Origin of the sequence: Dorea sp. MB18-49 (assembly GCF_023669465.1) — a bacterium.
Lineage (GTDB): Bacteria > Bacillota > Clostridia > Lachnospirales > Lachnospiraceae > Dorea_A > Dorea_A longicatena.
Genome location: NZ_JAMOYX010000008.1, coordinates 1 through 57671, shown reverse-complemented (window position 1 = coordinate 57671; position 57671 = coordinate 1). Strand labels below are relative to the sequence as shown.

At 41.7% G+C, this 57671-nt stretch carries 50 protein-coding genes and 1 other RNA gene (1 of these 51 running past the window's edge); 4 read left to right on the top strand and 47 right to left on the bottom strand.

What is annotated here, in order from left to right:
• The 23 genes from NCY30_RS04430 to dapF all read right to left on the bottom strand — a co-directional run.
• Positions 1–233: the 5' portion of a DUF6142 family protein gene (locus NCY30_RS04430; protein ID WP_055213152.1), read on the bottom strand. The gene continues 160 nt to the left of window position 1, outside the view; 233 of the gene's 393 nt are visible here — the first part of the coding sequence; its start codon is at positions 231–233; its stop codon lies off the left edge, out of view.
• On the bottom strand, positions 202–681 hold the full coding sequence (locus tag NCY30_RS04425; protein WP_022416275.1) for a VanZ family protein: 480 nt from the start codon (positions 679–681) through the stop codon (positions 202–204). The genes NCY30_RS04430 and NCY30_RS04425 overlap by 32 nt, the downstream gene beginning before the upstream one ends.
• Positions 682–711: 30 nt before the next feature.
• A complete protein-coding gene (locus tag NCY30_RS04420) occupies positions 712–864 on the bottom strand; it encodes a hypothetical protein (RefSeq protein WP_006427999.1) in 153 nt (50 codons plus the stop codon).
• A 20-nt stretch (positions 865–884) separates the two neighbouring features.
• Entirely contained in the window at positions 885–1565 is a 681-nt protein-coding gene (gene pyrE, locus NCY30_RS04415; RefSeq protein WP_044920250.1) for an orotate phosphoribosyltransferase, read from the bottom strand.
• A 245-nt stretch (positions 1566–1810) separates the two neighbouring features.
• Positions 1811–3994: a YhgE/Pip family protein gene (locus tag NCY30_RS04410; protein ID WP_250818511.1), complete on the bottom strand. Its 2184-nt coding sequence runs from the start codon at positions 3992–3994 to the stop codon at positions 1811–1813.
• On the bottom strand, positions 3991–6543 hold the full coding sequence (locus tag NCY30_RS04405; protein WP_250818510.1) for a YhgE/Pip domain-containing protein: 2553 nt from the start codon (positions 6541–6543) through the stop codon (positions 3991–3993). Before NCY30_RS04405 ends, NCY30_RS04410 begins: the two co-directional genes overlap by 4 nt.
• 180 nt (positions 6544–6723) lie before the next feature.
• Positions 6724–7626: a dihydroorotate dehydrogenase gene (locus NCY30_RS04400; protein ID WP_173792668.1), complete on the bottom strand. Its 903-nt coding sequence runs from the start codon at positions 7624–7626 to the stop codon at positions 6724–6726.
• Complete coding sequence (locus NCY30_RS04395) at positions 7626–8408, bottom strand: dihydroorotate dehydrogenase electron transfer subunit (protein WP_173785127.1); 783 nt, start codon at positions 8406–8408, stop codon at positions 7626–7628. The genes NCY30_RS04400 and NCY30_RS04395 overlap by 1 nt, the downstream gene beginning before the upstream one ends.
• A 75-nt stretch (positions 8409–8483) precedes the next feature.
• Positions 8484–9410, bottom strand: coding sequence for an orotidine-5'-phosphate decarboxylase (pyrF, locus tag NCY30_RS04390; RefSeq protein WP_022416281.1), 927 nt, complete (start codon positions 9408–9410; stop codon positions 8484–8486).
• Positions 9411–9546: 136 nt separating this feature from the next.
• The gene (locus NCY30_RS04385) at positions 9547–10722 is read right to left on the bottom strand and encodes a S41 family peptidase (RefSeq protein ID WP_173788358.1); all 1176 of its coding nucleotides are present in this window, start codon (positions 10720–10722) and stop codon (positions 9547–9549) included.
• A gap of 33 nt (positions 10723–10755) precedes the next feature.
• Positions 10756–11922 (bottom strand): murein hydrolase activator EnvC family protein, encoded by a 1167-nt coding sequence (locus NCY30_RS04380; protein ID WP_006428007.1) that lies wholly within the window; start codon positions 11920–11922, stop codon positions 10756–10758.
• 27 nt (positions 11923–11949) lie between these two features.
• Positions 11950–12858: a permease-like cell division protein FtsX gene (gene ftsX, locus NCY30_RS04375; protein ID WP_006428008.1), complete on the bottom strand. Its 909-nt coding sequence runs from the start codon at positions 12856–12858 to the stop codon at positions 11950–11952.
• The gene (ftsE, locus tag NCY30_RS04370) at positions 12848–13534 is read right to left on the bottom strand and encodes a cell division ATP-binding protein FtsE (RefSeq protein WP_006428009.1); all 687 of its coding nucleotides are present in this window, start codon (positions 13532–13534) and stop codon (positions 12848–12850) included. The genes ftsX and ftsE overlap by 11 nt, the downstream gene beginning before the upstream one ends.
• Positions 13535–13550: 16 nt before the next feature.
• Entirely contained in the window at positions 13551–14639 is a 1089-nt protein-coding gene (locus tag NCY30_RS04365; RefSeq protein ID WP_022416284.1) for a PucR family transcriptional regulator, read from the bottom strand.
• A gap of 213 nt (positions 14640–14852) precedes the next feature.
• Complete coding sequence (locus NCY30_RS04360; protein WP_006428011.1) at positions 14853–15527, bottom strand: WecB/TagA/CpsF family glycosyltransferase; 675 nt, start codon at positions 15525–15527, stop codon at positions 14853–14855.
• Positions 15528–15612: 85 nt separating this feature from the next.
• A complete protein-coding gene (locus tag NCY30_RS04355) occupies positions 15613–15831 on the bottom strand; it encodes a small, acid-soluble spore protein, alpha/beta type (RefSeq protein WP_006428012.1) in 219 nt (72 codons plus the stop codon).
• Between the two features lie 512 nt (positions 15832–16343).
• Positions 16344–16541 carry a PspC domain-containing protein gene (locus NCY30_RS04350; RefSeq protein WP_022415673.1) on the bottom strand — a complete coding sequence of 66 codons (198 nt, stop codon included), beginning with the start codon at positions 16539–16541 and terminating at the stop codon, positions 16344–16346.
• Between the two features lie 75 nt (positions 16542–16616).
• On the bottom strand, positions 16617–17582 hold the full coding sequence (locus NCY30_RS04345) for a DUF4097 family beta strand repeat-containing protein (RefSeq protein ID WP_250818509.1): 966 nt from the start codon (positions 17580–17582) through the stop codon (positions 16617–16619).
• 3 nt (positions 17583–17585) lie between these two features.
• The gene (locus tag NCY30_RS04340) at positions 17586–18374 is read right to left on the bottom strand and encodes a DUF1700 domain-containing protein (RefSeq protein WP_006428107.1); all 789 of its coding nucleotides are present in this window, start codon (positions 18372–18374) and stop codon (positions 17586–17588) included.
• Positions 18371–18694 carry a PadR family transcriptional regulator gene (locus NCY30_RS04335; protein WP_006428106.1) on the bottom strand — a complete coding sequence of 108 codons (324 nt, stop codon included), beginning with the start codon at positions 18692–18694 and terminating at the stop codon, positions 18371–18373. The genes NCY30_RS04340 and NCY30_RS04335 overlap by 4 nt, the downstream gene beginning before the upstream one ends.
• Positions 18695–18934: 240 nt before the next feature.
• On the bottom strand, positions 18935–22600 hold the full coding sequence (gene addA, locus NCY30_RS04330; RefSeq protein WP_250818508.1) for a helicase-exonuclease AddAB subunit AddA: 3666 nt from the start codon (positions 22598–22600) through the stop codon (positions 18935–18937).
• A 2-nt stretch (positions 22601–22602) separates the two neighbouring features.
• Positions 22603–25941 carry a PD-(D/E)XK nuclease family protein gene (locus tag NCY30_RS04325; protein WP_250818507.1) on the bottom strand — a complete coding sequence of 1113 codons (3339 nt, stop codon included), beginning with the start codon at positions 25939–25941 and terminating at the stop codon, positions 22603–22605.
• A gap of 60 nt (positions 25942–26001) precedes the next feature.
• A complete protein-coding gene (dapF, locus tag NCY30_RS04320; protein WP_006428103.1) occupies positions 26002–26859 on the bottom strand; it encodes a diaminopimelate epimerase in 858 nt (285 codons plus the stop codon).
• A 194-nt stretch (positions 26860–27053) separates the two neighbouring features.
• Here dapF and NCY30_RS04315 point away from each other — a divergent pair, with 194 nt between their 5' ends.
• A complete protein-coding gene (locus NCY30_RS04315; RefSeq protein WP_006428102.1) occupies positions 27054–27893 on the top strand; it encodes an AraC family transcriptional regulator in 840 nt (279 codons plus the stop codon).
• Here NCY30_RS04315 and hflX read toward each other — a convergent pair.
• From hflX to NCY30_RS04210, 20 genes are all read right to left on the bottom strand, one after another.
• On the bottom strand, positions 27845–29113 hold the full coding sequence (hflX, locus tag NCY30_RS04310; protein WP_022415669.1) for a GTPase HflX: 1269 nt from the start codon (positions 29111–29113) through the stop codon (positions 27845–27847). The two genes, NCY30_RS04315 and hflX, sit on opposite strands and share 49 nt — an antisense overlap.
• Positions 29114–29144: 31 nt before the next feature.
• On the bottom strand, positions 29145–29666 hold the full coding sequence (locus NCY30_RS04305; RefSeq protein WP_055193323.1) for a tetratricopeptide repeat protein: 522 nt from the start codon (positions 29664–29666) through the stop codon (positions 29145–29147).
• A 22-nt stretch (positions 29667–29688) separates the two neighbouring features.
• Complete coding sequence (locus NCY30_RS04300) at positions 29689–30357, bottom strand: uracil-DNA glycosylase (protein WP_006428099.1); 669 nt, start codon at positions 30355–30357, stop codon at positions 29689–29691.
• Between the two features lie 39 nt (positions 30358–30396).
• Positions 30397–31158 carry an imidazole glycerol phosphate synthase subunit HisF gene (gene hisF, locus NCY30_RS04295; protein ID WP_055182592.1) on the bottom strand — a complete coding sequence of 254 codons (762 nt, stop codon included), beginning with the start codon at positions 31156–31158 and terminating at the stop codon, positions 30397–30399.
• A 13-nt stretch (positions 31159–31171) separates the two neighbouring features.
• Positions 31172–31777 carry an imidazole glycerol phosphate synthase subunit HisH gene (gene hisH, locus NCY30_RS04290; RefSeq protein WP_006428097.1) on the bottom strand — a complete coding sequence of 202 codons (606 nt, stop codon included), beginning with the start codon at positions 31775–31777 and terminating at the stop codon, positions 31172–31174.
• Positions 31778–31865: 88 nt separating this feature from the next.
• Positions 31866–33371: a sensor histidine kinase gene (locus tag NCY30_RS04285; RefSeq protein WP_006428096.1), complete on the bottom strand. Its 1506-nt coding sequence runs from the start codon at positions 33369–33371 to the stop codon at positions 31866–31868.
• Positions 33368–34051 (bottom strand): response regulator transcription factor, encoded by a 684-nt coding sequence (locus NCY30_RS04280; protein WP_006428095.1) that lies wholly within the window; start codon positions 34049–34051, stop codon positions 33368–33370. Before NCY30_RS04280 ends, NCY30_RS04285 begins: the two co-directional genes overlap by 4 nt.
• Before the next feature lie 206 nt (positions 34052–34257).
• Entirely contained in the window at positions 34258–38085 is a 3828-nt protein-coding gene (locus NCY30_RS04275; protein ID WP_055182461.1) for a penicillin-binding Tp47 domain C-containing protein, read from the bottom strand.
• Positions 38086–38202: 117 nt separating this feature from the next.
• A complete protein-coding gene (locus NCY30_RS04270; protein WP_250818506.1) occupies positions 38203–39051 on the bottom strand; it encodes a 4Fe-4S binding protein in 849 nt (282 codons plus the stop codon).
• Positions 39052–39486, bottom strand: coding sequence for an FMN-binding protein (locus NCY30_RS04265; RefSeq protein WP_250818505.1), 435 nt, complete (start codon positions 39484–39486; stop codon positions 39052–39054). It lies immediately after the preceding gene.
• A 29-nt stretch (positions 39487–39515) separates the two neighbouring features.
• A complete protein-coding gene (locus tag NCY30_RS04260; RefSeq protein ID WP_055182454.1) occupies positions 39516–41267 on the bottom strand; it encodes an FMN-binding protein in 1752 nt (583 codons plus the stop codon).
• 11 nt (positions 41268–41278) lie between these two features.
• Positions 41279–42370, bottom strand: a complete 1092-nt coding sequence (locus NCY30_RS04255; protein WP_055182452.1) for an FAD:protein FMN transferase — start codon at positions 42368–42370, stop codon at positions 41279–41281.
• Positions 42371–42596: 226 nt separating this feature from the next.
• Positions 42597–42947: a transfer-messenger RNA gene (gene ssrA, locus NCY30_RS04250) on the bottom strand.
• Between the two features lie 227 nt (positions 42948–43174).
• Complete coding sequence (locus NCY30_RS15075) at positions 43175–44929, bottom strand: ammonium transporter (protein ID WP_173784989.1); 1755 nt, start codon at positions 44927–44929, stop codon at positions 43175–43177.
• 276 nt (positions 44930–45205) lie between these two features.
• Positions 45206–45439, bottom strand: a complete 234-nt coding sequence (locus NCY30_RS04235) for a hypothetical protein (protein WP_006428087.1) — start codon at positions 45437–45439, stop codon at positions 45206–45208.
• 9 nt (positions 45440–45448) lie between these two features.
• The gene (smpB, locus tag NCY30_RS04230; protein WP_006428086.1) at positions 45449–45913 is read right to left on the bottom strand and encodes an SsrA-binding protein SmpB; all 465 of its coding nucleotides are present in this window, start codon (positions 45911–45913) and stop codon (positions 45449–45451) included.
• A complete protein-coding gene (gene rnr, locus NCY30_RS04225; RefSeq protein WP_250818504.1) occupies positions 45900–48056 on the bottom strand; it encodes a ribonuclease R in 2157 nt (718 codons plus the stop codon). Before rnr ends, smpB begins: the two co-directional genes overlap by 14 nt.
• A 90-nt stretch (positions 48057–48146) precedes the next feature.
• Positions 48147–48389, bottom strand: coding sequence for a preprotein translocase subunit SecG (secG, locus tag NCY30_RS04220; protein WP_022415780.1), 243 nt, complete (start codon positions 48387–48389; stop codon positions 48147–48149).
• 94 nt (positions 48390–48483) lie between these two features.
• Positions 48484–49806 carry a phosphopyruvate hydratase gene (gene eno / locus NCY30_RS04215; protein WP_250818503.1) on the bottom strand — a complete coding sequence of 441 codons (1323 nt, stop codon included), beginning with the start codon at positions 49804–49806 and terminating at the stop codon, positions 48484–48486.
• A gap of 102 nt (positions 49807–49908) precedes the next feature.
• Complete coding sequence (locus NCY30_RS04210) at positions 49909–51024, bottom strand: 4-hydroxybutyrate dehydrogenase (RefSeq protein ID WP_139009418.1); 1116 nt, start codon at positions 51022–51024, stop codon at positions 49909–49911.
• Positions 51025–51185: 161 nt separating this feature from the next.
• Here NCY30_RS04210 and NCY30_RS04205 point away from each other — a divergent pair, with 161 nt between their 5' ends.
• Entirely contained in the window at positions 51186–52028 is an 843-nt protein-coding gene (locus NCY30_RS04205) for a YitT family protein (RefSeq protein ID WP_006428081.1), read from the top strand.
• A 9-nt stretch (positions 52029–52037) separates the two neighbouring features.
• Here the strand turns inward: NCY30_RS04205 and NCY30_RS04200 are convergent, their stop codons facing one another.
• The 4 genes from NCY30_RS04200 to NCY30_RS04185 form a co-directional block, all read right to left on the bottom strand.
• On the bottom strand, positions 52038–52619 hold the full coding sequence (locus tag NCY30_RS04200) for a TetR family transcriptional regulator (protein WP_173819450.1): 582 nt from the start codon (positions 52617–52619) through the stop codon (positions 52038–52040).
• A gap of 89 nt (positions 52620–52708) precedes the next feature.
• Positions 52709–53293, bottom strand: a complete 585-nt coding sequence (locus NCY30_RS04195) for a manganese efflux pump MntP (RefSeq protein WP_250818502.1) — start codon at positions 53291–53293, stop codon at positions 52709–52711.
• Between the two features lie 277 nt (positions 53294–53570).
• Positions 53571–54749 carry a phosphoribosylaminoimidazolecarboxamide formyltransferase gene (locus NCY30_RS04190; protein ID WP_250818501.1) on the bottom strand — a complete coding sequence of 393 codons (1179 nt, stop codon included), beginning with the start codon at positions 54747–54749 and terminating at the stop codon, positions 53571–53573.
• 24 nt (positions 54750–54773) lie between these two features.
• Positions 54774–55487, bottom strand: coding sequence for an IMP cyclohydrolase (locus NCY30_RS04185; RefSeq protein ID WP_006428077.1), 714 nt, complete (start codon positions 55485–55487; stop codon positions 54774–54776).
• A 214-nt stretch (positions 55488–55701) separates the two neighbouring features.
• On the opposite strand from NCY30_RS04185, the gene NCY30_RS04180 reads away from it, so the two are divergent.
• Together NCY30_RS04180 and NCY30_RS04175 are read left to right on the top strand one after the other, a co-directional pair.
• Positions 55702–55929: a hypothetical protein gene (locus NCY30_RS04180; RefSeq protein ID WP_250818500.1), complete on the top strand. Its 228-nt coding sequence runs from the start codon at positions 55702–55704 to the stop codon at positions 55927–55929.
• 171 nt (positions 55930–56100) lie between these two features.
• A complete protein-coding gene (locus NCY30_RS04175; protein ID WP_250818499.1) occupies positions 56101–57456 on the top strand; it encodes a radical SAM protein in 1356 nt (451 codons plus the stop codon).
• Positions 57457–57671: the final 215 nt, after the last annotated feature.

Genomic DNA, 57671 nt, shown 5'->3' with positions numbered 1-57671 from the left:
AAAAATCCCATTAATATATTTACATTTCCTTTATTCATAAACGAAAAGAGGATCATGACGCTCACCAGGAAGGCAATCACTACTGCATAAGTACAGGAATAGACACCCCTTTTGGAGTGTCTGACTGCTTTCTGTCCATATTTCGTTTTGATCATTTTTTTACGCTTTTTCTTGCGTGCTTTCGCTGCCGCTTTGATTCTGTCATCTTCTGTTCTTAGTTTTTTTCCCAGCATGTCTTCTCCTTATTGCCGCACATATTACAAATAGTATATATCCACAGATTCCTCCGATCGTATTCAGTAACAGGTCATCTACATCAAAGCTTCCGACTTTTGTGATAAACTGGAACACTTCCACACAAAGGCTCAGTCCAAAACTGTAAAATGCTGTACCGAAAAAGCTTCTTTGCCTGCTTCCCATCGGAAGGAAAAATCCAAATGGAACAAATATGAGTACATTTCCAAATAAATTAGTGAACATTGCAAAGAATCCCACCTGCTCACGGTACTGCCAGAATCTTTTGATTTCTTTAAACAATACCAGATTGTAGTGGTATTCCCGCATCTCCCCCGTACGTCCATACCAGTCAGAGAACAGAAGGAAATATATAATAAATATTACATATAATATAAATAATATCTTTCCCAGTATCCGGATTCTTTTTCGCTTCTTTGAATCCAATGTCCTACAACCTCCCGTATCTCTTCGGTATTAAAAAAGTATTCCTTTTTTCTCTTTCAGTAAACGGGCACCGCTGATAATAGAGATCACACCTGCTGCGATTCCTACTACTGTAACAACAATACCCACTGCAATTCCTGCAGCACCGGCTAATCCCATTGCTTTATATGCTTTTTCATTCATACTCGTGTTCTCCCCCGTTCCTATTTTGCTCCGTACTGTTCATAATATGCGTCGATTGCTGCTTTTAATGTATCATCGATCACAACTTTTCCATTGCATTCTTTGTTATACAGGCATTCTACAACTTCTTCCATCGTTACGATTGCTGCTGTATCGAATCCGTACAGATCTTTGATCTCATCTAACGCACACTTCTCGCCGCCTTTTCCGACTTCCATACGGTTCAGAGATACCATCAGACCTACGATTGTTACATCTGCTGCGCCTTTTACTTTCGGAACAGTCTCTTCCATGGATTTACCTGATGTTGTCACATCTTCGATCATGATCACACGATCTCCATCTTTTAATTTGCTTCCAAGAAAGCTTCCCTTATCTGCACCGTGGTCTTTCTCTTCTTTACGATCAGAACAGTAACGTACTTCTTTTCCATACAGATCACTGTAAGCGATCGCTGTTACAACTCCAAGCGGAATTCCCTTATAGGCCGGTCCGAATAATACATCAAAGTCATCTCCGTATGTATCATGGATTGCTTTTGCATAATACTGACCTAACTTCTTAAGCTGTGATCCTGTTACGTAGGCTCCGGCATTCATAAAAAATGGGGATTTTCTTCCACTCTTTAATGTAAATTCTCCAAATTTGAGCACGTCGCTCTCTACCATAAATTCAATAAACTCCTGCTTATAACTTTCCATTTTGATTACCTCCATATATTTCAGACGCTGTGTGTCTTATTATTGCATCATAATTCTATTTAATTTTATCATAAGAAAATCACTTTTTCAATTCACGCATACAGAAAAACTGTCACTGCCTGTATTTCTTATATACTTCGGCCAAAAAAGAAAGGGTTCGGAAGGCACACTCTCCTTCCGAACCCTTTTTATATACCAAAGTATGCAAGAGAAGTTGCCAGTGGCAACTTCTCTGTACTTTCGCTTTACATGATCTTCGTCTCTTCCAGTTTTTCTGCAAATGCCTCATTCATCCGGATCACCGGTTTACGAAGGAGCAATCCAAGGATCAGGGACAGGATCAAAAAGATTCCAAGCTTTCCAAGTTCTGTCCAGTAGGTCATACCATACATACCGCCAATTGTCTCCCTAAGCGCCGCCATGCTGTGAACGAATGGCAGTAACGGATATACGGCTTTGAAGAAGGCCGGTGCGACTTCAATTGGGAAGGTTCCTCCGGAACCTGCCACTTGCATAACCAGAAGTACAACGCTGACCGCTTTTCCGATATCTCCGAATGATACTGTCAGTGTATAGATGATATTCACATATACAATGCTCGAGAACCATCCTGCCAGCATGAAGAGGAACGGATGCTTACACTGAATTCCCAGGTATAACAGATCCCCCAGACAGATCAGGGTACTCTGCAGGAGACCTACGATCAGGAAGAGGAGATATCGTCCCAGGTATTCCTGATGCGGTTTTACTTTCTTAAGACCTTCGGTGCATTTTGACGAAACGCCTGTCTTTAACATGGCAACCAGCACAATTCCACCGATCCAGATCGACAGTGTGGAATAGAACGGTGCCATCGAAGAACCATAATTTTCAATCTTATAGACCTGATTTGTCTTCAGGCTTACCGGTGCTGCCAGGAACTCTCCGATCACATTAGAATCCCCGGAGATCAGTTCTTCTAATTGTGAGAAATCACCGCTTTGCTGCATTTCTCCGATTTTTCCTGTCGTATTGCTGATTTTTTCTGCTGCTGTATTGAGCAGATTGCAAGAATGATTCAGCGCTGTGTTAATCTGTGTCAGATCAGCCGACGCTGAAGTTGACAAATCATATACCCCGTCTACACCTTCATCCAGGCGATCCATCAAAAGGTTCAGATTACTGCTTGTGTCTCCCATCGAATCTCCCAGTTCATCCAGACTGCTCTTTACATTCTTCTCAAAGTCTGTCTTGATTCCGGCAAGGCTGTCTGCACTTGATTTCACCAGTTTATCTAATTCTGCTTTATCCGTTACTGCTGTATCTGCCGCTCCCTGAAGCGAAGATGCTGTGGACTTAAGCTTATCCCGAAGCTCTGTCTGTGTCGCAATCGTCTCTCCCAGTTTTCCGGAAATACTTCCCTTTAATGCATTCAACTGCGCATTATTTCCAACGTTTATTTCATCTATTGCCGATTTCAGCGAAGTATAGGAATCAATCACTTTCTGAACTCTGGATGCCAGGGTATTCAATGTTCCCGCCACATCGTCCGCGCTCTGAGAGTTTGATGAAAATGCTGAATCAATAATTTCCGACATCTGATCATAGAATTCTTTTCCGGAATTAATTGCCGCATTTACTCCGTCTGTCGCACCGCTGACTGTCTCATCAATTCCACTGAACGATTTTTTCACCTTTTTCAGTGAATCTGTCGTGTTCTTGGAATGCTCCTGTGTTTCCTTCAGGAAACTTCCTGTTGTATCCAGAAGCTGCTGTGCAGAAGTTGTCATTCCCGAAAAAGAGCTTAATGCAGACGATGCCGCACTCAAATCCGAGCCGATCTGATTTAAATTATCCGCAAGATTTTGTGCGATTGCTGCCACTCCGTCCTGATCCGCTACATTCGTAACTGCCTTAAACGCAGTGATCACAGTATCGCTGATCGTCTCTACAAATACCTCATTAACCTGTCTCTGGATCGCACTTGCTCCTTTATCCGTTACTTTTGGTGCGATTGCATTTTCCTTGGCATTCGAATAGTATGTGATACTTGGTTTCTGGATATTTTCAGAAAAAATACTCATCATATTTGAGCTGAAGTCCTTCGGTATCACAATTGCTGCATAATATTTTCCGGACTTTACACCGTCTATGGCTTTTTTTCTTCCGGTAAAAACCCAGTCAAGCTGCGAATTGCTTCGAAGCGATGTCAGCACCTGATCTCCCATATTGATCTGTAACGGAATCAGGCTTCCCTCATATCCTTCATCAACACTTGCAACTGCAACCTTCAGATTACCGGTATTGCCATACGGATCCCAGCTTGCTGCTATATTGAACCACGCATAAAGGCAGGGTACAACTGTAATTCCCATGATAACAATCATTGCGATTACATTATTTTTAATACGCTTTATATCTCTTCGGAAGATTTCCCATATATTTTTCATTCGCCTCTTTCCTCCTTTATCTCATGGATCAGATCTTCTGTTGTCATACCTGTCATAGCAAGCTGTCTTTGCATCTTGTCATGCAGATATTCTACAACGATCAGATATACTGCAAGTCCGATCAGCGATACGATCCACAATATCAGGAAGACCAGTTTTGACTCCAGACTGAACATCAGTATCAGGAAAACCAGTGGTATGATGATCATTCCAAGGAATCCCCATCGGATCATCTTTGGATAACGTTTTTCAAATTTTTCGGATTTCACAAGAAATTCCTGTTTCCATTCATCATCTTCCATAAGTGTCTTCATCATCATTGTCAGTTCCGGACGTTTCCGTTCGGCCGACTCCGTCTCCCCAAGCATTAACTCTGTCTCAGACAGACGTTTATCGAACAAGTGATTCAGATTCATAAACAACGGACGTAATACCAGACCGATGAAAAGAGAGATTGGGAAAAATATCGCAAGAATCCCCAGATACTTCCAGATATTTGCTCCATACATTCCTGCAATACATTCACGCATGGCACTGATTCCATATGTGAATGGAAGAAGCGGATGCAGTCTCTGGAAAAATGCCGGTGTCATCTCGATCGGATACGTTCCTGCCGATCCAGGAATCTGCAGGATAACAAGTACAACTCCCAGTGCCTTTCCAATGTGTTTAAAGGTCAATGCCAGTGCGTAGATCAGATTAACATAAACAAACGAACAGAATACACCCACACATACAAACGCTACCGGATGTACACACTGTACTTTCAATAATAAAATATCACCGACACATACGATCAGTCCCTGTACAAGACCTACTGCAACAAATAACAGCCATCTTCCAAAGTAGGCCTGTCCGGCTGTAAACTTCCGTACCTTTTCATCTTTATCAACTTCCTGTTTCAGAATTGATACCAGAATCAGTCCTCCTACCCAAAGTGCAAGATTTGTGTAAAATGGTGTCATTCCCGAGCCATAATTTTCTACATCATATAACACATTTGATTTGATGCTCACCGGAGAGGACATAAAATCTGCAATTGAATCCGCATCAAGTCCTTCCAGTGAAGTCAGTTTCTGATACATCTCTGAACTCTGTAATGCATTTAAATCCGTCTGAACAGATGCCAGTGCCTCATCAACCTGTGTTAACACATCTCCTGTCTGTCCCAATGCAGACGCACTGCTTTTCAGGCTGTCATTTAACTGATTTAAAATCGTCTTTAATTGTTCTACTGTCGGCTCAACTCCGGTTAAAGCCGCAGAAAGATTTCCGCTCAGTGAAGCCAGACTGTCCAGTGACTGATTCAGCTGTGGCAGAATCTTCTGATCCAGATTGGTACGGTAATTTTGCAGACTGTCTTTACTTTCTTTCGCAAGTTTTTCCAGTGAAGTACGTGTATTCTTTGCTGTTGTCACTGCGTTTTGAATCCCTTGATTCCCTGTTTTCAGTGAAGATACCAGCTCCTGTAACGATGCATTCTGGTTCTCCAATTCTGTAATTTTCTGTCCGATCACAGCAGATATCTGCTGTCCCAGTTCTGTATGCCCCTGAATCTTATCATTCAATTCTTTCAGCTGTTCCAGAAGTTCCTGATTTTTATCCAGCAGAGACGAAGCCGTTGAAAGGCTGCTGTCTACTGCTGTCAGTGCCTGTCCGGCTTTCGTCTCAAACACGCCCAGTTTTGCCGATGCCGAGACATACGTGTCATTTAAAAGTGTCTCTCCGTTCGATAACCCATTGGAGAATTCCGTTGAAAACTGTCCAACCGCTGTTCTGGTATCTGCAAGCACATTTCCACTGTCTTCGATTGCTTTGGCTCCTGACTCTGCAGTAACCGTAACCTGATCCAGCATACTTACCGCACTCGCCATGATCTCATCTGACTTATCCACTGTCTTCTGGAAGTTTTCCAATACCTTATTATATTCGTCCAGATTCTTTCTGGTATCTGCGATAGCTTTGATCAGACTTGAATTTTCTTCACTTACTTTTCCGGATAATTCTCCGGCCTCTTTACTCAATAATTCAGAAATGCTCTCTGCAGCTACGGATGTGAATGTATCATTGATTTCCTGCTGAATCGTGCTCGCACCTGTATCCGTGATCTTTGGTGCTATTGCATTTTTCTTTTCATTAATATAATAATCCAGCTTCGGCTGTTTGATATCTCCTGATAAAATACTCAGAAGTGATTCACTGAAATTATCCGGTATTACGATCGCTGCGTAATATTTTCCGGATCTCACTCCCTTTTTCGCTTCTTTTGCATCTACAAACTTCCAGCCAAGCTGGTCATTTTTCTTCAGATTGTCTACAATATTTTGTCCTGCGTCCAGTGACATCTGCTCACTGTCGGCACCTTTATCCTCATTGGCAATCGCAACCTGGATTCCCTTGGTATTTCCATACGGATCCATATTGGCAGCGATGTTGAACCATGCATAAAGAGACGGCAGCACACTGATTCCAACCAGGATCAGTACTGCTGCACGGTTACGGAACAACCGGCCAAGATCTCTTTTGAAAATCTGAAATGATTTCTTCATCCACTAATCCTCCTTTGTTATTGTCATATAGACATTAGTATAACAAAAACACTTCTGAAAATCTACCCAAAAACTGACGAACGGTCATATTTTTATTGTGCTATTTGCACTTCTGAGATGAAGCGCAAAAATGCATCAGTACAGGTCAATTCCCTATATTGATGCATTTTTATCATTTATTTATTTTACAATGCCAACCATATCTTTCACGGATTCAAATCCATTTTTCTTCATATATGCTTCGATTCCGTCAATAATCTCGATCGTTGCATTCGGATTATAGAAATTCGCAGTTCCTACAGATACTGCAGACGCTCCCGCAAGGATCATCTCAATGGCATCTTCCGGTGTCGCAATACCGCCCATTCCAATAATCGGAATGTTCACTGCCTGTGCCGTCTGATATACCATACGGACTGCAATCGGATGTACAACTGGTCCCGACACACCGCCGGTCTTATTTGCTACCGCAAATGTTCTGCGGTTGATATCAATCTTCATACCCGTCAGTGTATTGATCAATGACAGGGCATCTGCTCCGCCGGCTTCTGCTGCCTTCGCAATCTCCGTAATATCCGTAACATTTGGCGTCAGTTTCATGATGATCGGCTGCTTTGCAATCTTTTTGATCTGAGCCGTCAGCTCCTCTACATGCTTTGCATCCTGCCCGAACGCCAGAAAGCCTGCATTAACATTCGGGCACGAAATATTGATCTCCATCATATCAATCGGCTCATCAGCCAGTCTTTCCACCACTTCCAGATATTCTTCCGGTGCATGACCACAGACATTGACGATGATCTTCGTATCATATTTCTTCAGAAATGGAATATCTCTTTTGCAGAACAGATCGATTCCCGGATTCTGGAGTCCGATCGCATTCATCATTCCTCCGTAAACTTCAGCTACACGTGGTGTCGGATTCCCCGGCCACGGGACATTTGCCACGCCCTTGGTCGTTACCGCTCCAAGACGGTTCAGATCCACAAACTCACTGAATTCTTCTCCCGAACCAAATGTACCGGAAGCCACTGTAACCGGATTCTTCCATTCTACGCCGGCAATATTTACTTTCATGTCCATTATAAATCCACCTCCGTAGATAAGAATACTGGTCCGTCTTTACAGATTCTCTTATTGTTCACATTACTGTGTGCATCTTTTTCTTTTGTCTTGCAGACACATGCCAGACAGGCTCCGATACCGCATGCCATTCTCTCTTCCAGGGAAATATAGCATTCTATTTTCTTCTCTTCTGCATAGGCCTTGATCGCACGCAGCATTGGTGTAGGTCCGCATGCAAATATAATATCGGCATCCAGACTCTGCTCACGGATAGCATCCATGACATTTCCTTTTGTTCCCACGCTTCCATCCTCTGTGGAAATATATAAGGTTCCGTTCTGTTCAAACTCCTCTTTCAGGAACGTATGCGCATCTCTATAGCCGACAACAATCTGCTTTTCTTCACACTGCATCTGCTTTGCAAGTTCCAGAATCGGCGGAACACCAATCCCGCCGCCCATCAGGAATACTTTCTTTCCTTCTGCCTTTTCATATGGAAATCCATTTCCCAAAGGTCCGATCACTGGTACAAAATCTCCGGCCTTTAATTCTGAAAACTGTTTTGTTCCGGTCTTTTCTCCTGTCACACGATATACCAGTCTTAATCTTTTTGCTTCTTTATCAATTTCACAGATACTGATCGGGCGTGGAAGTAATTTGCTTGCATCTGTCGTGTATACAGACACAAACTGTCCCGGTCTGGCAGTCAGCGCTGCTTCTGTCTCAATCCACAGGCTGTAGATTCCATCTGCCAGCATCTCCTGTGACAGAACTTTCGCCTGTTCTTTTTTTCTCTCCATCTTCCTTTATCTCCTGTCAAGATTACTCTGTCTTACTTTTTTCGTTATCAGTCTTTTTTTTCGTCTGTTCAGACATTATCTGTTCTCAAGTGCTCCCTTGATGTCTGCGATCATCGTCTCAACTGCTGCTCTGGATGCATCACCAAAATTCTCAGCTCCAAATTTTGCATACTGCTCCTGCTTATATGCCGCAATGATTCCTCTGGAAGAGTTTACGATTGCTCCAAGGCCATCTTCATTGAAGAAATGTACCAGGTCTTTTCCTTTTCCTCCCTGTGCACCGTAACCAGGAACCAGAATGTAAGCTTTTGGCATCACTTTTCTTAATACTTTTCCCATCTCCGGATAAGTTGCTCCGACTACTGCTCCGACATAGCTGTACTCATCGCCCATGACTTCAGATCCCCATGCGGCAACTTTTTCTCCAACCAGTTCATATAACGGACGGCCGTCGATCTTCTGATCCTGGAATTCACCGCTTGACGGATTTGATGTCTTAACAAGTACGAAGATTCCCTTCTTTTCTTCTTTACATACGTCCAGGAATGGATTCACTCCATCTGAACCAAGGTATGGATTCACTGTTACAAAGTCTTCATCAAATGGTGCGTATGTCTTGCTGCCTACTTTCACCTTACCAATATGACCCACAGCATAAGCTGCTGATGTAGAACCAATGTCTCCTCTTTTAATATCGCCGATGACAACCAGTCCTTTTTCCTTACAGTAATCTACCGTTTTCTTGAATGCTGCAAGTCCCGGAAGACCAAACTGTTCATACATAGCGATCTGTGGTTTTACAGCCGGAATCAGATCATAAGTCTTGTCCACGATTTCTTTATTGAACTGCCAGATTGCTTCTGCTGCTCCTTCCAGTGTCTCACCATATTCTGCGAACGCTTTTTTCTGTACCTGCTCCGGAATATAGTTCAACATCGGATCTAATCCTACTACAATCGGTGCTCCTGTCTTCTTTATGTTGGCTACTAACTGATTAATCAATGTTTTTTCCTCCTACCTTATATGCATAATCTAAATTTCATATTGTTTATATTTTACCATAAGGCATAATAAAAGGGAATGCCAAACTGCATTCCCTTCAAAACTCTTATTTTGCTATGTCACCATCCACAAACGATTACTTCATCTGTGCTTTTACTTCCTCCACAGCTTTATCAAGCTGATTGTCTGCATCCGGATTTTCTTCATTATTTTCGTATTCGACCTTTACATCCGGTGTAATTCCTTTTCCGTTGATGCTTCTTCCCTTTGGAGTGAAATATTCTGCAATCGTAAGTTTTACGGCTGTTCCGTCATCCAGATCAAAAATCTGCTGTACGACACCCTTTCCATATGTCTGGGTTCCGACAATCTTACCGATTCCGTAATCCTGGATTGCCCCGGAGTAAATCTCTGATGCACTGGCACTGTTTCCATTTACCAGAACTGCCAGCGGTTTTGTAAACTGATGTTCTTCGTCAGATTTCATCTTTGTCTTTTTGCCATTTTTATCTTCCGTATACACGATCAGGCCCTTTGGCAGCATCAGATCCAGCATATCACATACTGTACTGAGCGAACCTCCAGGATTATTACGCAGATCCACAACCAGCCCTGTCATTCCCTGTTTTTCAAGATCATCCAATGCTTCTTTGTACTGATCATACGTCACAGTATCAAATTCAGACACTCTGATATAACCAATCTTGTCATCCATCATCTTATACTCAATTGTCTGTGCCTGTACGGTATCTCTTGTTGCAGTCACAGTTACTTCTTTGGCATCTTCACCTCTTAATACGGTGAGTTCTACCGTTGTTCCTTTTTCACCCTTTACCTTACTTACAACTTTAGAGAGATCTTTTCCTGTGACTTCTTTTCCTTCAACCTTATAAAGGATATCATTCTCCTTAAGTCCTGCTTTCTCAGCCGGAGAATCCTTATATATCTGGACCAGAGTGATCACTCCTGTCTCTGTATTCTGAGACATCACAGCACCGATTCCGGAATATTCACCACCAGTTGATTCGTATAATTCTTTTGTTTCTTTTTTGTTATAATATACCGAATACGGATCATTCAGGCCATTGATATAACCTTTATAGACCCCATCTTCCAGATTCTTTTCTTTTACATCCCCCATATAATGCTTCTCGATCAGGTTCTGCAGTTCTGATATCTTATCTTCTGTTTTTGATGTGATATCACTGTTTCCATTATTCACTTTTAATCCACAGGACACGAGTCCTGCCACTAATAACATAGCAAGGGCGCCACAAAGCGCCCCTTTCAAAAAACTTTTTCTGTTTTTCATTTATCTTGCCTCATACTATGATCTGTTCGTTTCTTACAGATAGTTTGCCGGATTTACCGGTGTTCCATTCAACATTACCTGAAAATGCAGATGTGGTCCGGTTGAATTTCCTGTAGTTCCAACCGCTGCAACATTCTGACCTCTGCTGACTTTCTGTCCCGCACTCACATAAATCGCATTGCAATGCATATAATATGTAAGCAATCCGTTTCCATGACTGATTACTAACAGGTTTCCCGCATTTCCGGCATATCCGGCTGAAATAACTGTTCCTGCCGCAGCCGCATAGATTGGCGTTCCTGTTGCTGCTGCAAAGTCAATCCCTTTATGATTCGTACTTGCACCTGCAATCGGCTGTGTTCTGTAACCAAATCCACTCGAAATATATCCACCCGGACAAGGATGTGTAAATGTTCCATTTCCCGACACCACCGATGCCCCGGCGGAACCGGCCGAAGACCCCGATGAGCTTGTATTCTTTTTGGCTGCTGCCTGAGCCTTCTTCGCAGCTGCCGCTGCCGCTGCTGCTTCTTTCTGTTTACGTTCGGCTTCGGCAGCTGCCGCTTCCAGCTGTGCAAGCTTATTCTTTGTATCTCCCAGTTCGCTGGTCAAACTCTGAATCTCACTTTGCTTATTCTTTATCAGTTCATTTACGCTGTCCTGCTTTGTGATCAGATCATCCTGCATCGTCTGCAGTTCTTTATATTCTTTCTTGAGTTCTGCTTCCTGATTCTCGACATTGGTTACAACCTTCTGGAATTCTACCAGCATGTTTCTGTCGTATCCTGATATTCTGCTGATATATTCAGCATTATTCAGCAATTCTCCAATTGACTTTGAAGAGCAAAGGATTTCTACAAATCCTGTATTTCCATTTTCATACATATAACGGATTCTCTTCTTCATACTTTCATACTGTTCATTCTCATCCGCTTTTGCAAGAATCAATTCTTCTTCTTTATTTGTGATCTCATCTTCTTTTGCAGAAATCTTTTTCTTAGTTTCTTCCATCTCACCCGTCAGCTTTTTCAGCTGATCTGCCAGAGATGTTTTCTCATTTTCAGCAGCTTTCTTCTTGCTTTCCAGTTCTTCTGCTTTTTTCTTTGTATCATCAATTTCTGTTGCATATGTCTGCACAAACATTCCGCTTACAAGCGTAAGCACCAGCAGAAGGCTTATCATCTTCTTTCTTTTTATCATATGACGCTCCTTTCCGAGCCAGAACTTTTATACCTTCAGATGTTTGCGGATTGTAAAGAAACTTCCCACAAAACCGATTCCAACACCCAAAGCAATTCCGATTGGAAGTAATGTTCTGTAAACAGTTGCTACCGGAAGGAAATCTACAATATTATTCAGAAGGCTGAATTTTGTCATAATGTATGTAATTGCCTTATCATACATAAAATAAAGCAATACGAGCGGGATTACAGCTCCGACAGCTCCGATAATCAGACCCTCTATTACAAACGGCGCACGGACAAATCCGTCTTTTGCTCCGATATATTTCATAATTGCAATTTCTTCACGTCTTACCGTAATACCCATAGTGACCGTATTACTGATCAGGAAAATTGACACTGCCAGAAGAATTGCAATAATTGCTACCGATACATATCCCACCAACTTGTTCACACTGGTAAGAGTCTTGGCTACTACGTCTGATTTATTAACTTTACGCACCCCATCCAGCGACTTTGCATAAGACACTACATCTTTCTGCTTTGATACGTCTGAAAGATATACTTCGTAGTTATCTGAATTGGCAAGCGGGTTATCACTCTTAAATCCTTCTGCCAGATCACTTGATTCTCCAAAATACTGATCTTTAAACTTATTCCATGCTGCATCCGCACTTACATAATTTACTTTCAGTACTCCATCTTCTTTCTTCAGCTGGGCACCAATTGTATCTTTTTGTTCTTTTGTAGTATCTTCATTAAAAAATACTGTAATAGCAACACCTTCTTCTGCTTTTTCTACAATATAACTAAAGTTAACTACAATGGAATAGAACAATCCGAACAGGAAAATGCATGCCGCCATCGTTGCGATCGAAGCAACGGAAAACATCTTATTTCTGCGGATGTTCTTAACCCCTTGTTTCATCGAATATCCTATTGTACTAATTCTCATGCTTATACCCACCTTTTTTCTCGTCGCTTACGATGACACCCTTTTTCATCGTAACAACTCGCTTCTGCATTTCATTTACGATCTCCTGGTTATGCGTAACGACAAGAACTGTAGTTCCTCTGTCATTCGCTTCTTCCAATAACTTCATGATTTCCCATGAGTTTGTCGGATCCAGGTTACCCGTAGGCTCATCTGCCAGAAGAATAGCAGGTTCATTCACGATCGCTCTTGCAATCGCAACCCTCTGCTGTTCACCACCGGATAATTCCTTCGGAAATGCTTTGTATTTCTGGGCAAGCCCTACCAGTGACAGTGCCGCCGGTACTTTTTTCTTGATAATTCTTGTAGGTGTCTCTGTAACTCTCTGCGCAAACGCAATATTTTCATAAATATTTCTGTCTTTCAACAAACGGAAATCCTGAAATACAACGCCAATATTTCTTCTGTACATCGCAACTTTGCGATGTTTCATACGGCTTAAATTATTGCCATTTACAATAATCGTTCCCGAAGTAGGTTCCAGTTCTTTCATGATAAGCTTGATCAAAGTAGACTTACCAGAGCCGCTGTCTCCTACAATAAACACAAATTCACCCTGTTCAATCTTCAGATTGATTCCATTCAGGGCTGCAACCCCTTTTGAGTACTCTTTCGTTACTTCTCTTAGTTCAATCATATGTTCCTCCTGATTATTAATACTCCAGTGACTCCATATACTTCATATATTTCACAACCATAAGTGCGATTTTGAATGTAATGGCGTCTTCGAACACACGGAGATCCAGACCGGTACTCTTTTGTAATTTATCCAGTCTGTATACCAGTGTATTACGGTGTATATATAATTGTCTGGATGTCTCTGATACGTTCAGATTATTCTCAAAGAATTTATTGATTGTTGTCAATGTCTCCTCATCGAAATCATCCGGTGATTTCCCCTCAAAAATCTCACGTATGAACATCTTACACAGCGGAATCGGAAGCTGATAGATCAGACGTCCTATTCCCAAAGCACTATATGCGATGACACTTCGCTCACTAAAGAAAATCTTGCCGACATCAAGTGCCAGCTTGGCTTCTTTATATGATTTTGATACTTCTTTGATATCATTTACAACCGTTCCGTATGCGATCAGAACATCTTCTTCTCCGTCTTCTTTCAGGAGTGTATACATATTCTCCGCAATCTTCTCCAGTTCTGTATGTCCATCATTTGGCTCCAGTTCTTTTACCACGATGATATTTTTCTCATCAACGGCCGTCACAAAATCTCTGCTACGATTACCAAGAAGGTTTCTTACATTATCCAGCGCATTCGTATCTTTTTCGTGCTTTGTTTCAATAATAAAGATAACACGTCTTACTTCTGTGTCAATATGTAATTTCTTAGCACGGTTGTAAATATCTACCAGCAACAGATTATCTAACAGCAGGTTTTTGATAAAATTATCTTTGTCAAATCTTTCTTTATATGCTACAAGAAGATTCTGAATCTGGAAGGCCGCAATCTTACCTACCATGTAAACATCATCACTTCCTCCATTGGCAAGAAGAATATACTCTAACTGATGTTCATCAAAAATCTTAAAAAACTGATATCCCTGTACGACCTGACTGTCTGCCGGGGATTCTACAAAGGAGATAACCTCCTCTACATAGTTCTCCTGTTCTGAAAATGTGCTTGCAAGAGATTTACCGTCTGTGTCCATCACGCAAAAGTCAATTCGTGTAATCCCTTTCAATCCTTCAATTGTGTTTTGAAGTATTTGATTAGATATCATATTCCATCTCCTCCACTCTTTTCAATATACATTTTCCACAACAAATCTTATCTACAAATTTCCAAAATGTATACTGTCAAATCTTATCTTAATATATATGACCAAAAAAATAAAGAGGAAATCACACTTTTTTGGTAATTTCCTCAGTTTTTTTACAATTTATTCACATTTATCCCATAGACATAGTGACGAAACATATTTCTTATGTTTTTCTTAGGATTTTGTTTTTAGCTTATTTTTTTCCATTTCACGCTTAAATATATGATTCAACAGAAATTTTGCCAGCTTCCCATGACCAAGTCCCTGCCTGTGATCCGAGAACATTCTATTCCCGACGCCGACCCATACTCTTGCATCCAAGAGATTCCTGTTTTTCGCTATAAAATCTTCCTGTAACGGTACTGACAATGCCGAAAGAATACAATCCACTTCACTTCCGTTAATCGCATTGACCAACATGTCGTCTGCCCTTCCCTCCGCTGATACTTTTGCAAGACCTACCAGCTGAATCCCACTGTAGGTTCTCTGCATATAGCGAAATGCTTCCTGTCCATCTTCCTCCGATTCGACCAGAAGATACATTCTCTTATGATTCTTATGCAAATAACGCATAAACATCTTCAAATATAATTTTATATCGATTTCCTTTGGCAGCCTCGCTTCTTCTGCTGCTTCAAGAATCAGCTTTTCCCCCGGCAGCACAAGATCAAATTCATTCATCCTGGCCTTAAGTTCCGAAAGATCATTCATCTGCATAAGACCGTCTACCGATACCACATCTATCACGCTTACAGGTTCTGACTCCAGAAAAGCTATCGTTTCTTTCATAGCTTCTTTTGCTGTACAGCTGTCTATATTCACATCTAAAACATTAATCTTTTCGTTCATATCCTCACCTGCTAACTCTTTTCCCAGTTTTTCGATTATAGCAAATGGATATTCCCTTTTCAACCTTTATTACACAATCTTCACACTAATTAACATTCGTAATACTTTTGTCATTTTTTTCATTTTCCCGTTTCTTTTTCGTGATCAACCCTCCGATTCGACCGGTTTCCTTGGATGTAAGTGATTTCCATCCATCCTGCATCACCCGGTCCAGAAGGCCTAATTCCTCCGCAATCTCATATTTTACTTTTTCATCTGGAGTAAGGTCCTCCAGGTGGATTGGGGTTTTCTTTTTTGATGACATAGTAGGTGCATTCCTTTCGTTTTCTTATAAGTATGCCCACTTTTTTCTATTTAATGCATCATGGCGGCTGGGACCTTGTAGTTTTATTCCTGAGGTTTCGCATGCCATAATAATTAAACAGAGGAACCGTAACCTTTGTGATACCGGAAGTGTACGAAAAAGCCGGAAAATCAATGGTTTCACCACAACTTTCCGGCTGCACAACGGTTACAATCCCTCTATTGAATTCATTATCATTGGCCAATCACGACATGAGAAAGACTTGGTATTGTGTTTGTTGCGTATTTTGGCGCGATGTGTAGAAGTTCTTAGGCAGTTTGACTTCCCGTTAAAGGGACGGAGCGAACTGTTTAAACCCCGTAGGGGTGAGTTTTGAGCGGAGACCCTTTCGTTCTTAGGGAAGGCGGACTGCCTTAGAACTTCTGCATCGTGACATCCAGCAACAAACATAATACCAAGTCTTTCTCATGGACCGGGATAAGCCACGATGATGAACTAAATAGAAATACCCCTTAATTTTCCTCCGGATCATCCGGTATAATAATCGCCGCAACAATATAAGCCAGTACCCCCGATCCGGCTCCCATTGAGATCAGTACAAATGCCAGTCTCACAAGTGTCGGATCAATGTTGAAATATTTTGCGATTCCACCACATACTCCACATATCATTCTGTTTTTTCTTGATCGGTATAATCTTTTTCCTTCCATTGTTCTGTCCTCCATATTTTTATTATATACTCTGCCTGCTTTATTATCTTTGTGATCATTTACATCTGTCTGTATTTACAGCTGTTCCATAAATGCTACATTGATAGATCCGATACCACAGTCAATATCCATTTTCTTGTCTGTGCCATTATCAATGCTTTTTTCTCTCCCAAATCCTGAAAAGCTGTCATCTCCGCATCGAATTTCTCCGATACCACAGTCCAGGTCATAATTATAATCTTTCTGCTTTCCTTTTATCTTCAGGTTTATCTCTCCTACTCCGCAGTCTGCTTCGATTTTCTTCTTTACATCGCCTGTTGCAGTTATGGAACCAGCCCCACATTTAAATTCTGCTTTTTCAGCTGCAAATTCCAGGATGCTAACCTCACCTGCTCCGGCATTTACCTCAAGATCTTTTGCAAGAATCTGCTCTGCCCTTAATTCACCAGCCTTCAGATCCAGCTCTGCCTTTTCCAGTTCCATATCTTTCGGAAGCGTCACAGTAATGGTTCCTTTTCCTATATTCTTGATTCTTTTAATCTTTTTATTCGATGTAAGATATAAGGTTCCATTTTTGGCAAACGCACAAAAGCCAAGCTTTTCATGTGTGTCTTTGCTTTCTACTGTAATCTCATCTGTATCTGACTGTGTCTTCAGATGGATTCTTCCTTCGCGCACCGTACTTTTTATCTCATGGATATTCTGATATGTTGCTTTTCCGTTTCCTTCTATAACACCGGTTGCATCTTTCATGTTCGCTTTCTCCTGTGCTTGTGCTGTTTCTTCCTGTTTCTGTTCGTCCTGATCATCGTCTGTATCAGTCTCATTATCTTCCTCCTGATCATCATCTATATCGTCATCATCATCATCATCCGGATCACCATATGTCTTATCTTCGGATACCCAGCTGATCCCATGTGGAAATTGATGTGCTATATCTGTCAGGGTCGTTCCCATTCCCCAGGATACCGAACAACATATGATTCCAATCAGAAACATAGAACCACACACGATCCAGAATATTTTCCAACGTTTCTTCATCTCTTATGCCACCGCCTTTCTGTGAAATGGTTTTCTTAAAATATATACAATTCCTCTGACGATTCCCGGAAATACGATAATACAGAGTCTTACTCCAACTACGGTACCGATTACACCGATCGCGATCACCATCAGTCCTGCTCCAAGAACCGCAAGTCCCACACCCGGATTGGCGAACAGGCTTCCTATTCCTGCAGCAAAAAGCACAACACCGACCATCACCACTGCCGCAAAACCGATTACAATCGCTGCAAACAAACAGAACACTGCTATTACAATTCCTGCAATTAATGCCAGAATCCCTGCTCCAAGCGGTATCACAATCGGAAATCCGATCACTACAATTGCTATGATCATGGCCAATTTTAGCCATTTGTTTGTCCACGGCTTTTTCTCCTGGCTTTCATAATCATAGGTTCCGTTATCCTGATATATCTTATTATCCTTTTCTTCTCCGTATGTATCTTCCTGATAATACTGGTATGTGTTTTCCCGGTCATGCTGTTCCCTGGCTCCAGAGTATGCTGCATTTTCTCCGGTTACTTTGCCGATTGCTTCTTCGGTTGTTTTTTCCGTTCCACCTTCTTTGCCGTCTTCTGTGTCTTCCCGGTCCGCTTTGATCTTCATCGCTACTTTTTCCGGACTTTCCAGTTCTTCTATTACATTCTGCTCATTCTCAGACCCTGCATCATCGAAGTAATCATTATAATATTTCAATGCATCGATTCTGTCCTCTTCCGGGATATCCTGAAGAAGTCTGGACAGCGTCTCCATAAATTCTACTCTGTTCATTCTAGTCTACCTCCCTCAAACAATTCGCTGATCTTTCCGGAATATTCTTTCCATTCTTTCTGATACATGGCAAGCTGCGTTCTTCCACTTTCCGTCACTTTATAATAACGTCTGTTTCTTCCGTCAAACTGCCGGTCATAGACTTCCAGATAATCCCCTTTCTGCAGCCTCCGAAGCACCGGATATAATGTAGATTCTGATACATCGATCGCTTTTCTTACATCCTGCGTAATCTTATATCCATAAGTTCCTTCATCTTCCCGCGATACTACCGCCAGCACAATTGCATCCAGAAGAGCTGCGCCTGTATTAAAAACCATGCTCTCACTCCCTTTCGCATTATTATCTAATATTATTTCGTTACGTATATTATATGTCGTATAATATAGTATGTCAACACATATTGTTTACATTACAAAAATGTAAGGTTAAATCTGCAGAATCTGTCACCGATAGCTTTTCTCGAACGTATGATGATAAAAAAAGCACACCCGGTCATCGCAAAATCTTTCAAATAACTGAAATAATTTTTTACGATACACAGATGTGCCTTTTTCTATTTATTTAATATAAATTCCCTCTTTTAGTGTAAAGGAATATATAATCTTTTCTTTTACTTTCTTTCCGGTCATTTGTTCCAACGCTTTTGCATAATAGCGCAGCTGCTCCTGATACCTTTCTGCCAGTTCTTCCTTCCGTCTTACCTTGTCGGTCTTATAATCCAGCACGACAAGTCCGTCCGGTTCTTCAAAATAGGCATCGATAATTCCCTGTACCAGTATCAGTTCCCCGTCTTCTTCCTCCGGATACAGCTCTCTGGCATCTATTCCCAGTACAAATGGCTGCTCTCTCCAAAGTCTTTGTTTACCGTCCGCTTCCCGCAGCCGCCTTCCTATACCTGACTTTGCAAACTGCAGGATATCTTCCCAGCAGATACATCTTGCGGCATCTTCTTCTATCCGTCCTCTTCTTACCTGATCATCCAGCCAGTCCATAAAATATTTCTTCCAGTTTTCTTTTTCCCCGACCGTATCTTCTGTAAATTCAGGCATCCCTTTCATATCCAGAAGTTCCATAACTCTGTGATAAGCCGTACCTCTTGCAGCTCCGGCCAGAACCTCATCTTCCTGCAAAAATTGCGGAATCATCGGCACAACTTCCGGTTCTTCCTGCAGAAGTTCTCCTTCTTCTTCTCGTTCTTCTTCGCCGCCATCCAGACCAATCTCATATGCCCGCTTTTTCAGCTCGGTAACTGTAAATTTCAGCTTTCTCATACTGCTTTTTTCGTACGGATAGATGAATTCAAACTGTTCTTTCATCATATCATGAAGCTTTGGCTCGTAAATCTCATTCACATCCCAGTTTTCAAGAACAGCTCTGGAAATCCCGCTTTTTTCTTCCTCTTCTATACTTTCTTTTACCACATCTTCTACATGTAAGATCTGAAGTTTTAATGGTTCTCCTTCTGTACGCAGAACTGCCGGTAATATGAAGTCCCAGTACGTCACCGCATGGCTCAGCTGCAAGAATGATAATTCTTTTCTCTTATTTCCCTGAAATACCCGCCCGTCAGATATCTTATCCTCGGGATTTGAAAGTGTTCCTGTAATGATCAGTTTTTCTTTTGCACGCGTAAGTGCAACGTACAATACACGAAGTTCTTCTCCAAGACTTTCCAGAGCTTCTTCTTTCTGGATCACCTTTTTGATAATGCTTGGTATCTTAGTCCTGTATTCCAGATTAACTGCATCCAGTCCAACACCCATTCCGGCATGAAGAGCCACAGCACTCCTTGCATCCTGCATATTAAATCGTTTTCCCATTCCGGCCACGATCACAACAGGGAATTCCAGACCTTTGCTTTTATGAATCGTCATTACCCGTACCGTGTCTGCATGCTCATCTTCTATACTTGCTTCTCCGTAATCTACATCGTATTTCTGAAGCTGTTCAATATATCTTACAAAATGAAACAATCCTTTGTAGCTCGTTGACTCATACGCTCTGGCTTTTTCAATCAACATATCCAGATTTGCTTTCCTCTGTGCACCTCCCGGCATGGATGCAACATAATCTCCATATCCGGTTGTTTCCAATATCTTCCAGAGCAATTCATGCATCGGTGTATACGGTACAATCTTTCTAAAGTCATCCATCTGATCCAGACATTTTTGAAGTTTCAGTTGTATATCCGCATTCTCTCCTTGTTCTCTGTACTTCGTCACACTCTCAAAGAATGCCGTATCCGGATATGCACACCGTATTTCTGCCAGTTCTTCCTGAGATAGTCCGGCAAATGCTGAACTTAAGACAGCAGTAAGTGGAATATCCTGCCTTCTGTTATCCAAGACCCTCAAATAATCCATGAGCACCCCAATTTCCTGAGTCTGAAAATATCCCTCGCTTGTTCCTGCATAAGTCGGTATTCCTTCCCGGTTCAACACTTCGGTAAATACATCGGCAAATCCTTTGATACTTCTCGTCAGGATTACAATATCCGAGTAACGCACATTCCGAAGTTCCCCTGTCTCTTTATCTGTAACTTTCTGTGAACGCAGAAGTTCCCGGATACGCATTGCGATCATTCTTGCCTCCAGTTCCCTCTCGGAAGGAATTTTCTCCTCAAAGTCTTCCTCTTTTGACAATATTTCCAGGTCACTGTCCATCACAAGAATCTCTGTCTTAACATTGTCATTTTCTGGATATTCAGCTCCCGGATAAAGAGCTGCCTGATCATCATAGACGATTCCGCCCAGTTTTTCAGTCATGATCTGTCTGAATATAGCATTGGCACTTTCAAGTACTTCTTTCCGGCTTCGAAAATTCTTGTGCAGATCAATTCTCTGCGTCTTACTTTCTTCTATATTATATGTGCGGAATTTTTCCAGAAATAATTCCGGTCTGGACAGACGGAATCTGTAAATACTCTGTTTTACATCCCCCACCATAAATATATTGTATCTTCCGCTTCTGCAGCCAGATACACTGGTAAGAATTGCTTCCTGGATCAGGTTACTGTCCTGATACTCATCAATCATGATTTCTTCAAACTGCTTCTGATATTCTTCCGCTATTTTGGACGGAACAAAACCATTTTCCGTCTTCTGCGTCAGAATCCTCAGTGCGTACTGTTCCATATCAGAAAAGTCGATCATATTCTGGGCACGCTTCTGCTCTTCGAATCTCTCTGCAAAAAGCCGCACCAGATCCGCCAGTTCTTCCATTGCCGGAGCACATACCCGAAGATCTTCCACCAGTTCTTCCGGACTTTCATAGAAATACTGGGCGCTCATATTTTTCACAATCCCTTTGACCATTTCCCTGATCTTTTTGACCAGGTCAATCTTTTCTTCTGATACTGTTTTATCCTTGTTTGCTGCGATCCTCGCCCATTTTACATTCGAAAATGCTTCCGCAAGGCTTTTATAAGACGCCCTGTTACACAATTCTTCAATGACCCGCAGATCTTTTTCTAGTGTTGCTTCATATACGGCAGGCCCTTCCGGACTTAATGCCACATTTTCCGCATAGATAAGCAGTTCTTTTGCATCTTCCAGATTCTTTCTGATATCTGTCATCACTTTCTTCATGATGCTGCTTCCTTCCAGTGCCTTTACATCCGGGATTTCATAGGCTTTTACACAGGAATCCAGCCATGCTTCACTGTCCGGATAACTTCTGGAAAACTCATAAATTTTAAGTATCAGATCCTCAATCTTTTTATCATTCCGGCCGGTACTGTACGCTGCGGTAAAGTCAAGAAAACGCTTACTGCCTTCCTGATATTTTTCCTCCAGCATATCTTCCAGTACATCATGTCTTAGGAGCTTTAATTCGCCTTCTTCACCAATTCTGAATCCCGGATCAATATCAATCGCATGAAAATGATCACGGATCACGGAAAGGCAGAAACTGTGTATCGTTGTGATCTGCGCATTATGGATCAGAGTAGCCTGCTGCTTCAGATGTTCATTATCCGGATATTCCATCAGTTTCTTTTCGATTGCCAGCCGGATTCTTTCTTTCATTTCCGATGCTGCTGCCTCCGTAAAAGTAACAATCAGAAGTCGGTCCACATCCATCGGAGGGTCATCTTTTGTCAACATTGTGATGATTCGTTCTACCAGAACTGCCGTTTTCCCGGAACCTGCTGCCGCTGATACCAGAATATTGCGATTCCGTAATCGGATTACTTTCTCCTGTTCTTCCGTCCACTTCACACCCATGGCTATTCTCCTCCTTTCTGCTCCATCCGCATTGCTTCCATTGCTTCTTCTTTTCCCGTTGTTCCTATATCACGATATTCATATCCCGGGATTTTCACGTCGAAGCCGCACACCTGCCGGTATGGACAATAATCACAGCCGCTTTCCTGTCCTCTCTTATATGGAAGTGCTCCTACATCTCCATTTAATATCTTTGTTCTTGCATCTTTCATCTTTTTCCGGGCATGTACCATCATTGCCTGGAAATCCTCTCCCGCAACTACTTTAGAGTATCCGGACACACTGCCGTTCTTATTATATTTCACCGGGACTGCCATAGATTCTCCCGTTGTATCCCGGTCCAGATGCTTAAGGATCTCTGCCTTTAACGGTATGATCCCGTCTGGTTTCAGCTGCTTTAAGACTGCCTGTTCTGCTTCTTCTTTATCTTTCGTCTTATCTACAATCGGATCCTGGATCCGATAATAAAATACGCCCGCAGGAACAACTTCTTTCTCCGGGTGGCGTTTCTTCTGAAATTCTATTGCCGCATCCATATAGATCATAAGCTGAAGCTGCAGGCCGTGATACAATGCTACGATATCAAACGCCTTGCTTCCAGTCTTATAATCCATCACCTTAACATATACCTGTTCTTCGGTTTCACACACATCTACTCTGTCGATCTTTCCTCCAAAGAAACGAAGCTCATACGCCTCCGGCACAAAATCTCCTGCCTTAAGCTGATTCGTAAGTGCCCATACTGTGCGTTCCAGCATCTGTTTCATCCTGACGATCAGTTGTTCATTTCTCGCCGAACTGTATAACACTGAGTTACCATAGTCTGTGATCGCTGCCTCCACACATTCATCGATCATTTCTTTTCTCTGTTCTTCTGTCAGGATCGTCCAGCCACCTGCTTCAGATGCTTTTTTTGAAAATAATTCCAGGGCACTGTGACATACATTTCCAAGATCCACTGCTTTAAACTCATATACCGGCCGTTCTTTCAGACGTAATCCATATGCAAGGAAATGTGCACATGCACAACTTGCATACCGTTCCATTCGGGTAATACTTCCTTCGAAATTTTCACCGTAAAGCTGCTTTGCAACGCTTTCCGACAATGGATCCTCCGGGCGTCTGTAGTACCATGCCGTTAAAAGTTCGTCTACTTTTTCTTTCCACTTTGGATCTTTCTGATACCAGGTATAAAGCTCCTGCCATGTGACATCCAGATTTTTCTCCTGAAGACCACGGATCAGATATTTTACCCCTGTTTTTTCCGTCAGTTCTTTTTGCACCAGTTCCTTCTCATCCTCGTCCCGTACCTTCACATCCGGATACAGACGCAATAATTCCTGAATCAGATAGGAAGGTCTTAATGCCTTCCCGTCCGCGGACACCTTGCTGTAATATACCTTAAGCTTTTCCGATGGTTTCGTCAGATTCATATACAGATAGAACTTCTGGACATAAGCTTTTTCTTTACCTCCCGCAGACAACGCATGATCAGCCTGACGGAATTTTTCTCTGTCGCGTTCAGACAGAAGTCCCGTTCTTAAAAGCGCCCCCGGCAGGAAACAGTCATTGGCTCCCACAAAAAAGAGTGCTCTTATATCTTTCAGTCTGGTCCTTTGCATATCTCCGGCTACCACCTGATCTACACTTGGCGGAATAACGCCGACCCTTGCTTCTTCAAGACCTGCATCCAGAAGTTTACAATACTCACTTAAGCCCACCGGTTCCTCTCCAAGAAGTGCCACAAATTTATCAAACAACTCTATGATGATCCGGTAAATCTGAGAATATTCCTTTGCCAGAGCCAGTTCCCCTGCCTCTTGAAATTCTTCTTCTGTTTTCTTAAGTCTTTCCTGAATATTCTCCTGAACCATAAATTCATATACTGCCAAGGTAATATCTTTTACGGTTTTCCTCTTTTGTTTTAAAACAAACATCAGATTATCCACTTTTTCTACCATTTGTACTCGATAATGATTCAGCCTCTCCAGTTCCTCTTCTTCCATCCCTTTCATACGACGGATCCATCGGTTCTGCCAGCCCTTATAGCCCCGGATTCCGAGTCCGATCACATAATTTTCCAGTTCATCGACCTCTTCATAACTAAATCCTGCAAGATTCGTCCGCAGGAAACGGAATACACTTTCATAAGAGAAATTCTTCTCTGCCATATTCAGAAGACTTCTCAGGTATTCTACAAATGAATTCAGCAGAATACTTCTCTTATGATCCATAAATACAGGAATTCCATATGTTTCAAATGCCTGTTCCAGATAGTCTCCATATACATTCATATCACTGACTATGACACCAATCTCACGATAACGGTATCTTTCTTTTCTTACCAGTTTCCTGATCTCTTCTGCTACAGCCATTGCTTCTTCTCCCGGATTTCGCGCCACATGAATTCCAAGATTTTTCACTTCTTTTTCATATGTTCCTGCTCCATATCTGAAAATATTCCGCTCCAGAAATGCCAGCTCTTTATTTTTCTCAAAACGCTTTACCGGATATCCATACAGGCAGACCGGTTCCTCTACCGCAATGTGTTCTTCCCTCGCCAGACTGATTAATGTTGTCACCATCTGCTTGCTCAGTCCAAACAGCTGATATGGATGTCTGTAAGAATATGGATTCTCCCTTTCATCCATGATAACCGTTATCCATACACCCTTACAATATTTCATAAGCTCCAGAATCAGCCTGTTCTGCACCGGTGTAAAGCCTGTAAATCCATCCAGTACCACTGTGCTGTTCTTTAAAAGCTCTGATTCTCTAACTTCTCGGCTCAGCACATCTAACAACTCTTCCTTTGTGATATAACGTTCTCTTAAATAATCCTGAAAACCATCATATAAAAGCCGGATGTCTTTTAATTTATAATATAACCTGGATTCTTCATCCAGCGAATCTATCATATCATCCAGTTCTTCTTCCCCGATATCATATTGTGTAAATTCCGAAATCACGGATTTGACCTCAGAGATATACCCCAGTTTCTTAATATTCCCCTTTAGGACAGTCAGTTTATCCTCATAATTCCCTGCGATCTTTCGCAGGATCAGATTCTTTCCCTCATCATCCAGTACCGGTATTTTCTTTACTCCGGTCTCTTCAAACACACGGTATGCAAGACGTGCAAAGCTCAATACATCAATATTCATGATTCCGTGTCTCGGATGCATACGAACCAGATCTTTCTGTGTCTGCATTGTAAACTGCTCCGGTACAAGCACTATGAAATTCTCCTGTGGATTTTTTTCAGATTCTTCTATGACATGCTGATATAAATACGTTGATTTTCCTGAGCCCGACGGCCCAAATACAAATTTTAAAGGCATAAGGTTTCCTCCTTATGCCCTAGTATAACACGAATATATGTTTGTTGTATACATATTAGTCTACAATGCGCGAAGTCTTTCTGCAAATTCATTGCTTAATGTTACCTTTGCAATATAGAAGACATCACCTGTCATATATACATTCCAGTCATCTTCTACTTCTACCTGAAGTTCTCCTCCAGGCATATGAACGATCACTTTACTGTTAGTCAGCCCCAGTTTGTATGCAACTCCTGCCGCTGCACAGGCACCTGTTCCGGATGCTCTTGTATAACCTGCACCTCGTTCAAAGATCTCGATTGCGATATTTTCCTTATCGATCACCTGCATAATCTGTGTATTGATCCTGTTTGGGAAATATCTTGCGATCTCAGAATAATCACCGATCTTACATACCAGTGGTTTTGAGATCTCCCGCATCGGAATGACACAATGAGGATTACCGATCGATACGCAGGTAACCGGATACAACGTTCTTCCAAATACCATATCCTCATTGATCACTTCTCGTCTTTCTCCAATAACAGGAATCTCATCACTCCAGAAAGATAATTTTCCCATCGATACACGCAGGCGGCTTCCGTCCTCATTTAAAAATGTAACTTCGACCGGACCGTTTCCTGTATATAATTTAAAATTCTTTTTCTGTACATAACTTGCATCTTTCAGATATTTTGCAAAAATGCGGACACCATTTCCACTGGTCTCAGATTCACTTCCGTCCGGATTCCATACTTTTACGTGCATACCGTCTTCTTTCAGAATCGGGCCTTCAAGTACTCCGTCTGCTCCCAGTCCCTCATTACGGTCACAGAGCATTTTTACATTTGCCTCATCCAGTTTTAATTCGTTATGATTCGGATCAAATACCAGATAATCATTGCCAAGTCCATGATAACGTTCTACTACTACCTTCATCTTTTTTTCCTCCTGATCTTTGTTCCCAGCTTTTTTATATTGATCGCTTTTATATTTTCTGTTCTATATATCTTTATCATAACAGGCATTATTTCCATATTCTACGTAAATAATGCTGTATTTCTTGCAAATAATGCTATTTTCATATAAACTTTCTATAGACAGTCCAATATATATCCGGGGAGGTACAGATAATGGAACAATATGAGAAAAAAGGATACCTGAACAGCGAATTCCGTCTCTTTCATCTGACAGATCAGGAGACAAAAGAAGTAGACTACCACTATCATGACTTTGATAAGATCACCATCTTCATCCGTGGCAAAGTAAATTACATGATCGAGGGCCGTTCTTACGATCTGAAACCTTATGACATTGTACTTGTAAAACAAGGCGATATCCACAGACTGACCGTTGACAATTCCTGCCCATATGAAAGAATCATTGTCTATATCTCACCTAATTTTATGAATGCTTATCAGACAGATAATTATGATCTGAGTTATTGTTTTCAAAAGGCTGCAAAAGAACATTCCAATGTTCTGCGTATCCCATCTTTCGAAAAAAGCTCTCTGTTTCGTTCTATCTCTCAGTTGGAGCATTCGTTTACGGATGGCGGCTATGCTTCCGAGCTTTACAGACAGGTTATGTTTCTGGAATTTATGATACATCTGAACCGGGCCGTAAGAAAGAACCGGCTCGAATATATCGATACTGATAATTGTAATGAAAAGGTGCTCGCCATCCTTGATTATGTAGGCGAACACCTCTGTGAAAATCTGTCAATCGATCTGATCGCAGATCAATTCTATATCAGTAAATATTATATGATGAGATTATTCAAGCAGGAGACCGGTTATACTCTGGGACAATACATCTCCCAGAAACGGCTCCTGCTTGCGAAAGAACTTTTATCTACCGGTGCGCCTGGCACACAGGTTTGTTATGATTGTGGTTTTAAAGATTACTCTACCTTCTCCAGAGCTTATAAACAATTGTTCGGTGTTACGCCTTCGGGCCGTACCTGTCCGTAAAGTTCTGCCGGAACAAAAGCCCTTACAAAGATACCATCTTCCCGGTATTCTTCTTCCTGCAGTTCCCCGTACTTTCGGATCAGTTGAATCTTTCCTGCCTCTTTATATGGATAAAGTGCCTCAATCTCTACTTTCTGCTCCCTTAATACTGCTTCTACAGCTTGAAGGAATTCGGTAATTCCTTCCCCTGTCCTGGCTGAGATCTTCACATAATAGTCTGCATGAAGATCTCTCGGCACCCAGATATCCTCCATACGGTCGATCTTATTAAATACTGTGATAACCGGTTTGTCTTTCACACCCAGATTCTGAAGTGTTTCATACACTGTATGCATCTGCTCATCCATCTGCGGATTAGAAGCATCTACTACATGCAGGATAATATCTGCATATCTGGCTTCTTCCAGTGTACTTCTAAATGCCTCGATCAGATGATGCGGAAGTTTTCTGATAAATCCTACCGTATCTGTCATCAGGATTTCCTGACCACTTGGCAGCTTCAGATCTCTGGTTGTTGGATCCAGGGTTGCGAATAATTTATCCTCTGCAAGAATCCCTGCACCGGTCAGCGTATTCAGAAGTGTTGATTTTCCCGCATTCGTATAACCAACAATCGCGGCCACCGGAATATGACTGCGGCTTCTCTGCTCTCTTGTTACTTCTCTGTGCTTCTTTACATCTTTTAATTCACGGTTAAGCTGTGCGATCCTGCTCTTGATCAGACGCCTGTCCATCTCAAGTTTCTTTTCTCCCGGGCCTCTGGTTCCGATTCCTCCTCCAAGCCTCGACATAGCCTTACCAAAGCCCGCCAATCTGGTCTGCTGGTACTTTAACTGCGCCAGTTCTACCTGAATCTTGCCTTCACTTGTAGATGCTCTTGCCGCAAAGATATCCAGAATGATCAATGTTCTGTCCATTACTTTTACATCCAGTTCGTCCTGCAGATTCTTCATCTGTGCCGGAGAAAGTTCATCATCACATACGATTCCTGTCGCCCTAAGCTCCCAGATCATACTTTTCAGTTCTTCAATCTTTCCTTTTCCGACATAGGTTCCCGGATGTTGCTGTTCTCTGTTCTGAATGACCATTCCGACGGTCTCAGCTCCTGCCGTGGACACCAGATCTTTTAATTCTTCCAGAGATTCTTTTGTATCATCCTGATCTGAAAGTGATACACCGACCAGTATTACTTTTTCTGTTTCATTTTTTATTTCTATCATACTGTTCCCATTTTCTATAGATTCATTCCATTTATCTTGTTTTCAGAAACTCGGCCTCTTTTTTTGCCGATTTGTCATTCGGATAATTTTCCAGATACTCTTCCAGTTTTACCTTTGCACTTTCCCAGTCTTCCATCTGTTCATATGCAACAATAATATTGTACTGCATCTCTTTTTTCATCTTTTTACCGGAATCTTCCTGTGCCAGGCCAAGATTATAATAATTTAATGCCTCTTTCGCTTCTCCGAGTTTCAAATCACAGTTTCCAATCATATTATAGATGGTTCCCGTCTTTTCGGCATCATTTTCCAGTGCTTTCTTAAAAGCTTTTCTTGCACCTTTGTAATCCTTCTTTTCCCATTTGGCAATTCCAATGCCACGATAGGCATCCCCGACATTTTTCTTCTTATCTACTGCCTGTTCAAACTGTTCGATTGCCTGATCATATTTTCCGTCTTCTAAGTATTCTACCCCTTTTTGGGATGAATTGCCGCAGGCTGTCAATAATACACCTGTGCAAACGACCACAAGTAATGCCTTAATTTTCTTCATACTTTCCTTATATTCTCCTCATCTACTCAATCTGCCAGTCAATTGGCTCTACTCCGTGAGCTCTCAGATAATCATTGGTCTGACTAAATGGCTTACTTCCGAAAAATCCACGATATGCGGATAACGGACTCGGATGCGGGGCTTTCAGGATCAGGTGTTTGGGATTCGTAAGCATCCTTGCCTTTCTCTGAGCCGGTGCTCCCCATAAGATGAAAACGATCGGACGATCCTGACTGTTTAATGCCATGATAGCTGCATCTGTAAATTCTTCCCATCCAATATCTTTATGCGAATTGGCCTGATGCGCCCTTACTGTTAATACCGTATTTAACATCAGGACTCCCTGCTCAGCCCACTTGGTCAGGCAGCCGTGATTGGGGATCGTACATCCCAGATCATCATGCAATTCTTTATAGATATTCACCAGTGACGGCGGAATATCTACTCCTTTCTTCACAGAAAAGCAAAGTCCGTGTGCCTGTCCTACATTATGATATGGATCCTGTCCCAGTATAACCGCTTTTACATTATGTAAAGGTGTCAGATGAAATGCATTAAAAATATCATCTGCAGGCGGAAATATCTGTCTTGTCCTGTATTCTTCGTTGACTGTTTCAAATAATTTTTTATAATATGGCTTTTTAAACTCTCCTTTTAGAGCATCCAGCCAGTCATTATTAATTGCTGCCATGTTTTACACTATCCTTTTTCCTCTTATCTTTGTTCATTCTTACAGACGAACGGATACACCTTTTCCTCTTAAATATTCTTTTACTTCTCTGATCTCCAGTTCCTTATAGTGGAATAATGATGCTGCCAGAGCCGCATCTGCTTTTCCTTCCGTCAGTGCATCGTAAAAATGTTCCAGACTGCCGGCACCTCCGGATGCGATCACTGGAATATTCACTTCCTCGGCAATTGCTTTCGTAAGTTCCAGATCATATCCGGCTTTTGTTCCGTCACAATCCATACTTGTCAAAAGGATCTCACCTGCTCCAAGCTTCTCCACTTTCGAAGCCCATTCCACCGCATCAATTCCTACATCGATCCGTCCGCCATTCTTATAAATATTCCAGCCACTTCCATCTTCCCGCTTCTTTGCATCAATTGCAACAACTACACACTGGCTGCCGAACTTTTCTGCTGCTTCTGATATCAGATTCGGTGTATTAATTGCAGATGAATTAATTGAAATCTTATCCGCACCTTCTCTTAAGAGTGCCTTAAAATCATCTATTGTACGGATTCCTCCGCCAACTGTAAATGGGATGAATACGTTTTCTGCCACCTTGCGTACCATATCTACCACTGTACCTCTGGCATCCGATGATGCTGTAATATCAAGAAATACAAGCTCATCTGCACCTGCTTTATCATACGCTTTTGCAATCTCAACCGGATCTCCGGCATCTCTTAACGATACAAAATTTACTCCCTTTACAACTCTTCCGTTATTTACATCCAGACATGGAATGATTCTTTTTGTATGCATAATGATGTCCTCCCTATAATTCCACAAAGTTCTTTAATATCTGAATTCCGATATCACTGCTTTTTTCCGGATGGAACTGGCATGCGAATACATTCCCCTGTTCTACCGAAGCATGGATATGTGTACTGTATTCTGTCGTAGCAGTTACAATTCCCTCATCTGCTGCTTTCAAATAATAAGAATGAACAAAATATACATAGGAATCTTCCGGAATCCCTTTGAATAATCTTCCGTTATTCTGGAACTTCAAAGAGTTCCATCCCATATGTGGAATCTTAAGGCCTTCCTTATCCGGGATTCTTAGTATCTCACCTTTCAGAATTCCAAGTCCTTCCACGCCCGGCGTCTCATCACTTCGTTCAAATAATAACTGTAAACCAAGACAGATTCCCAAGAAAGGAGTTCCCTTTGCCGTCACATCCCTGATCACCTCATCAAGCCCATATTGTCTGAGTTTACTCATCGCATCTCCAAATGCTCCGACTCCCGGAAGGATCACTTTATCTGCATTCATGATCGTCTCTCTGTCTCTTGTGATTATTACTTCCTGTCCCAGAAGCTGCATGGCTTTCTCCACACTCTTTATATTTCCTGCATCGTAATCAATAATTGCAATCATCTTGTTATCCTGCCTTTCATATGTGGTATATCAGGGATATTGTCCCGTACATTCACTTTATATTATTTGTCAAGTGAACTGTTATGGTTTATTGTACATCAAGTTCAAACCAGAATTCAACTCCATTGTCATAATTCTTTACACCATACTCCTGGTTGAATGATTTCATAATTGCTTTTACGATTGAAAGGCCGATTCCGTTGCCTCCATATTCTCTTGTATGGGCCTTATCTACTTTATAGAATTTATCCCAGATATGAGGTGCATCTGCTTCCGGGATCGGATTACCGGTATTAAATACCGATACTCTCACTTTGCCGTCTTTTTGCACCATCTTCACTTCGATCACCATATCGCCGCTGACATGATGACATGCATTACTTACATAATTTCTTACAACCTGCTCTACTTTAAACTCATCTGCCCACGCATAGATGTCCTCTTCTGTGTGCAACATAATCTTGGCACCTGCCTGATCCGCCATGATCTCCATACTCTGCAGAACGCCTTTGACCAGTGCAGTCAGATTAAATCGTTCAAACACGATATCTTCATCACCGAATTCCAGCTGGTTCAATGTCAGCAGATTCTTGACCATCTGATTCATCTTGGACGCCTCATCCATAATAACATCACAGTAGAATTCCCGACTCTCCGCATCTTCATTGACTCCTTCTTTTAATCCTTCGGCATAGCCCTGGATCAGAGCGATCGGTGTCTTTAACTCATGAGATACGTTTCCTAGGAATTCGTTTCTCATCTTTTCCAGCTTGTCTTTCTGTTCGATGTCTTTCTGCAGACTGTTGTTAGCTTTCTTAAGTTCAGAGATCGTGCTCTCCAATTTCTCTGACATCCGGTTAAAGTTCTCTCCCAGTTCTCCGATCTCATTGCTTCCGCCGCTGGTGTATTTCGCATCAAAATCAAGATCTGCCATCCGGTCGGATAATCTCGCAAGCTCCCGGATCGGATCTGTGATTCTTTTTGAGAAATACCAGATCAGAAGAATGGATACAACGATCAGAACACTTCCTATATATAATAAGAAACGATTGGATATCGACGCACTTTCACGCATACTTTCTACCGGACTTCGAAGCAGGAACTGACTGCCGTCATCCAGACTTCCCCACATATCAACATAATAACTCTGATTCCACGGATCCCATGACTGGTTGATCTGATAGACATCCGTAGAATCCAGTGTCCGGCTTTCTTTTTGTGCCTGATTCAGAAAATATCCCATCATCTGATTCTTCAACATATTCTTGTCATGCACATTCGTATGCACATCATTATCCTTTTCAATTACCAGATAAGAAATATTATTCTTTTCAGCGAAATGAATGAGTGAATTATTCTTCTTTGTGCTGTCCCATTTATCTTCATTTGATACGTCATTTAATTTCTCATAAAGTTCTATGAAACGGGATTCCTTCTTACTTATATAATACGGCTCCAGAAATTTTCCGTTGATGAACATCAATGTCACGACCAGACAGATCAACAATCCTACAAAGGATGTGATCATCTGCGTCTTAATCGAATGATGTACACTTTTTATCTTCTGTTTCTTATCTTTACTTATGATCTTCATGCTTCATCAACCTCAAATTTATATCCCATGCCCCAGATTGTCTTAATGTAATTTCCCTTTTCTCCGAGTTTGCTTCTTAATTTCTTTACGTGTGTATCAATGGTTCTTGCATCTCCGAAATAATCATAATCCCATACATTATTCAAGATCTTCTCTCTCGATAATGCAATGCCCTGATTCTCTACAAAGTATGACAGCAGTTCGAATTCCTTGAAGCTTAATTCAATCTCTTTACCATCAATCTTCACCTGATGTGCGGCTTTATCGATTACAATTCCTCCTGCATCGATCTCGTCACCACCGCCTAATACATTGGCTCTTCTTAATATTGCATTGACTCTGGCTACCAGGATCTTCGGACTGAATGGCTTGGAAATATATTCGTCAACCCCCAGAGCAAATCCCTGTAATTCATCTCGTTCCTCTGACCTTGCAGTTAGCATGATGATCGGCACTTTTGATGACTGGCGTACTTCACGGCATACCTGCCATCCATCCATTCTTGGCATCATCACATCCAGAATGATCAGTGCAATATCTTTTTCATCATAAAATACTTCCATTGCTTCCATCCCGTCGCCGGCTTCCAATACCTGATATCCTTCTCTTCCAAGGAAATCTTTCACCAGTTTTCTCATTCTGCTTTCATCATCTACTACTAATATTTTGATCTTATCCATAAGACCCGGCCCTCCTCTTAAATTTATATTTTCATGATATATTTTTCTTTGATCTTAATTATTATAGCAGAGAACTATGTAGCCTTTGTGAAGTTTCCGGTATATAGAATAAAAAAAGTACCCACAGTGTCATATTACTTATGTTACCATGGGTACTTTTTCTTAAGTTACTCTAATCTGTAATTTGTTGTTTTATACAACTCATACTATTCTTCATCTTCTCTTTTCTTTCTCTTAAGTGAGAATCCTCCGATTCCGGCTCCGAGAGATGTTACTGCAAGTCCTAACCACGCAAACATGCTTGATGGATCTCCGGTCTTCGCAGCTTTTCCACTCTTCGTATTCAATGTGGATCCTGTCTTACCGGATTTGCCTGATGTACCGGTTGTTCCATTTGTACCGTTAACTTTCTGTCCTGCATCCTTTTTCACAAGTGCACTGATTGCTTTATTCAGCTTCTCAGTTGCTTTATCAACTGTATCCTGATTTTTCTTTTCTTTCAGTGCTGTGTCAGCCTCAGCCAGTGCTGACTGAAGTGCTTTCCAGCTGTCTGCTGTATAATCTGATTCTTTTAAAGCACCTGCTGCTTTAATTGCTTTTTCAAGTGCATCTGTTGATACTTCTTTCGTCGGCTCATCCGGTGTCGCTGCTTCCAGTGCGTCGATTGCTTTGTTCAGGCTATCTGCTGCTTTATCAACTGTATCCTGGCTCTCTTTTGCTTCCAGTGCAGATTTCGCTTTTGTCAGCTCTGACTGAAGTGCTTTCCAACTGTCTTTTGTATAATCTGATTCGTTTAATCCTTCTGCCTTTTCAATTGCTGCTGCAAGTTTCGTTGTATCTACTTCAGATGGCGCCGGAGTTTCTCCCGGAACTTTGTATGTAAATGTAAGAGGTGTTGTATAACCAGTTGATGTAACCGTGATCTGGAATTCTGTTCCGACCGCCGCATCTTTAAATGGTGCTGCATCTGTCACCAGCGTTCCGTCTTTATCAATAATCTTTACAGAACCTCTTCCACTTGCTGCATAATCGGTGCCGTTCACATTTACAGATGTAATATTTCCGATATAAGTATTGAATGCTTCCTCATTACTGTTTTCTGCCACTGTAAGCTTTTTGTTATCTGCATCATATGTTGCCGGCATATCTGTTGTTGACAGAATGAATGTTGTTTTCAAATCTGCATATTTTCCATTTTTATCTTTTACTGTAAGTGTATATTTCCCCGGATTAATTGAAGAATCTGCTTTAAATGTTAATACATTGCCTTCTACTTTCACATTCAATCCTTCAACGGTGTATTCCGGATCAAAATCATCCCTAAGATTCAGCTCTATCGCCGTCTTACCAGCAGAAATATCTGCATCTGCAACCTTAACAGCATCCTCTGTTTTTGCAAATTTTACAGGGACATAAAGATCATTAACATCAATTGTATATAGACCATTTGTTGTATAATATTCAATACTGTCAATCGTCTTGCCCATCATAGATGCATAATGCGCTGAAGATGTCGGGCAACCATGTACTGACTCTGTATATCCGGTACTCCAAGCGAGCTCATTTCCTCTCCAGATGTTCTCCAGATGACGCATACCATAGGCAGTTCCATCTGTTGTCTTTACAACGACTGCATTTACATTAGAAGATGCAATCTTATCTTCCGGAAGTCCGTCCAGATTGAGCTGGTAATCTCCATAAGAAGACTGTGTTAACAATTCTGCCGTAACACCTGTCAGAACTTCTGCTTTCTTTCCTTTAACCTCGCTGAATACAAGTTTTCCATCCTTGTCCATAGAAACTTCTTTGTAATTTGCAGGAGCCTCTGTCAATGGATAGTATGCATATGTCTCGTTTTCAAAAAGTGTATCTTTTCCTTCTAATGTTGTGGTAGATGTCTGTCCACGGTTCGTTACTGTAATATCAACTTTATCCGTATCTTTTACTTCTTTGTATTTTGTAAGATCTACTGAAGTATCTACTTTCACAGCAAATGTAATACCATCAATCTGTGATCCATCTGCATTTTCATGATAAGAACCACCTGCAAGTCCTGTAGTACGTGTCTTGTTCTTCGTTGCTGAAGTAAATACGTCAACATCCACATCATTGTTTGTTGTCTCTGATCTGTAGAATGCTGCGTATGGGATGTTCATGAGAACATAAGTCTCTTTTTTCTCTGCTTTTGCAAGTGCCTCGATTGCTGCATTCAGATGACTGGCTGCCTCATCTACTGTTGCCTGTGAATGCGGTGTTTTTAATTCATCTTTTGCTTCCTGAAGCTCTGTCTGCATTGCCGCCCAGCTGTCGGCCGTATAATCTGATTCCGTCAGACTTTCGGCTTTCTTAATTGCTGCTTCCAGATTTGTTGTACTGATCTCTTCTTTTGCGTCTTTTACGATGTTTTCATCTGTTGCCTGGAAATTATATGTTACATCTTTATACCCCAGTGCTGAAATTGTAATTGTCCAGTATCCTGTTCCATCTGTTCCTTCCGGCAATGTACAACGAAGTGATTTGGTAAGGCCAAGCTGAACCCCCATTGATTTATGCATCCAGTTATCTGCTGCAAATTTTGTTCCATATGTTGCTTTTGCATTTGTGTATGTACTGTCGTCTCCATAGTATGTCCATTTTACACTCTGCATATTGGCTCCGAGATCTCCGTAATTACCTGTCAGATCTACCCTTAAGAATTCTCCATAAGAACCATTTGCTTCTTTTACTGTAAGTCCTGCTTCTTCTGCGGATGGTGCTGTTTTTAATTCCTGTCCTTCAATACCGGAACCTGTTCCGGCTTCTTTTGCAGAAAAACTGAATGTTCCATCTGCATTCCTGGTTGCTGTCTTAAGTCCGTTTGTATCTGCTGTAACTTCTGCTTTCAGACCACTGTATGACTGCAGTTTATTTTCTGCAAATCCTCCTGCAAGTTCTCCGCCATTTTCTACAACTTTATATGCCTTGCAGAACGCTTCATAATCTTCTGATGCTACTTTTACCGGTACATATTTCAGACCTGTAACATCATATTTTACCATCTTCGTTGTTGTTCCATCTTCTTCCGTGATTGCTCCACGATTAAATGTAATCGTCTTTCCATTTGTCAGAACAGCTTTATCTGACGCTGTCCAATATGAGACCTCATAAGATTTCCCGTTTTCAGCCTCTATGGTTGCTGCGCACTGATAACTTCCTCTGTGAAGTCCATGATTCACGGTTGCACGTGTTACGACATCAAAAGCTCCTTTATCCAGCTCTCCTTTTTTATCAGCTTCACCTGATGATGAACTGTCTCCTGCTGCCTGTACTCCTTCTGCTGCCCAGTATTCCGCCCAGCTAAGTCCTGCATAGACATATTTATATTCTTCTTTTACTGCTGCTTTCAAGTTATCAATTGCACTATCAAGATTTTTTTTCGCTGCATCGACTGTATCCTGAGATTTCTTTTCAGCGAGTGCTGTCTCTGCAGACGCAAGTGCTGTCTTTAACGTATTCCATGTCTCAGCTGTGTAATCACTTTCTTTTAATGCTTTTGCTTTCGTAATTGAAGCTTCCAGAGCTGCTGTATCTACAGTTGCTGCTGTACTTGCTTCTGGTGCTGACTGGATTGCTTCTAATGCCGCTTTTTTTATGGCATCAGATGATCTTGTTGCAGTAGATACGGTATCCCAACTATTAATTGTATCTTCTGTTGCTGACTGACCAGCTAATTTTGATTTTATTCCCTTTGATTTAGAATATGCTTTGTTAAAATATGAATCGTTACCAGACTCATAGCCATTTTCCGGAGTTACTACAATATCAGAAAACTTTCCATCTTTTACAGTCAAGGCTACTCGGACATCATATTCATTCCATTCATCTTCATCATCATCCTCTGTTCTTGTGACATGTGCAGTCTTCGTATATGTTCCATCTTTTGCCACCTGATCTTTCGTTACCGCCATCGCCGGTACCGCCGGACAAATGCTGGCTGCCATGGTCGCCGACATCGCAACTGCCATTACTTTTGTCTTCATTTCTTTCTTTTTCATAAAAGCCTCCTTAATGAAAATATTTATTATTAAGTTAGTATTTTCTAACTTATAATCAAAAAAATTTTACTAATCAGACATGTGCGTTTTCCACACACGTCTGCATGTTATGTTATTTTATACGCCAAGCCAGATACATAATCCAAGTAATATCAAAGCTCTTAAGATTGTAAACCATATTTCATTGCCTCTGATCTTTTTCACTCCGCAGTGAATATTCTTCTTCGGACATGTATCTATACATTTCTGGCACTGGAAACAGCCACCTTCTACTTTCCAGGAACCGTCCGTCGGAAGTCCGATATTCGCCGGACATTTTCTGGAACATGCACTGCACTTTGGAATGCAGGATTCCCGGTCTCTGTGAAGTGCAAATGTCGGTAACACCGGAACCAGTGAGAATACAGCTCCCATCGGGCAGAAATTTCTGCAGAAAAATCTTTCCTCCAGACACATTCCGACAATCAGAAGCACCAGAATGACCAGCCCTATGAGATATCCATTCAGTTTAAAATTTCCTGCATGTATCATGGAAAATACATCCCACGGACTTGTTCCCTGCGCTTTATTGTATACACCGCCATAACACATAAATACGATGATTGCCAGAATCACATATTTCAGATATACAAGTCTGTCTGCAATCCGGTCCGGAATCTGCACCGGTTTCTTTTTCATCTTTTTGCAGATCAGTCTGTATAATGCATTCACTCCATCGCCAAGACTTCCAAATGCACAGGCGAATCCACAAAAGAATCTTCCGAAAACAGCAGTATATATACACACCACAATAAGTACAGTAACAAATGATGTCAGCGCCACTTTTTCGCCTGCGCCAATCTGTGTAAATATATATTTCACACCTGCAAATGCTGCCGTGTATACCGACGGAATAAAGATAAAATACAGCAATTGGATGATTGCCCTTATCCATATATGTATCTTTTTCAATTGTTTTGCATTCATTTATTTTACCGCCTTTTCTAATGCCTGTTTTGTCGCATTCTTAATTCCTGTAGAACTGAAAGTCGCACCACTGATCGTATCTACTTCTGCACTTTGCGCATCCAGAATCTTCGGTATAATATCTTTCGCCATAGTCAGATAAAAACCATCTTCTCCGTCAGCAGAGACAATATTTATTTCCTTAATCTTCTGCTTTTTTACTATTACTTCCACTTTAACAGTTCCACCAAATCCATCCGCTTCTCCGGTATATGTTCCGTCTTTATAAGAACCGTTTTTTGAATCCTCATCTTCTAAACTTTCCGTATTTTCGATTTTGGCATTCAGTTTTGCAATTTCCTCATCTTTTGCTCTGGCTTCCAGCACGGAATTATATCCCAATATCAACCCGACGATCACTACAAGGCTCATCAGGCGCATCCAGAATTCTCTCATTCTTCTCTCTCCTTTAACTCAGTCTCTTTTTACTGTCTTTTTGCAGAAAGCAATGCGTTCTCACACGCATCCAGGATTGCTTTTGAAGTGCAGGTTGCACCCGATACTGCATCAATTCCTTCTGTATTACCTTTCTCGATCAGCTGGCTTGTCACACCTTTTTTACTTGATGTTCCGTTTGCCGCGCGGAGGATATATCTGTCATTTGATGAATCTCCGTCCCCTTTTACATCGGTAACAGCAACGATCTTGTCATCCCGCACCGTCACTTTCAATGTCAGATTATAGGCCGTGAAATCTTCATCTTCATCTGGTCTGCACAGCGCACGTCCTTCATAGATACCATTTTTATATACTGTAGTATCATCTTCGCCATCGTCTTTTTTCTCCAGCAGTGCCAGTGCCTGGTTCAGATTCTCAAGAGCCTGGTCTACATCTTCCTGACTGATCTCTGTCTTATCTGTATCAAGCAGCTTCTGTGCATCTTCCATTCTGGTCTTAAGAACCGCATAGGTTGCTTCCGTATAATCCTCTTGTTTCAGTTCTTCTGCTTCTTTCATCACTTTTTCAAGTTCTGAAGTATCAGCTTTTTCTTTATCTGGTTCCGTTGTCTGTCCGTTTGTTACCTTTTCTGCTTCTTTTAATGCATTCTTCACTGCATTTATAAGACCATTTGAACTGTAAGTTGCTCCGGATACTACGTCCACATCCGTACTCTGTTTTTTCATAATATTTTTTACTACATCCATTGCACGGTTAAAGAATTTTTCATCATCATGATTCTTTGTTACGAGCACTGCCTTGATTGATTTATCCTGAAGAACCACCGCTACTTCTATCTCTCCGTTGTATCCTTCTGCCGTTCCGTAATAAATACCTTCTTTATATGGGAAATTGCCTTTAACAGTCGTATTGTCTTCTGTCTTAGAAGTATCTTCCGTCTTCGTATTTACAGACTGTGAATTTCCGCTTACTGCAGCCTGACGGAGTGCGTCTCTTACCGCACTCTTGATTCCGTTCGAACTGTAAGTCGCACCGGAGATTACATCTACATTTGTACTCTGCGATGAAATAATATTGCCGATCAATGCTTTTGCACGATTCAGATAACTGCTGTCATCATGATTCTCCACAACCTCAACAGACGCAATCTTTCCTCCGCTGATCACAACCTTAACTTTCAAAGTTCCTCCGAATCCGGTTCCTGTTCCATAATAGGTTCCATCTTTATATGCTGCCGCATCCTGTACGTCAGCCAGTGACAGTGTACTTCCCTGTGCCGCTGCATTTCCGGACTGGGATTCTCCCGTCTCTCCACTGTCTTTTTCTCCTGTCAATGCATTCTTCACTGCACTGATAATACCATTAGAGCTAAATGTTGCGCCAGACACCACATCCACATCCAGAGTCTGCCCTGCAATGATCCTGTCTATCACTGCTTTTGCACGGTTAAAGAATGCTGCATCGTCCGAAGAACTTAAGATATCGATTGCCGTAATCTGTTTATCTTTGATCGTTACCGCAACAGTCACCTCGCCGGCATAACCGGTTCCTGTTCCTTTATAGATTCCGTCTGCCAGATCAAAAGAACCTTTTGCCTTGCTTTCTGTCTTCTTCGCTTCATCGGCATCCGTTGTCTTTGTCTCTTTCGTCTGCGCCTGAGCTTCATAAACCGGTGCCTGATAGCCGCTTAATGACACCCCGATACAGGCTGCAACTACAATCGCCGAGGTAGCCGGTGCACCCTGTTTTATTTTTTTGATCACTTTTTCTTTATCCATGTCTTCCACCTCTACTTTTTCATTATGTTTACCTTATAATCCGATTGAAAATCATCCGCAATTCCTTCTGATACATATAATTGATCGTCATCCGTAAGCAGGATCACATCAAATTTATCGCTATACTTCTTCCAGAATTTCTCTGCTTTCTCTTTTCCCATGATAAAAAGCGAAGTAGATAATCCATCCGCAAGTGTTCCATCATCACTTACGATTGTCACCGAAGTCAGTCCGTTCTCTGCCGGATAGCCGGTAGCCGGATCAATAATATGGTGATATTTCTTCCCGTTTTTTTCAAAGTATCTCTCATATCCACCCGATGTAATAACCGCCTTGTCCTTTGCCTGCAGGATTCCAAGATAATTTCCGTCTTCATCCGGACTTTCTACCGCAACCTTCCATGCACTTCCATCTGGTTTTGCACCAAGAAGCTGTACATTTCCTCCAAGACTTACCAGGCCGCTCGTCACACCACACTTTTTATAAATCTGCATAATCCTTGAAGATGTATATCCCTTCGCAATGCCTCCGAAATCAATTTTCACATTCTTGGGCAACGTGATTTTTTTTGTCTTTTTGTCATATTGGATCTTCGATGCATCTACATTCTTCAGTAACGCACTCAGTTCATCCTCCGCAGGAATCCGGTAATTCTCCGTTGTAAATCCCCATGCATCCATGACCGGGTAGATGGATATGTCAAATACTCCTTTTGTCTGTTTATATATTTTTTCAGAGCGTTCATACAAGTACGCCGTGTCATCCGAAACAACCGCTTCCCCGTTTTGATTTAATTTGTACACTTCACTGTTTTCATTTCCGGTAGACAACATTTCATCCAGCCGTTTGATCTCTGTCTCAGCTTTATCTACTGCTTCAGATGCATGCTCTCCATATGCTGTTACCGTCATATACGTATCCATCGCAAATATATCGCGGCTTTGCTTTTCTTCACTGGATTTTTCGGAATTTTCACTTTTGGAATCTTCTTTTTTATCTGTCTGCGTCTGTGTTTTCTTGGCGGATGCCGTACTGTTTCCACATCCAACGGTTCCCATTGACACCGCCGCACATAAAATGGCTATTACAATCTTTCTTTTCATTCTTTATCCTCTATATCTATAGTTACTTTCATCTACCAATAGTTAGTCCGTGTTGTTTTCAGTTCTGTTCTTCTAACTCAATAAATGTACCATATGTTTTTTTCTGCTTCAATTCTTTTTTTGATATTGATATTTATTATCATTTAATTCCACTGTTGATTTTCCACCAAAAAAGCGCAAAAAAAATATCCTGAAATCTTTGATTCTTTCAAAAATTTCAGGATATCAGTGGACCTGGCGGGAGTTGAACCCGCGTCCGAAAGCCCATCCATTCGAGCATCTCCCATCACAGTCATTATATTAACATTCCCTCCATGCGGCACCTAATGACAGGTTCCCCACTTTAGTAGCTTCATAAATTCTTCCATCCCCTCAAAGCTTTGGGAACGAAGTGCTCCGCCTGTTTGAAGCCGGTGACCCGAACAGCGGATGATCCGGGGCCGACTGCGGCCTAATTAGGCTGCGTACGCTAATTCTGTATTGTCTGCGTTTATATTTAAGTGGAACTTTTAACGTAGTGTCCCGCTACGGATGGCTTCTCCAACTTCCAGACCCCCGTCGAAACCAGTACAAGCCCTGATTGTAATGCTTTTCTGGTTTGCAGACTGTCTTTACGTAAATTTAATTATAGTCTTAATCAATTTCATTTGTCAAGCCTCTCACCTAATAAAATTTGAGATAATACAGATAATTGGCAACTCCTTCCGAATACATGACAGTGAAAAGAGACATATTCGAACTTCTATTCTATATGCCTCTTCTCACTATACATAATAAACCACTATATTGTTGTAAACTTTTTTCTTACTCTACATCTTTCAATGCATCATAATCTTCTTCGCCGGTACGAACCTTGACAACCTTCTGTACATTGTAAACGAATATCTTTCCGTCTCCGACATGTCCGGTATAAAGAGTTCTCTTCACAGTCTCAATCACTTTGTCTACCGGAATGCTTCCTACGATAACTTCTACTTTAACCTTTGGAAGTACGGTTACATCCATCTCAACTCCACGGTATTTCTCACCGGCACCTTTCTGAACACCACATCCCATAACCTGTGTGACTGTCATTCCTGTTACTCCAAGATCATTGAGTGCAGTTTTCAGTTTTTCATATCTTGAAAGTTTGGCAATGATAACAACTTTATGTATTCCAGTCTCAGGATCTACAGGAGCAGTTACTTTGACAGATGCAGCTCTCTGTGCTTCTGAAGCTTCATCATAATCATTTTCTCCAAGCTCTGTATTCTCATTGATACTCATGCTTCCTTCTGTGATATCCATCAGACTGAAACCTGCATATGCAGATGCCAGACCATGTTCTTTCACATCCAGACCTACAATCTCTTCTTCTTCTGTTACTCGAAGACCTACCGTCTTATCGATAATCTTAAATACAATCGTCATGGTTATGATCGTCCATGCCATTACGGTTACTACACCAAGCAGCTGTAAGCCAAGCTGGTGGAATCCGCCGCCGTAGAACAGACCTTTCAATGTGCACTCTGGTGCTGTTTTTGTTGCAAAGAGACCGACTGCGATCGTTCCCCAGATACCATTTAAGCAATGAACTGCAACTGCTCCGACCGGGTCATCTACATGAGCAACATTGTCACAGAACCATACGCCAAATACAACCAGAAGTCCGGCTACCACACCGATGATGATCGCACCTGTTGCATCAACGACATCACAAGGTGCAGTGATTGCTACCAGACCTGCAAGTGAAGCATTCAGACACATCGATACATCCGGTTTGCCATATCTAAGCCATGTAAATATCATACATACAACCGTTGCGATTGCCGGTGCGATCGTTGTTGCCATAAAGATCGATGCAAACTGTGGACCTGTCGTAGCGGCAGCTCCGTTGAATCCATACCATCCAAACCAGAGGATGAAACATCCAAGTGCACCGATTACAATGTTATGTCCAGGGAATGCATGTACCTTTGTTACTTTTCCATCTTTATCTCTGGTAAATTTACCAATTCTGGCTCCTTCCAGTGCGGCTCCGATAAATGCTGTTGTTCCACCAACCATGTGGATTGCACAGGAACCTGCAAAATCATGGAATCCTAAACTTGCAAGCCATCCACCGCCCCAGATCCAGTGTGCCTCGATCGGATATACAACAGCGGAGATCACTGCGGAATAAATACAATAAGATAAGAATTTGGTACGTTCTGCCATTGCTCCGGATACGATGGTTGCCGTTGTCGCACAGAACACCAGGTTAAATACAAAATTGGACCAGTCAAAATTTGCATAATCGGTAAAAATTCCAAGTGTCGGAGTTCCGATAAATCCGCCAAGTGCATCTTCACCAAGCAAAATTCCAAATCCCAATGGGATAAATACACAAGTTCCTATACAAAAGTCCATCAGGTTCTTCATAATAATATTGCCGGCATTCTTCGCTCTGGTGAATCCTGCCTCTACCATTGCAAATCCAGCCTGCATGAAAAATACAAATGCTGCACCGATCAGGAACCAGATTCCAAATACCTGTGTGCCTACGGCATCCTGTATCGCCGATAATACTTCTTTCGTCATAATGTCTCCTCCTTCATCCTTCAGATGTCCGATAACGAAAAAGAGTGTGCACTTCCGTGGTCGACTCACGAAAATGTACACACCCTTGTGCTATCCTTTTATATAAAAGAAAAAGCGCCTCGAAATGATTCTTTCGAAGCGCCCTTGCTTTTATGTCCCGTAGTTTAACGCCGTGAACTTTTTTTGTCAAGGAAATTTCTGACATTTTTCTGACGTCACACACAATTTCGTTTAATTATCACAACACGATCTTATTTTTCTTATATTTTTTCTACATTATTCCAGACCAAGAATTTCTCCAAGTACTTCTATAATAATTTCATTGGTGCAGGATTTTACAAATCCCATCATATGTAATGAGATCTCATCCTGCTTCTGAGCTTCCGTCAGTTCCGGATTTCTGTTCGTTTCATTAATAAGCTGTACCAGATGTGGTGTCAGCTCCTCGTAGGTCTCTAATGTCGTCTGGGTAACCAGATTTCTTAATTCTTCTTTCTTTGTAGGTACCATTCTTTTCTCCTATCTGAGTTTCATCTTGAAATCACGTTCTGCTTCACGTCTCTGATCCTTTTTGGCGATATCCTGACGTTTATCATATAATTTCTTACCTTTTGCCAGACCAATCTCCACCTTTACAAGGCTGCCTTTGAAATATACTTTCAATGGAACGATTGCCATTCCCTTTTCCTTCGTTTTACCGATCAGTTTATTGATCTCTGATTTATGAAGGAGTAATTTTCTGACTCTGAGTGGGTCTTTATTAAAGATATTTCCCTTTTCATATGGACTGATATGCATACCGTAGATAAAGACTTCTCCATTTTCAATACGGATAAAGGATTCTTTGATACTGCATTTTCCCATACGGAGTGACTTTACTTCTGTTCCGTGCAGAGCAATTCCTGTCTCGATCTTATCCAGGATAAAATAATCATGATATGCCTTTTTATTATTTGCAACCATCTTGTCATTACTCTTCGCCATCTCCGGCACCTCCCTGATTCACAATCTTAAAATCAATCGTACGCATCAGACGATCTGCATCCAGCACCTGTACTCTTAAGGCTTCTCCCAGTTTGTACACTTTCCGTGTATGCATTCCTATCATCTCATAACGTTCTTCATTGTATTCATAATGATCATCGGTCATATTTGTTACATGGACCAGACCTTCTATCGTATTCGGAAGCTCTACATACATACCCCATTTAGTAATTCCAGAGATCACACCGTCGAATTCCTCTCCGATATGTGCCTGCATGTATTCTGTCTTCTTGAGTTTGATTGTCTCTCGTTCTGCCTCATCCGCACGACGTTCCATCTCACTGGAACGCTTTGCAACTTCCGGAAGGATCGACTGGTAGTGTTCAATCTTACTTTCATTCATTCTTCCCCGCAGGTTATCCTTAATGATCCGATGGATCTGAAGATCCGGATATCTTCGGATCGGAGAAGTAAAATGCGTATAATAATTCGCCGCCAGTCCAAAATGTCCGTCATTCTCTGCCGTATACTTTGCCTGTTTCATCGAACGAAGTGCCAGACGGCTGATCATTGCCTCTTCCGGTGTATCTTCCACTTTCGTTAGTAACTTTTGTATTTCTTTTGGTCTAATTTCATTAACTCCAATATGCATTGAATACCCAAAATTATTGATAAATGTTGCCAGTGTACGGATTTTTTCTTCATCCGGCGCTTCGTGGGTACGGTATACAAATGGAAGCTCCTGCCAGTAGTAATCTTCTGCAACCGTCTCATTTGCCAAAAGCATGAAATCCTCGATGATCTTCGTTGCAACATTTCTGTCATATGGTTTAATATCGATCGGCTTTCCATTCTCATCCAGAATCATCTTCGTCTCCGGGAAATCAAAATCAATGGAACCGCGTTTCTTCCTTCGGGCTCTTAAAATACCCGAAAGCTCCTGCATCCGTTCGAACATCGGAACCAGTTCTTTGTATTCTGCGGTCTCCGCTTCATCATGATCCGTTAAAATCTTCTTTACGCTGGTATAGGACATTCTGCGATCCACATGAATTACTGTCTCAGCGATCTCATGTGCGATCACATCACCTGACGGATCCACTGTCATGATGCAGCTGAGTGCAAGTCTGTCCTCTCCTGCATTGAGTGAACACATTCCATTCGAAAGTGTATGTGGAAGCATCGGGATCACACGGTCTACCAGATATACACTTGTCCCCCTTTCCAGTGCCTCTCTATCAAGTGCACTGTTCTCCTGCACATAATTCGTCACATCTGCAATATGCACGCCCAGAATATAATTTTCTCCCTCTTTTACAAGGGATACCGCATCATCCAGATCCTTTGCATCTTCTCCGTCAATCGTGACCATCTGCCAGTCACGCAGATCCTTTCTTCCATTCATGTCAGCTTCGCTGACCGGTTTTGCAACACGCTCTGCCTGTCTTAATACTTTATCCGGAAATTCTACCGGGAGGTCATACCCTTTTACGATCGACATGATATCTGTTCCCGGATCATTCAGATGACCGATGATCTCCACGATTTTTCCTTCTGGTTTCTTTCCATTCTCTCCATAAGAGGTCAGCTCCACTACAACTTTGTGTCCATCCACTGCCCCTCTTGATTTTTCAATCGGTACAAATATGTCCTGATCCAGTCTCTGGTTATCCGGAATCACGAATCCAAACTTCTTTCCCGGCTTCATGCGGTAAAGTCCGACTACTTTTGAAAGCCCCCGCTCCAGAATCTTCACGATCTTTCCTTCACGGCTTCTTCCTTCCGGTTCTTTTGTAAGTACGATCTCAACATGATCTCCATCAAATGCACCACAGGTATCATCCGCACCGATGAATACATCCTCTGAATCTCCTTCGTCCAGCACCACAAAGCCAAATCCCTTAAGACTTGCCCGGAACACACCGGTCAGACGCTTTGCATGTCCCTTGCAGTATTTTCCTCTCTTGGAAAGATATATCTTTCCTTCCTGCTCCAACGCTTCCAGGATCTGTCTTAACTCATCTCTGTCTTCTTTTGCCACGCGAAGAAGCATTGCCAGTTCCTTGAATTTCATCGGTGTATATAAATCATCACAGATCAGATCATAGACAACTTTTTTTCTTTTATCAAATTTCTTACTCATATCTCTATGCTCCCCTGCATATTCTGTGTTCCAAAAAGGGACACTCCCATACAGGAGTGTCCCTTTCATCTTCTAAAAATATGCTCTATCCTATGCAAATACTTTTAAATTCAACACTGCTGCCAGTACAATAAACAGAATCGCAAGGAATTTTGTCGACTTCACCAGTGCACCTTCCATAGAACGGCCCTTGTTCTGTCCCCAGTAAGTATCAGCGATACCACTAATGGCACCAAGCCCTGCTGACTTACCTTCCTGCATCAGTACGATAACTGTTAAAGCGATACAGTCTATTGCAAATATTATCATTAATACAATCTTCAAAATGTCCACTATTCACACCTCCTGCGGATAAACCACATATATTCTATCACAGGATGGCCGATAAGGCAAGCTAATCTCATTCAAAATCTTATCTCAGGCAGGATTAAATCTGTACATTTTCTATTTTTTCTTCAAATGGGTTCTGATATACAGCCACATCCCCCAATCTTTCCTCTATCCGTAATAATTGATTATACTTTTCCACCCGTTCCGACCGGCATGGGGCTCCTGTTTTTATCTGCCCTGCATCTGCCGCCACTGCAATATCTGCAATGAAAGAATCGGCAGTCTCTCCCGAACGGTGTGAGATTACCGTCTTATATCCGGCATTCTGCGCCATCTTTACTGCTTCAAAGCTCTCCGTCAGTGTCCCGATCTGATTCACTTTGATCAGTATCGCATTCGCCGCTTTTCTTCTGATCCCTTTGGCAAGTCTTCTGGTATTCGTCACAAACAAATCGTCTCCTACCAGCTGCACCCGCTCTCCGAGCCTGTCCGTCAGCGTCTTCCATCCTTCCCAGTCATCTTCATCCAATGGATCTTCAATGGATACAATCGGATATTTTTCTATAATATCTTCGTAATAATCGATCAGTTCCTCTGCAGAACGGACGATCTTATATCCTTTTTTCTTTGCCTCACCGTCGAATACGTATTTTTTAAAATTCTTATCATATAACTCGGATGCTGCTACGTCCAATGCGATAGCTACCTCTTCGCCCGGCCGGTATCCGGCCTTTTCCACCGCTTTTACCATCAGACGCAGGACCTCATCTGCATTGTGAAGATCCGGTGCAAATCCTCCTTCGTCTCCTACTGCAGTACTGTATTCCAACGTTTTCAAAACTCTCTTCAGTTCATGATATACTTCCGCACACATCTGAAGTCCGGTCTTAAAATCTTTTGCCCCTACCGGCATGATCATAAATTCCTGAATATCAATCGTATTATCCGCATGTCTTCCGCCATTCATGATATTCATCATCGGAACCGGAAGTTTTTTCACATTTGTGCCGCCAAGATACGAATACAGCGGAAGTCCCAACGCCCCGGCCGCCGCTCTTGCAGCCGCCAGCGAGACTCCAAGCATGGCATTGGCACCAAGATTGGATTTGTTCTTTGTTCCGTCAAGCCTGATCATCGCCTGATCGATCGCTGCCTGATCCAGTACATTCATGCCGATCACTTCCGGCGCAATCCTTGCATTGACATGATCTGCCGCCTGCTGCACGCCCAGTCCTCCATATCGTTCTTCTTTATCCCGTAATTCAACTGCTTCATATTTTCCGGTCGATGCACCGGACGGAACACTTGCTCTTCCGCAGAATTCATCTCCGGCAAGTACTTCCACTTCTATCGTCGGATTTCCTCTCGAATCAAGTATTTCTCTTGCGTATACATCCGTAATGGGTAAATACTTATACATTATTTCTATCCTCCTCTTTATAGAAGATAGTATGTTCCGATCCGAAGCAAAACATTCAGTTTTTAATCTGAATCACGCTCTTTTGTATTATTAATATAAAAATTAATACAATTCTTTATAAATCTCTGCCATCTGCTGCCAGGTCAGTTTCACATAGCTTTGATTCAGAAGTCTCTGCTGTGTCTCTTCAACTGTCTTCGCAAAGCTCTCGATTTCTTCTTCCTTCATTCCATATTCATGTAACGGTTTTCTTGCAATGATCTGATCCAGAAGTTTCTCAATCTTGGTATATACTTCATCTGATTTGCACTTTAATATATTGCTTAAGAAATTATTTAGTTTCTTTATTCTGCCATTTGGATCTAATTCCTGATATTTTGCGAATACAGCTGTCAGGAACTGATAGTTCGCTTCTCCATGTGTGACATGATACACGCCACTCAGAGGATAAGACATGGCGTGCACCGCTCCTGTTCCTGCATTGCCGAATGCAATACCGGCAAGATTGCTTGCTGTCAGGAAATCATCCAGCAGATTCATTCTGTATTCTTCCCCATGTTCAGCAATCTTCTGGAATCCTTCAATGATCATCTCCATTGCCTTCATACTGAACATCTGTGTATATAAAGTTGCTTTCGGCGATACATAGGATTCAATCGCATGAATGAACGCATCAATCGCACTTGTCGCAAAAAATGAATACGGAAGACCGGTCAGAAGCTCCGGAATCAGCACTGCACGATCTGCATAGATCTCATCGACAGCAAGTCCCATCTTTGTATGTAACTTCGTAAACTCTGCAATTGATACATTGGAAACTTCCGAACCGGCACCACAAGTCGTCGGCACTGCGATCAGAGTCTTCTCTCTTTTAAGCGGTACCTTCCTGCCAAAGATCTCTTCGGCGGTGTAATTTCCTTCAAGCACCAGGATCTTCGCCATATCGATAACAGCTCCTCCTCCGATTGCAATAATTCTGTCACAATCCGTCTTACGGAAATCTGCCAGCAATGCATCGATCATCACATCTGTAGGCTCACCTTTTCCATATTTACTTTTAAATTCCACATGTGCTTCCAGCCCAAGTGGTGCAAAATATGTCTCATATGTACTTTTACTTGCAAGAATAAAATCATTCTTACCTATATTATATTCTTCTGCGAAATCTTTTGCGTGTTCAAATTTCTGTACTTCTGCCTTCTGCCAAAAAAGTTTCATTTTTTCTTATCCTCCCGGTCATTTTTCTGAATATTTTGTCTCTTAATAATATACCACCAATCCGTTGACTTTTCCAGACACGAGCGTTACAATCATTGAGGATATGAAAGATTTCTTTCATATCCAAATAATTGCAAAAGGAAAACTGGGGAATTTTTCAAATGAAAGAACATTTAAAAAACTTTGCACTACTCACTGGCAGTACACTGATCATGGCAGTGGGTATCTACTTTTTCAAGTTCGCCAACAACTTCACGTTTGGCGGTATCACCGGTTTTGCGGTACTCGTTGCCAAGTTCACTCCTCTTTCGGCCAGTGATTTTTCCTTCATTGCGAATATGCTCCTTCTGATCATAGGGCTTTTCGTTCTCGGGAAAAAATTTGCTGCACAGACTGCATACAGTAGTATCCTACTTTCTGTCACGCTGTCCGGACTGGAACGTATCTATCCAATGAGCCACCCGCTTACCAACGAACCATTGCTGGAACTGATCTTCGCGATTGTACTTCCTGCCATCGGTTCGGCCATTCTGTTCAATATCGGAGCATCCAGCGGGGGCACGGATGTTATTGCCATGATATTGAAGAAATACACCAGCGTTGACATCGGAAAAGGCTTGCTTGCTTCCGATATCTTATTCACAATCGCCGGTTTCTTCGTATTTGATATTAAGACGGGTCTTTATTCACTGCTCGGTCTTACGATGCGTTCGACACTGATCGACAGTCTGATTGAAAGTCTGAACCGCTCGAAGTATTTCCACGTGGTATGCAGCGAGCCGGAACCAATCTGTGAATTTATCAAAAATGACCTGAAACGAGGTGCAACAATCGTACTCGCCCAAGGTGCCTTCACAGGCGATGACAAATATATCATCCTGACTGTACTTAGTCCAAATGAAGCAATCAAGCTTCGTAATTTCATAAAAGCTCATACAACTGGTGCATTCTTACTGATATCCAATACCAGCGAGATTATAGGAAAAGGGTTCCACTCTGTGTAGTGAAACCCTTTATTTTTTCTCCGTATTCTCAATGTCCAACAGATCCAGGATTGAATGTGACATCATATACTGATAAAATTCCATTGCATCTCCCGCCGAAATATTTTTGCTTTCCCGGATAAGCCAGTATTTCAGTCCATTCACCAATGATATTGCATGAAATTCCAGAAATACCTTTTCGTCGACGTGTGGCATATTTCTTAAGTGTTTTAACGGATGATGCTTTACCAGAATTTCTTCCATATGGAAAACCTGTCCATACAGCATCTCCTCAAAGGAATTCTGCCCTGTTACTTCAAATACCTTTTCGTAATAAGTCTTGTCTTCTCCAAATCTCTGGAACAAAAGCTGCAGAGACTCCATTCCATGTTCCTGCTCCATAAGTTCTGAGACTTCTTTAAATACGTCTTCCCACAGAAGCCATTCCATCACTTCGTATTTGTCCTGAAAATAATTATAGAACGTCGGACGTATCACCCCTGCTGCATCTGTGATCATCTTGATCGTCAGTTTTTCAAATCCTTTTTTCGCCACCAGTTCTTTAAATTTTTCTCCCAATAGTGCTTTTGTTAATTCACTTTTGCGCTCCATCTCATCACCTTAATTTTTCTCAGATAACTTGTAGTAAATTATTATACCCCTGCTATCCGGCAAAATCTACCGTCAAATTGCTCCATTTTTTACGTATAATAATGGAGAATTACGTCGAAACTGGCAAGTAAAAGGAGTGCTCCCCCGACCCAGTATGCACGTCTGTTTTCTTTCAGTCCCAGTCTGTATCCTGCAAATATACCGATTACCGCTTCCAGAACTGTTACCGGGAATAACACCAATGACTCTTCGATCATGGCTGTATCCAGGAATCCAAGTCCCATTCCGACAAAGAACGCATCGACATTCGTTACCAGTGCAAGAAGCGTTGTTTTCTTCCATTCGATCTCATCTTTTCTGCGTTCCAACACCTTCTTTTTACGGATTCCTTTGAGGATCATATAGATGCCAAGTGCCGCAAAGATCAGCACTGTCAGACCTTCCCATCTGTCAGCCGCCGTCTTCGTTCTGATAATAGACAGTAACGGCAGCAATGTGATCAGGTTTCCAAGTACCAGTACCCCAAGCTGGATACCGCCAAACAGAACGCTTAAGAGGACCAGATTCTTCCATCTGATCTTTGAAAATCCGGCTCCCATATAGGCCGCCGCCACAAATACATCGATCGATAATCCAACGGATACAATCAACAGTTCCATCGTTGACAATTGCATCGCCTTCTTTCTTTTCTCCTATTTTAGCCTATTTAGAATCGTTTTTGAAGAAACAAATGCTATATAGATACCGAAATCGTACTACATTTTCCTCTATTTGTATAAAAACCAAATATACTCGATATATAAATATGATATATAGTAACTCCCGTAACTCTTTTGTTCCTGAATACTTTGGTATCTAAAAAACGAGAAAGCTACGCTCTTACGTAACCTTCCCGCTTTCTGCGACATATATAGTATAACTTTAGGATGTGTCTCTTATATTATATCCCGATTAGTGATGGAATAAACGGATTCCGGTAAATGACATCACCATATCATATTTATTACATGTTGCAATTACATTGTCATCACGTACGGATCCACCCGGCTGTGCAATGTATTTTACACCACTCTTATGCGCACGCTCGATATTATCCCCAAATGGGAAGAATGCATCTGATCCAAGTGCAACATCGGTCAGTTTGTCCAGCCATTCTCTCTTGGCTTCTCTTGTGAATACTTCCGGTTTTTCTTTGAAGATTGCCGGCCATGCATCGTCTGCAAGCACGTCCATGTAATCGTCTCCCATATAGAGATCGATCGCATTGTCTCTGTCTGCACGTCTGATTCCATCCACGAATGGAAGATTCATAACCTGCGGTGACTGTCTGAGCCACCAGTTATCTGCTTTGCCTCCTGCAAGACGTGTACAATGGATTCTGGACTGCTGTCCTGCACCGATACCGATTGCCTGTCCGTCTTTTACGAAACATACAGAGTTGGACTGTGTATATTTTAATGTAATCATAGAGATTGCGAGATCAATTTTCGCCTGCTCTGTCAGTTTTTTGTTCTCTGTCACGATATTTGAGAAGAAATCACCGTCAATCTTTAATTCATTTCTTCCCTGCTCAAATGTAACACCGAATACCTGCTTGTGTTCGATTGGAGCCGGTACATAATCCGGATCGATCTGGATTACATTGTAGTTCCCTTTTTTCTTTGCTTTTAAGATTTCCAGCGCTTCCGGTTCATATCCAGGAGCGATCACACCATCGGATACTTCACGTTTGATCAGTTTGGCAGTATCCACGTCACATACATCAGACAGAGAAATAAAATCTCCGAAAGAAGACATACGGTCTGCGCCTCTTGCTCTTGCGTATGCAGATGCAAGCGGAGATAATTCTCCAAGATCATCTACCCAGTAGATCTTTGCAAGCGTATCACTCAGTGGAAGTCCGACTGCGGCACCTGCAGGAGATACATGCTTGAATGATGTAGCTGCCGGAAGTCCGGTTGCTTTCTTTAACTCACTTACAAGCTGCCATCCGTTAAATGCATCCAGGAAATTGATATATCCCGGTCTTCCATTCAGAACCTTGATCGGCAGTTCACTTCCGTCTTCCATATAGATTCTGGAAGGTTTCTGGTTCGGATTACATCCATATTTCAGTTCTAATTCGTTCATATCTATTCTCCTTATCGATTCCTCTTACTGGTTCTTATTGATGATCTTTGTCTCATATGTACCTGTCGCGATATCAATATAGCGTACGAATAATGATACTTTGTTGTCCGCATTCAGGCTGTTCCATAAGCTGTCGGCAAATGCATCCATATCATCCGGAATTGCGATCAGTTTTGGTTCTCCTTCAAAGCTCGGAAGCGGATTGCCGTCACATTTGTATGTATGGATGAAATGTCCTTCTCCTGCTGCAGGATTCTCATATGCAAATGTATAACGGTTGCAGCTTTCCGGATTGCCGTTGTTGCTCTTTAGGATTGACATTGCGTAGTTAAATGTTCCATTTTCAATATGCATAACACCAGAAATTCTAGGTGTGTAGTTCGGTCCGTCTGGTTCGAATTCACGGCTTCTGAGTGACTGTTCAAATGTAAGCTGCTTGTCCATGCCCTCGTAGATGGTATCTGTCTGATCTCCGTTGGTTACGATTGTCTTGTTGCCAAGTACTCGTACCGGTGCATAAATGATCAGGCTTGGATCAGTCAGTTTGGATGGATCAAATGCCTGTGTGCGGATGCCTTCCCCTTCTTCTACAAACACACGGTTACGGCTGTTCTCACTTCTTCCCATAATAAAGTAAGCAGTTACAGCTTTGGTCCCATCTGCACTCTTTCCTATAATAATGCCACGTCCCGGGTAAGAATTGCCCTGCAGTTCCTTCTCGATTGATAACATTTCCATGAATACATCTCCTTTTCCTATGTGGTTTTGAACGTTTCTATCCCTATTATATATAAAACCTTCTTATTTTTCCACCCCTTTTTATAAGTATAATTAAAAAAGTTCGTTTTTTTATAAGTACAATTTACAATTTGAAGCACAAAAGCGACCTATATTATAATTCGGAGAACAAGATTTATTTTATGAAAAGGGGGATTTCTCATGAAACATCTACATGTACTCGCACTACCTTGTCTTATGGCCGCTCTTCTGCTTTCCGGCTGCAGCCAGATTTGAATCCGGCACTTATTACTCCATTGATGAAACCTCCCGTGCACTGGTAGAAAAGCTTGAACATTACGCAGCTTCCCCGGTCTATGGAGACGAGACAACAACAGATATTTCCTTAAACGGACATACGCTATCAGATTCCGGTAATGAAGATTCCAACTGCAAAAATTAGGAACTATCATTTGCCCAATGCCTGAATAAACGCTGATTCTTTTTGTATGGCAATTGCCAAAATACGACAATATACGATTAATGTCGCATTTGCTTGAATCTGAAAATCAAAAGTTTTAAGATAAGGTAACTGCAAAGAGAATATAATGCAGTAAAATGAGGAGGTAACACTATGAATGTTGTAGACACAGTAAAAAACGCCGCCTTTGCTTCCGCTATTCAGGCAGCACTTAACTACATGGATAAGGATCCTGAAACTAATATTCCAAAGGTTATGAGTATCGTTGACAAGGCTGCACCAGAAGGCTGGTATGAAAGTCAGCGTAATGCGATCCGTCAGGGTATCGCCGAAAAAGGTAATTGGTATCAGCTTGCACAGAAAGTATGGGATCTGGATCCAGGTGTACGAAAAACTTTCTTTACAAACTTTATTGTTAACGCTTCTTTGAAGGGTTCTGCTCTTCAGAAGGAAACCGAGGAAAAAGAAGACTGTAATGTTCCTTGGGCAATTTTATTAGATCCGACTTCAGCCTGTAACCTGCACTGTACCGGATGCTGGGCTGCAGAATACGGACATAAACTGAATCTTTCTCTCGAAACGATCGATGACATCGTAACACAGGGAAAGAAACTTGGTACATACATGTATATCTATACCGGTGGGGAACCAATGGTACGTAAAAAAGATATCATCACAATCTGCGAACGTCATCCTGACTGTGAATTCTTATCTTTCACAAATGGTACACTGATCGATGAAGAATTCTGTCAGGAAATGTTAAGAGTTAAGAACTTCGTTCCTGCAATCAGTCTGGAAGGATTTGAAACTGCCAATGACGGACGCCGTGGTCCTGGTGTGTTTGATAAAGTAAAACATGCTATGCAGTTATTAAAAGAACACAACCTTCCATTTGGTATCTCAACCTGTTATACAAGTATGAACTACAAAGATATCACAAGTGAAGAATTCTACGATATGATCATCGAAGCCGGTGCTTTATTCATCTGGTTCTTCCACTATATGCCAGTTGGAAATGACGCCGCTCCGGAACTTATGCCAAATCCAGAGCAGAGAAAAGCTGTATACGAACGTATCCGTGCTTTCAGAAGCTCCAAACCAATCTTCAGTCTGGACTTCCAGAATGATGCGGAATACATCGGCGGATGTATCGCGGGCGGACGTTACTACCTGCACATCAATGCAGCCGGAGATGTGGATCCTTGTGTATTCATCCATTATTCGAATGCCAATATCCATGAAGTCAGCCTTCTGGATGCATTAAAGAGTCCAATCTTCCAGGCATACCGAAAAGGACAGCCATTCAATGACAACATGCTGCGCCCATGTCCAATGCTTGAGAATCCGGAATGCTTACCAAAGATGGTAAAAGAGACCGGTGCTCACTCTACCGATCCACAGTCACCGGAAGATGTACAGCATCTTTGCGATAAATGTAAGCCTTACGCTGAGGCCTGGACGAAGATGGCTGATAAGCTTTGGGTGGAGAGACAGACAGCGAAGAAGTAATTTTCTATTTAATGCATCATGGCGGCTGTCACCGACCGGAATAAAACTACAAGGTCCCAGCCTGTGCTGACTCCAACATGGGGAAATTCTAAAGCAAAAAAGTTGACCTAAAAACGAGCTCACAAAAAATCCAAACTCGACATTCGTCTCAGACAGTGGATTTTTTGTGAGCAAACGGTCAACTTTTTTACTTAAGAATTTCCAACCATGAGTCC

Coding starts and splice junctions, on each gene's coding strand:
- NCY30_RS04420 (WP_006427999.1), bottom strand. CDS start 864: ATGAATGAAAAAGCATATAAAGCAATGGGATTAGCCGGTGCTGCAGGA.
- pyrE (WP_044920250.1), bottom strand. CDS start 1,565: ATGGAAAGTTATAAGCAGGAGTTTATTGAATTTATGGTAGAGAGCGAC.
- NCY30_RS04410 (WP_250818511.1), bottom strand. CDS start 3,994: ATGAAAAATATATGGGAAATCTTCCGAAGAGATATAAAGCGTATTAAA.
- NCY30_RS04405 (WP_250818510.1), bottom strand. CDS start 6,543: ATGAAGAAATCATTTCAGATTTTCAAAAGAGATCTTGGCCGGTTGTTC.
- NCY30_RS04400 (WP_173792668.1), bottom strand. CDS start 7,626: ATGGACATGAAAGTAAATATTGCCGGCGTAGAATGGAAGAATCCGGTT.
- NCY30_RS04395 (WP_173785127.1), bottom strand. CDS start 8,408: ATGGAGAGAAAAAAAGAACAGGCGAAAGTTCTGTCACAGGAGATGCTG.
- NCY30_RS04385 (WP_173788358.1), bottom strand. CDS start 10,722: ATGAAAAACAGAAAAAGTTTTTTGAAAGGGGCGCTTTGTGGCGCCCTT.
- NCY30_RS04380 (WP_006428007.1), bottom strand. CDS start 11,922: ATGATAAAAAGAAAGAAGATGATAAGCCTTCTGCTGGTGCTTACGCTT.
- ftsX (WP_006428008.1), bottom strand. CDS start 12,858: ATGAGAATTAGTACAATAGGATATTCGATGAAACAAGGGGTTAAGAAC.
- ftsE (WP_006428009.1), bottom strand. CDS start 13,534: ATGATTGAACTAAGAGAAGTAACGAAAGAGTACTCAAAAGGGGTTGCA.
- NCY30_RS04365 (WP_022416284.1), bottom strand. CDS start 14,639: ATGATATCTAATCAAATACTTCAAAACACAATTGAAGGATTGAAAGGG.
- NCY30_RS04360 (WP_006428011.1), bottom strand. CDS start 15,527: ATGAACGAAAAGATTAATGTTTTAGATGTGAATATAGACAGCTGTACA.
- NCY30_RS04355 (WP_006428012.1), bottom strand. CDS start 15,831: ATGTCATCAAAAAAGAAAACCCCAATCCACCTGGAGGACCTTACTCCA.
- NCY30_RS04350 (WP_022415673.1), bottom strand. CDS start 16,541: ATGGAAGGAAAAAGATTATACCGATCAAGAAAAAACAGAATGATATGT.
- NCY30_RS04345 (WP_250818509.1), bottom strand. CDS start 17,582: ATGAAGAAACGTTGGAAAATATTCTGGATCGTGTGTGGTTCTATGTTT.
- NCY30_RS04340 (WP_006428107.1), bottom strand. CDS start 18,374: ATGAACAGAGTAGAATTTATGGAGACGCTGTCCAGACTTCTTCAGGAT.
- NCY30_RS04335 (WP_006428106.1), bottom strand. CDS start 18,694: ATGGTTTTTAATACAGGCGCAGCTCTTCTGGATGCAATTGTGCTGGCG.
- addA (WP_250818508.1), bottom strand. CDS start 22,600: ATGGGTGTGAAGTGGACGGAAGAACAGGAGAAAGTAATCCGATTACGG.
- NCY30_RS04325 (WP_250818507.1), bottom strand. CDS start 25,941: ATGCCTTTAAAATTTGTATTTGGGCCGTCGGGCTCAGGAAAATCAACG.
- dapF (WP_006428103.1), bottom strand. CDS start 26,859: ATGAAGGTAGTAGTAGAACGTTATCATGGACTTGGCAATGATTATCTG.
- NCY30_RS04315 (WP_006428102.1), top strand. CDS start 27,054: ATGGAACAATATGAGAAAAAAGGATACCTGAACAGCGAATTCCGTCTC.
- hflX (WP_022415669.1), bottom strand. CDS start 29,113: ATGATAGAAATAAAAAATGAAACAGAAAAAGTAATACTGGTCGGTGTA.
- NCY30_RS04305 (WP_055193323.1), bottom strand. CDS start 29,666: ATGAAGAAAATTAAGGCATTACTTGTGGTCGTTTGCACAGGTGTATTA.
- NCY30_RS04300 (WP_006428099.1), bottom strand. CDS start 30,357: ATGGCAGCAATTAATAATGACTGGCTGGATGCTCTAAAAGGAGAGTTT.
- hisF (WP_055182592.1), bottom strand. CDS start 31,158: ATGCATACAAAAAGAATCATTCCATGTCTGGATGTAAATAACGGAAGA.
- hisH (WP_006428097.1), bottom strand. CDS start 31,777: ATGATTGCAATTATTGATTACGATGCAGGAAATATAAAGAGTGTGGAG.
- NCY30_RS04285 (WP_006428096.1), bottom strand. CDS start 33,371: ATGAAGATCATAAGTAAAGATAAGAAACAGAAGATAAAAAGTGTACAT.
- NCY30_RS04280 (WP_006428095.1), bottom strand. CDS start 34,051: ATGGATAAGATCAAAATATTAGTAGTAGATGATGAAAGCAGAATGAGA.
- NCY30_RS04275 (WP_055182461.1), bottom strand. CDS start 38,085: ATGAAAAAGAAAGAAATGAAGACAAAAGTAATGGCAGTTGCGATGTCG.
- NCY30_RS04270 (WP_250818506.1), bottom strand. CDS start 39,051: ATGAATGCAAAACAATTGAAAAAGATACATATATGGATAAGGGCAATC.
- NCY30_RS04265 (WP_250818505.1), bottom strand. CDS start 39,486: ATGAGAGAATTCTGGATGCGCCTGATGAGCCTTGTAGTGATCGTCGGG.
- NCY30_RS04260 (WP_055182454.1), bottom strand. CDS start 41,267: ATGGATAAAGAAAAAGTGATCAAAAAAATAAAACAGGGTGCACCGGCT.
- NCY30_RS04255 (WP_055182452.1), bottom strand. CDS start 42,370: ATGAAAAGAAAGATTGTAATAGCCATTTTATGTGCGGCGGTGTCAATG.
- NCY30_RS15075 (WP_173784989.1), bottom strand. CDS start 44,929: ATGACGAAAGAAGTATTATCGGCGATACAGGATGCCGTAGGCACACAG.
- NCY30_RS04235 (WP_006428087.1), bottom strand. CDS start 45,439: ATGGTACCTACAAAGAAAGAAGAATTAAGAAATCTGGTTACCCAGACG.
- smpB (WP_006428086.1), bottom strand. CDS start 45,913: ATGGCGAAGAGTAATGACAAGATGGTTGCAAATAATAAAAAGGCATAT.
- rnr (WP_250818504.1), bottom strand. CDS start 48,056: ATGAGTAAGAAATTTGATAAAAGAAAAAAAGTTGTCTATGATCTGATC.
- eno (WP_250818503.1), bottom strand. CDS start 49,806: ATGTATAAGTATTTACCCATTACGGATGTATACGCAAGAGAAATACTT.
- NCY30_RS04210 (WP_139009418.1), bottom strand. CDS start 51,024: ATGAAACTTTTTTGGCAGAAGGCAGAAGTACAGAAATTTGAACACGCA.
- NCY30_RS04205 (WP_006428081.1), top strand. CDS start 51,186: ATGAAAGAACATTTAAAAAACTTTGCACTACTCACTGGCAGTACACTG.
- NCY30_RS04200 (WP_173819450.1), bottom strand. CDS start 52,619: ATGGAGCGCAAAAGTGAATTAACAAAAGCACTATTGGGAGAAAAATTT.
- NCY30_RS04195 (WP_250818502.1), bottom strand. CDS start 53,293: ATGCAATTGTCAACGATGGAACTGTTGATTGTATCCGTTGGATTATCG.
- NCY30_RS04190 (WP_250818501.1), bottom strand. CDS start 54,749: ATGAACGAATTAGAACTGAAATATGGATGTAATCCGAACCAGAAACCT.
- NCY30_RS04185 (WP_006428077.1), bottom strand. CDS start 55,487: ATGGAAATGTTATCAATCGAGAAGGAACTGCAGGGCAATTCTTACCCG.
- NCY30_RS04180 (WP_250818500.1), top strand. CDS start 55,702: ATGTACTCGCACTACCTTGTCTTATGGCCGCTCTTCTGCTTTCCGGCT.
- NCY30_RS04175 (WP_250818499.1), top strand. CDS start 56,101: ATGAATGTTGTAGACACAGTAAAAAACGCCGCCTTTGCTTCCGCTATT.